The sequence below is a fragment of the Streptomyces sp. NRRL WC-3742 genome, assembly GCF_000720635.1.
Classification (GTDB): domain Bacteria; phylum Actinomycetota; class Actinomycetes; order Streptomycetales; family Streptomycetaceae; genus Kitasatospora.
In genome coordinates this window covers 1-57,671 of sequence record NZ_JOCF01000015.1, presented here as the reverse complement: position 1 = coordinate 57,671, position 57,671 = coordinate 1, and the positions used below count along the sequence as shown (strand labels likewise).

37 protein-coding genes (1 of these 37 running past the window's edge) are annotated in these 57,671 nt (G+C 73.4%); 21 read left to right on the top strand and 16 right to left on the bottom strand.

What is annotated here, in order from left to right:
* The 3 genes in view from IH61_RS0111460 to IH61_RS0111450 are tightly spaced (at most 34 nt apart) and all read right to left on the bottom strand, a layout consistent with a single transcriptional unit that may run on beyond the window.
* Nucleotides 1–678, bottom strand: the start of a protein-coding gene (locus IH61_RS0111460; protein ID WP_037972348.1) for a non-ribosomal peptide synthetase. The gene continues 3,273 nt to the left of window position 1, outside the view; 678 of the gene's 3,951 nt are visible here — the first part of the coding sequence; the start codon lies at nucleotides 676–678; its stop codon lies beyond the left edge, outside the window.
* A 34-nt stretch (nucleotides 679–712) separates the two neighbouring features.
* Nucleotides 713–7,078: a non-ribosomal peptide synthetase gene (locus tag IH61_RS0111455; protein ID WP_078911017.1), complete on the bottom strand. Its 6,366-nt coding sequence runs from the start codon at nucleotides 7,076–7,078 to the stop codon at nucleotides 713–715.
* A gap of 27 nt (nucleotides 7,079–7,105) precedes the next feature.
* Complete coding sequence (locus IH61_RS0111450) at nucleotides 7,106–8,206, bottom strand: amidinotransferase (protein ID WP_051836848.1); 1,101 nt, start codon at nucleotides 8,204–8,206, stop codon at nucleotides 7,106–7,108.
* A 326-nt stretch (nucleotides 8,207–8,532) separates the two neighbouring features.
* Here IH61_RS0111450 and IH61_RS0111445 point away from each other — a divergent pair, with 326 nt between their 5' ends.
* The 8 genes from IH61_RS0111445 to IH61_RS0111410 all read left to right on the top strand — a co-directional run bounded on the left by IH61_RS0111445 (nucleotide 8,533) and on the right by IH61_RS0111410 (nucleotide 16,316).
* Nucleotides 8,533–9,525 (top strand): class I SAM-dependent methyltransferase, encoded by a 993-nt coding sequence (locus tag IH61_RS0111445; protein ID WP_234327136.1) that lies wholly within the window; start codon nucleotides 8,533–8,535, stop codon nucleotides 9,523–9,525.
* Between the two features lie 55 nt (nucleotides 9,526–9,580).
* Nucleotides 9,581–10,054, top strand: a complete 474-nt coding sequence (locus IH61_RS0111440; RefSeq protein WP_031068418.1) for a VOC family protein — start codon at nucleotides 9,581–9,583, stop codon at nucleotides 10,052–10,054.
* Nucleotides 10,051–10,995: a hypothetical protein gene (locus tag IH61_RS0111435; RefSeq protein WP_031068416.1), complete on the top strand. Its 945-nt coding sequence runs from the start codon at nucleotides 10,051–10,053 to the stop codon at nucleotides 10,993–10,995. The genes IH61_RS0111440 and IH61_RS0111435 overlap by 4 nt, the downstream gene beginning before the upstream one ends.
* Nucleotides 10,992–11,891 carry an LLM class flavin-dependent oxidoreductase gene (locus IH61_RS0111430; RefSeq protein WP_031068415.1) on the top strand — a complete coding sequence of 300 codons (900 nt, stop codon included), beginning with the start codon at nucleotides 10,992–10,994 and terminating at the stop codon, nucleotides 11,889–11,891. The genes IH61_RS0111435 and IH61_RS0111430 overlap by 4 nt, the downstream gene beginning before the upstream one ends.
* Nucleotides 11,888–12,754 carry a PhzF family phenazine biosynthesis protein gene (locus IH61_RS0111425; protein ID WP_051836844.1) on the top strand — a complete coding sequence of 289 codons (867 nt, stop codon included), beginning with the start codon at nucleotides 11,888–11,890 and terminating at the stop codon, nucleotides 12,752–12,754. Before IH61_RS0111430 ends, IH61_RS0111425 begins: the two co-directional genes overlap by 4 nt.
* A gap of 90 nt (nucleotides 12,755–12,844) precedes the next feature.
* Entirely contained in the window at nucleotides 12,845–14,638 is a 1,794-nt protein-coding gene (locus IH61_RS0111420; protein ID WP_031068410.1) for a gamma-glutamyltransferase family protein, read from the top strand.
* Nucleotides 14,635–15,390 carry an SDR family NAD(P)-dependent oxidoreductase gene (locus tag IH61_RS0111415; protein WP_031068409.1) on the top strand — a complete coding sequence of 252 codons (756 nt, stop codon included), beginning with the start codon at nucleotides 14,635–14,637 and terminating at the stop codon, nucleotides 15,388–15,390. Before IH61_RS0111420 ends, IH61_RS0111415 begins: the two co-directional genes overlap by 4 nt.
* On the top strand, nucleotides 15,387–16,316 hold the full coding sequence (locus IH61_RS0111410; protein WP_031068407.1) for a cupin-like domain-containing protein: 930 nt from the start codon (nucleotides 15,387–15,389) through the stop codon (nucleotides 16,314–16,316). Before IH61_RS0111415 ends, IH61_RS0111410 begins: the two co-directional genes overlap by 4 nt.
* A gap of 22 nt (nucleotides 16,317–16,338) precedes the next feature.
* Here the strand turns inward: IH61_RS0111410 and IH61_RS0111405 are convergent, their stop codons facing one another.
* Both IH61_RS0111405 and IH61_RS0111400 read right to left on the bottom strand, forming a co-directional pair.
* Nucleotides 16,339–17,586: an MFS transporter gene (locus tag IH61_RS0111405; protein ID WP_063763184.1), complete on the bottom strand. Its 1,248-nt coding sequence runs from the start codon at nucleotides 17,584–17,586 to the stop codon at nucleotides 16,339–16,341.
* 92 nt (nucleotides 17,587–17,678) lie between these two features.
* Nucleotides 17,679–18,074 carry a cupin domain-containing protein gene (locus IH61_RS0111400; protein WP_031068403.1) on the bottom strand — a complete coding sequence of 132 codons (396 nt, stop codon included), beginning with the start codon at nucleotides 18,072–18,074 and terminating at the stop codon, nucleotides 17,679–17,681.
* Nucleotides 18,075–18,126: 52 nt separating this feature from the next.
* Here IH61_RS0111400 and IH61_RS0111395 point away from each other — a divergent pair, with 52 nt between their 5' ends.
* A complete protein-coding gene (locus IH61_RS0111395; protein WP_031068402.1) occupies nucleotides 18,127–19,098 on the top strand; it encodes a GlxA family transcriptional regulator in 972 nt (323 codons plus the stop codon).
* Nucleotides 19,099–19,117: 19 nt separating this feature from the next.
* On the opposite strand, the gene IH61_RS0111390 is transcribed toward IH61_RS0111395, so the two are convergent.
* The 7 genes from IH61_RS0111390 to IH61_RS0111360 form a co-directional block, all read right to left on the bottom strand.
* Nucleotides 19,118–19,759, bottom strand: a complete 642-nt coding sequence (locus tag IH61_RS0111390) for a maleylpyruvate isomerase N-terminal domain-containing protein (RefSeq protein ID WP_031068400.1) — start codon at nucleotides 19,757–19,759, stop codon at nucleotides 19,118–19,120.
* A gap of 128 nt (nucleotides 19,760–19,887) precedes the next feature.
* The gene (locus IH61_RS42810; protein WP_158844904.1) at nucleotides 19,888–20,325 is read right to left on the bottom strand and encodes a hypothetical protein; all 438 of its coding nucleotides are present in this window, start codon (nucleotides 20,323–20,325) and stop codon (nucleotides 19,888–19,890) included.
* A gap of 72 nt (nucleotides 20,326–20,397) precedes the next feature.
* A complete protein-coding gene (locus IH61_RS48425; RefSeq protein WP_051836835.1) occupies nucleotides 20,398–23,439 on the bottom strand; it encodes a hypothetical protein in 3,042 nt (1,013 codons plus the stop codon).
* 258 nt (nucleotides 23,440–23,697) lie between these two features.
* Entirely contained in the window at nucleotides 23,698–27,276 is a 3,579-nt protein-coding gene (locus IH61_RS0111375; protein WP_051836833.1) for a hydantoinase B/oxoprolinase family protein, read from the bottom strand.
* The gene (locus IH61_RS42805) at nucleotides 27,273–28,199 is read right to left on the bottom strand and encodes a glucosaminidase domain-containing protein (RefSeq protein WP_078911015.1); all 927 of its coding nucleotides are present in this window, start codon (nucleotides 28,197–28,199) and stop codon (nucleotides 27,273–27,275) included. The genes IH61_RS0111375 and IH61_RS42805 overlap by 4 nt, the downstream gene beginning before the upstream one ends.
* Nucleotides 28,200–28,233: 34 nt before the next feature.
* Nucleotides 28,234–32,223 (bottom strand): hypothetical protein, encoded by a 3,990-nt coding sequence (locus tag IH61_RS0111365; RefSeq protein WP_031068390.1) that lies wholly within the window; start codon nucleotides 32,221–32,223, stop codon nucleotides 28,234–28,236.
* 9 nt (nucleotides 32,224–32,232) lie between these two features.
* Nucleotides 32,233–35,079, bottom strand: coding sequence for a hypothetical protein (locus tag IH61_RS0111360; protein WP_031068388.1), 2,847 nt, complete (start codon nucleotides 35,077–35,079; stop codon nucleotides 32,233–32,235).
* A gap of 523 nt (nucleotides 35,080–35,602) precedes the next feature.
* Between IH61_RS0111360 and IH61_RS48420 the strand changes: the two genes are divergently transcribed.
* The 11 genes from IH61_RS48420 to IH61_RS0111305 all read left to right on the top strand — a co-directional run bounded on the left by IH61_RS48420 (nucleotide 35,603) and on the right by IH61_RS0111305 (nucleotide 48,158).
* Entirely contained in the window at nucleotides 35,603–36,652 is a 1,050-nt protein-coding gene (locus tag IH61_RS48420; protein ID WP_031068386.1) for a polyprenyl synthetase family protein, read from the top strand.
* Between the two features lie 35 nt (nucleotides 36,653–36,687).
* A complete protein-coding gene (locus IH61_RS0111350) occupies nucleotides 36,688–37,401 on the top strand; it encodes a methyltransferase domain-containing protein (RefSeq protein WP_037972343.1) in 714 nt (237 codons plus the stop codon).
* Entirely contained in the window at nucleotides 37,398–38,297 is a 900-nt protein-coding gene (locus IH61_RS0111345; RefSeq protein WP_051836829.1) for a 1,4-dihydroxy-2-naphthoate polyprenyltransferase, read from the top strand. The genes IH61_RS0111350 and IH61_RS0111345 overlap by 4 nt, the downstream gene beginning before the upstream one ends.
* Nucleotides 38,294–39,859 carry a flavin-containing monooxygenase gene (locus tag IH61_RS0111340; protein ID WP_051836827.1) on the top strand — a complete coding sequence of 522 codons (1,566 nt, stop codon included), beginning with the start codon at nucleotides 38,294–38,296 and terminating at the stop codon, nucleotides 39,857–39,859. Before IH61_RS0111345 ends, IH61_RS0111340 begins: the two co-directional genes overlap by 4 nt.
* Complete coding sequence (locus IH61_RS0111335) at nucleotides 39,846–40,271, top strand: DUF2834 domain-containing protein (protein WP_051836825.1); 426 nt, start codon at nucleotides 39,846–39,848, stop codon at nucleotides 40,269–40,271. The genes IH61_RS0111340 and IH61_RS0111335 overlap by 14 nt, the downstream gene beginning before the upstream one ends.
* On the top strand, nucleotides 40,268–42,145 hold the full coding sequence (locus IH61_RS0111330; RefSeq protein WP_031068377.1) for a prenyltransferase/squalene oxidase repeat-containing protein: 1,878 nt from the start codon (nucleotides 40,268–40,270) through the stop codon (nucleotides 42,143–42,145). Before IH61_RS0111335 ends, IH61_RS0111330 begins: the two co-directional genes overlap by 4 nt.
* Entirely contained in the window at nucleotides 42,142–43,548 is a 1,407-nt protein-coding gene (locus tag IH61_RS0111325) for a hydroxysqualene dehydroxylase (protein ID WP_234327135.1), read from the top strand. Before IH61_RS0111330 ends, IH61_RS0111325 begins: the two co-directional genes overlap by 4 nt.
* Nucleotides 43,545–44,327, top strand: a complete 783-nt coding sequence (locus IH61_RS0111320; protein WP_031068372.1) for a 2,3-dihydro-2,3-dihydroxybenzoate dehydrogenase — start codon at nucleotides 43,545–43,547, stop codon at nucleotides 44,325–44,327. Before IH61_RS0111325 ends, IH61_RS0111320 begins: the two co-directional genes overlap by 4 nt.
* A 35-nt stretch (nucleotides 44,328–44,362) precedes the next feature.
* Nucleotides 44,363–45,022 carry an isochorismatase family protein gene (locus IH61_RS0111315; protein WP_031068369.1) on the top strand — a complete coding sequence of 220 codons (660 nt, stop codon included), beginning with the start codon at nucleotides 44,363–44,365 and terminating at the stop codon, nucleotides 45,020–45,022.
* Between the two features lie 77 nt (nucleotides 45,023–45,099).
* Nucleotides 45,100–46,980 (top strand): anthranilate synthase family protein, encoded by a 1,881-nt coding sequence (locus IH61_RS0111310; protein ID WP_031068366.1) that lies wholly within the window; start codon nucleotides 45,100–45,102, stop codon nucleotides 46,978–46,980.
* Nucleotides 46,977–48,158 (top strand): 3-hydroxybenzoate 6-monooxygenase, encoded by a 1,182-nt coding sequence (locus tag IH61_RS0111305; protein ID WP_031068363.1) that lies wholly within the window; start codon nucleotides 46,977–46,979, stop codon nucleotides 48,156–48,158. The genes IH61_RS0111310 and IH61_RS0111305 overlap by 4 nt, the downstream gene beginning before the upstream one ends.
* On the opposite strand, the gene IH61_RS0111300 is transcribed toward IH61_RS0111305, so the two are convergent.
* The gene (locus tag IH61_RS0111300) at nucleotides 48,155–48,556 is read right to left on the bottom strand and encodes an ArsR/SmtB family transcription factor (RefSeq protein ID WP_037972340.1); all 402 of its coding nucleotides are present in this window, start codon (nucleotides 48,554–48,556) and stop codon (nucleotides 48,155–48,157) included. The genes IH61_RS0111305 and IH61_RS0111300 overlap by 4 nt on opposite strands.
* A gap of 98 nt (nucleotides 48,557–48,654) precedes the next feature.
* Between IH61_RS0111300 and IH61_RS0111295 the strand changes: the two genes are divergently transcribed.
* Nucleotides 48,655–50,661, top strand: a complete 2,007-nt coding sequence (locus tag IH61_RS0111295) for a heavy metal translocating P-type ATPase (protein ID WP_031068360.1) — start codon at nucleotides 48,655–48,657, stop codon at nucleotides 50,659–50,661.
* Here the strand turns inward: IH61_RS0111295 and atzF are convergent.
* From atzF to IH61_RS0111280, 3 genes are all read right to left on the bottom strand, one after another.
* Nucleotides 50,640–52,361, bottom strand: coding sequence for an allophanate hydrolase (atzF, locus tag IH61_RS0111290; RefSeq protein ID WP_051836823.1), 1,722 nt, complete (start codon nucleotides 52,359–52,361; stop codon nucleotides 50,640–50,642). The genes IH61_RS0111295 and atzF overlap by 22 nt on opposite strands.
* Nucleotides 52,358–55,948: an urea carboxylase gene (uca, locus tag IH61_RS0111285; protein ID WP_031068357.1), complete on the bottom strand. Its 3,591-nt coding sequence runs from the start codon at nucleotides 55,946–55,948 to the stop codon at nucleotides 52,358–52,360. Before uca ends, atzF begins: the two co-directional genes overlap by 4 nt.
* 95 nt (nucleotides 55,949–56,043) lie before the next feature.
* On the bottom strand, nucleotides 56,044–57,671 hold a 1,628-nt coding region (locus IH61_RS0111280; RefSeq protein ID WP_031068355.1), incomplete at its 5' end, for a purine-cytosine permease family protein.

Below are 57,671 nucleotides of genomic sequence, written 5' to 3'. Positions count from 1 at the left end.
CACCGAGGCGCCCCGGTGGGTGGCCACCGCCGGTCGCGGCCGGTCGGCGGGCAGCGGGAGCACGGGCGGAAGGCCGTTCAACGCCTCGCGCCAGTAGGCGAGTTGACGGCCGGCCAGGCTCCGCCCGTCCCGCTCGTCGCCGAGCAGTTCGCGCTGCCAGAGGGTGTAGTCGATGTACTGGACCGGCAGCGGCTCCCAGGCCGGGGCGCGGTGCTCCAGGCGGGCCGTGTAGGCGGTCTCCAGGTCGCGCAACAGCGGCTCCAGCGACCAGCCGTCCGCGGCGATGTGGTGCAGCAGGACGAGCAGCAGGTGCTCCTGGTCGCCCGTGGAGAAGGCGTGGAACCGTACGGGGGCCTCGGCGGCCAGGTCGAAGACGTGGGCGGCCGCGCGGGTGGCCTCCCGGTGCGCCTCCTCGCCCGTGCCGGTCCGGCCGGTCAGCAGGGTGGGCCAGGCGGCGGGGTCCTCCAGCACGACCTGCTGCGGGGTGCCCTCGGCCGTCAGTGGGAAGACGGTCCGCAGGATCTCGTGGCGGGCCAGGAGGTCGGTCACCGCGGCGGCCAGGGCCTCGGTGTCGAGCGTGCCGGAGAGGCGGTAGAGCAGCGGGATCCGGTAGCCGGCGCCCTCGTCGAGCCGGTCGAGGAACCAGATGCGGTGCTGGGCGTGGGAGAGCGGGATCACCGGGCACCGCCCGTCCGGGACGGCAGGGGGCGGGTCATCGGCGCTCTCCCGGCCGGGGCATGCGGCGCAGCGCGGGCCTGGACGGCGCGCCGGGGGCCCGGAGGCGTTCGGCCAGGGCGGCCACGGTCGGGGCCTCGAACACCGCCCGGACGTCGACCTCGACCCCGAGCGCGGTGCGGATGCGGCCGGCGAGCCTGGTGGCGAGCAGCGAGTGGCCGCCGAGGTCGAAGAAGGAGTCGTCGGTGCCGATCTCCTCGAGCCCGAGGACGGCGGCGAACAGCTCGCACAGGGCCTGTTCGTCGGCGGTGCGGGGCTTGCGCCGGGAGACCAGCCGGGAGAAGTCGGGGGCGGGCAGCGCCCTGCGGTGGACCTTCCCGCTGATGGTCAGGGGCAGGGACGCGGTGAGCACGACCGTCGGCACCATGAAGTCCGGCAGCAGGGCGGCCGCGTGGCGGCGCAGCTCCGTCTCCCGGGGGTGCGCGCCGGGGGCGGGCACGACGTACGCGACCAGCCGGTTCTCCCCTTCGGCGTCCTTGCGGACCACGGCCGCGACCTGGGCCACCTCCGGGTGGCCGCCCAGGACGGCCTCGACCTCGCCGGGCTCGACCCGGTAGCCGCGGACCTTGGCCTGGTCGTCGGTGCGGCCCGTGTACAGCAGCTGCCCGTCGGCGGACCAGCGCACCAGGTCGCCGGTGCGGTACACGCGCTCGCCGGGGCCGCCGAAGGGGTCGGCGACGAAGCGCTGGGCCGTCAGGCCGGGGCGGTTCCAGTAGCCGCGGGCCAGGGCGGTGCCGGCGATGTACAGCTCCCCGACCACGCCGGGCGGCACCGGGCGCAGCGAACCGTCCAGGACGTACATCCGGGTGTTGCGGATCGGGCCGCCGACGGGGGCGGTGGGGGAGGTCCAGCCGGTGAGCCCGGCCGGCAGGGAGAAGGCGGTGACGAGGTGGGTCTCGGTGGGGCCGTAGAGGTTGTGCAGGCGCCGTTCGGGGTGGGCGGAGAGGAACGCGCGCATGGCCGGGCCCAGCCGCAGGGCCTCGCCGCCCTGCCCGATCTCCCGCAGGGCGGGCAGGGCCAGGCCCTGGGTCAGGGCGGCCTCGCAGAGGGCCTCCAGCATCACGTTGGGCGCGCAGAGCTGTTCGACGCGGTGTTCGTCGAGCCAGCGGGCCAGGGCGGCCGGGTCGCGGCGCACCTCCTCGTCGGGGACGGCGAGCCGGCGGCCGGTGGCGAGGGTCTCGATGATCTCCCAGGCTGACACGTCGAAGCTGATCGCCGACACCTGGGCGACCGGGCCGCCGGGGCCGGGCCTGCCGCGGCGGATCCAGGCGGAGTGGGCGTGGACCAGGTTGACGATCGCCCCGGCGTTCATGGTGACGCCCTTGGGGCTGCCGGTGGACCCGGAGGTGTGGATCACGTACACGGGCGTCTGCGGGAGCAGGGGCGCCGTCCGGTCGCCCGGGCCGAGGTCCTCGTCGGCGCGGGCGGCGATGTCGGCGGCGGTGGCGGGCTCGTCCAGCAGGACGAGCGGGGCCTCCCCGGGGCTCAGCCGGGCGGCCGTGGCGAGGGTGGCGAGGACGGCGGCCGGGCGGACGTCGGCGAGCAGCAGCGCGGTCCGCTCCGCCGGGTAGGACGGGTCCAGCGGCATGTACGCCGCGCCGGTCTTGAGGACGGCCCAGATCGCCGTGATCAGGTCGAGCGAGCGGGGGACGGCCACCGCGACGACGGCCTCCGGGCCGATGCCGCGGGCGGCGAGGTGGCGGGCCAGGCGGTTGGCGCGGGCGTTGAACGCGCGGAAGGTCAGGCTGCCGTCGGGGGCGACGGCCGCGATCTCCTCCGGGGTCCGCCGGGCCCAGGACTCCAGCATCTCCGGCAGCGTGACGGCGGGGACGGGGTGCTCGGTGCGGTTCCACTCCCGCAGGACCAGCTCCTGTTCGGAGCGGGACCAGGGCTCGTACCGGCTGATCCGAAGGCCCGGGTCCCGTACGACCTGGGCGATCAGGCGTAGCAGCCGGTCGGCGACGGCCTCGGCGGTGCCCCGGTCGAACAGGTCGCCGCTGTAGTGCAGGAGGCCGGGCAGACGGGCCCCGGGGTCGGCGGACTCGTCGTCGAACTCCACCACCAGGTCGAAGGGCGTGGTGTCCGTCGCCACAGGCTCGGCCGCGACGTCCACGCCCGGGAGGCGCAGCTCGCCGGCCCGGTTGTTGCGCAGGGCCAGGGCGACCTGGAAGAGCGGGTGGCGGGAGAGGGAGCGCTCGGCGACCAGTTCGCCGACCAGCAGCTCGAAGGGCACGTCCTGGTGGCCGTAGGCGTCGAGGCAGGCTTCGCGGACCCGGCCGAGCAGCTCGGCGAAGGTGGGGTCGCCGGACAGGTCGGTGCGCAGGACCAGGGTGTTGGCGAAGAAGCCGACCAGGTCCGTCAGCGCGTCCTCGGTGCGCCCGGCCACCGGGGAGCCGATCGGGACGTCCTCGCCCGCGCCCATCCGCGCGAGCAACAGGGCGGTGGCGGCCTGGAGCACCATGAAGACGCTGGCGTCGTGGGCCCGCGCCAGCTCGACCAGCGCGGTGTGCAGCTCGGCGGTGAGGGTCAGGGGGACGGTCCCGCCGCGGTGGGAGCCCTCGGTGGGCCGGGGGCGGTCGGCGGGCAGGACGGTCTCCTTCGGCAGGCCGTCCAGCGTCCGCTTCCAGTAGGCGAGTTGGCGCGCCATGGCGGACTCCGGGTCCTCCGGGTCGCCCAGCAGGGCGCGCTGCCAGAGGGTGTAGTCGGCGTACTGGACGGGCAGCGGGGCGAGGGAGGGGGCGCGCCCGTCGAGGCGGGCGGCGTAGGACGCGCCGAGGTCGCGCAGCAGGGGGTGGACGGACCAGGCGTCGCCCGCGATATGGTGCATGACGAGGACGAACACGTGCTCGTCCGGGGCCAGTTGGAACAGGTGGGCGCGCAGGGGCGGTTCCGTGGCCAGGTCGAACGGGTGGCGGGCCGCCGCCGCGAGGAGCCCCGGCAGTGCGGACTCGTCGGTGGGCGTCACCGGCAGGGGCAGGTCCGGGGCCTTCAGGACGTGCTGGTACGGGTGGCCGTCCTCGGCGGGGAACACCGTCCGCAGGGACTCGTGCCGGTCCGTCACGTCGCGGACGGCGTCCCGCAGGGCCCCGGTGTCCAGGGGGCCGGTGAGCCGCAGCGCCAGGGCGTTGTTGTAGGTGTCGGCGGTGGCCTGCAGCTGGCGCAGGAACCAGAGCCGCGACTGCGCGTAGGAGAGCGGGACGCGCTCGGGGCGCTCGGCCCGGGTGAGCGCGGGCCGTGCCGGGGCGCCGCCGTCGAGGCGTTCGGCCAGCTCGGCGGCGGTGGGCGCCTCGTAGACGGTGCGGATCGCGACCTCCTGGCCCAGCTCGGCGCGGATGCGGGCGACCAGGCGGGTCGCCGTCAGGGAGTGGCCGCCCAGGGCGAAGAAGCCGTCGTCGGCGCCGACCTCCGGCAGGCCCAGCACCTCGGCGAAGATCGCGCACAGGGCCGTCTCGCCGGGGGTCCGCGGCTTGCGGCCGGTGGCGGGGGTGAACTGCGGTGCGGGCAGAGCCCGTTGGTCGACCTTTCCGGCGGTGGTGACCGGCAGCCGGTCCAGCAGTGTCACGGTGGCGGGGACCATGTACGCGGGCAGGAACGCGGCCGCCGTGTCGCGCAGTTCGGCCGGGTCGGGCGCGCGGCCCGGCGCCGGGACGACGTAGGCGTCGATGCGCGGGCCCGTACCGGCGCCGTCCCGGACCACGGCCACGGCGGATACCACGGCCTCGTGACGGGTCAACGCGGCCTGGACCTCGCCCAGTTCGATCCGGAAGCCGCGGATCTTGACCTGGTCGTCGGCCCGGCCCAGGAACACCAGGTTCCCCTCGGGGGACCAGCGGACGAGGTCCCCGGTGCGGTACATCCGGCTGCCGGGCGGGCCGTACGGATCGGCGACGAAGTGCGCGGCGGTCAGCCCCGGACGGCCCAGGTACCCGCGGGCCAGGCCCTCGCCCGCGATGTGCAGCTCGCCGACGGCTCCCGGCGGCAGCAGCCGCAGGGAGGAGTCCAGGACGTAGGCGCGGGCGTGCGCGACGGGCCGGCCGATGGGGGGAGCCTGGCCGCCGGAGGGGGGCCGGCAGAGCATCTGGGCGCAGTCGACGGTGGTCTCGGTCGGCCCGTAGCCGTTCCAGAACCGGCGGCCCCCGGCGGCCCACTGGTCGACCAGCTCGCCGGGCACCCGGTCACCGCCGGCCGAGACGACGCGCAGGTCGGGCAGCAGCTCGGGCCGCATCATCCGCATCGGCGCGGGGGACAGGTGGGCCGTGCTCACCCGGTGGCGCAGCATCAGCTCCTGGAGGGCGTCCACGTCGAGGCGTTCGCGGTCGTCGGCGAGCACGACGAGGGCGCCGGCCGCGAGCGGGACGAAGGTCTCCAGGACGGCGCCGTCGAAGGTGAGGGCGAACGCGGCCAGGACCCGGGAGGTCTCGTCGACCTCGTAGGCGTCCACGGCGTGCCGCACGAGCTGGGCGGCGGACGCCTGCTCGATCACCACGCCCTTGGGGCGGCCGGTCGAGCCGGAGGTGTAGATGACGTAGGCGGCGTGACGGGGCAGTACGGGCTGCGGAGCCTCGGCCCGCGCGTCGGCCCGCGCCTCGGCTCGTGTGTCGGTGAGGACCCGTCGGTCGCCCCAGTCCGGGGGGACGCGCGACGCCGAGGCGGCGTCGGTCAGGACGAGCACCGGCCGGGCGTCCTCCAGGATGTACGCGAGGCGCTCCTGCGGGTGCCCGAGGTCGAGCGGCAGGTAGGCGGCCCCCGCCTTGAGCACCGCCAGGAGGGCCACCAGCGCGTCCGCCGAGCGCGGCAGCAGCACCGCCACGTACCGGTCGGGCCCGGCCCCGCGCGAGCGCAGCACCTCCGCCAACTGCTGCGCACGCCCGTGGAGTTCGGCGTAGGTCAGCGAGTCCTCGCCGCACACCAGCGCGACCCGGTCGGGGGTGCGCGAAGCCTGCGCCTCGAGCAGGCCCGTCAGGGTGGCGGTCGGATGGGCGCCCGTTCCCCTGCCCCACTCCTCCAGGAGGGTGCGCCGCACCGGCGCGGGCAGGGTGTCGACGTCCCTCAGGAGGGTGTGGGCGGGGGTCGTGGTGATCCGGTCGAGCGCCTCGAGGAGCAGCAGCCGGGCGGCGGCGTGCTCCTGCGCGGTGTAGAGGTCGGGGTCGGTGTCGACGGCCAGTTGCAGGCCGGCCCCGCGGGCGACGTCCCACAGGGCCACGGAGAGGTGCTCGAACGGGCCGGTGGACAGGTTGTGCGCCGTGAAGGGGTGTCCGGCGAAGTCGCCGCCGTAGTCGAAGGGCATGACGTTCAGGGAGACGGTCCAGGGCTCCTCGCCGGGGACGAGGCCCAGGTCGCGCCTGATGTCCTCGTAGCGGTACCGCTGGTGGAGCACCGCCTCCAGGACCTTGAGCGAGCACCGGTCGACGAGCTGCTGGACGGTGTCGCCGTCGCGGACCCGGACGCGCAGCGGCACGATGTTCGCCATCACGCCGGGGACGGTCAGTTCGGCGCCCGGGCCCCGGCCGGGGACGGTGAAGCCGATGACGACCTCGCTCTCGCCCGTGGCCCGGCTGGTGAACAGGGCGGTGGCCGCCGTCATCAGACCGGCCAGGCCGGTGCCCAGACGGGCGGCGGCGCTCCTCAGGCGGTCGGCGGACGGTCCGTCGAGCCGGTCGAGCTCCCGGTGGCGGCGGCGTGCCGGGCCGGCGGCGGTGCGCCCGGTGAGGCTCACCGGCCGGGGCAGGGAGGCGAGTTCCTCGCGCCAGTGGCGGCGGTCCTCGGCGAAGTCCGGGGAGTTCCGGTAGGAGGCTTCGGCCTCGGTCAGCACGTCGACGGAGCCGAGGGGCGTGCCCTCGTCCAGGGTGTGGCCGGTGAGGGCCGCGTAGATCCCGGCGAGGCGCCTGACGACCAGGGGGAAGCCGAGGCCGTCGTTCACCAGGTGGTGGCAGCCCTGGTACCAGTGGAAGCGGGCCTCGCCGAGCCGGAAGAGGGTGAAGGTGACGAGCGGGCCGTGCAGCGGGTCGCGCGCCCGGTCGACGTCCTCGCGCATCCGGGCCAGGGCCGCCGCGTGCGGGTCCGCCTCGCCGCTGACGTCGACGATTCCGAGCGGGTGCCTCAGGGTGGGATCGACGCTCGCGGTGAGGCCCTGCCCGTCCTCGGTGAAGACCAGCCGCAGCGTCTCGGCCTCGGCCACCGTGCGCCGCAGGGCCTCCTCGAAGAGGTCGGTGTCGAGCGGCCCGGCGATGTCGAGGTACTCGCCGACGTTGAGCATCGCGCTGTCGGGATCGAACCTGTGCGCATACCAGAGCCCCTGCTGGCCAGCCATCAGCGCGACGCGTCGGGCTCCACGGTCCGGCATCCTGAATTCTCCCTGTCGGGGCCGTCGTCAGTAATCGAGATACGATTCGAGGGAACCCCGGCGGCGCACGTCGAGGGTGGCGCAGTGGAACGAACCGCCGAAGCTGTTGAAATTCCGGAAGCTGCACGGAACGGGTGCGAACCCCCATTCCTTGAGGGCGTCGATCATGGGTTCCTCGCCGCGTTCCACGACGACCCGGGTCTCGTCCAGCGAAAGCAGGTTCATATTGATCCACTTGCTGGTCATGTAGAGCGGGTGCGAGTCCGGGATGACGGGCCGGGGCGCCCGCAGAACGTCCCAGCCCTTGAAGATCCGGGGGACCTCGCGGACGCGGTCGGGGTGGATCAGGAGTTTTCCGGGGGCGAGCGGCACGAGTGTGGCGTCGATGTGCATGGGGTGCGCGTCGTCGAACTCGAGCACGTGGATCCGGTAGTCCCCGCCGAGGTGGCGGCGCAGCCAGGAGATGCCGAAGTCGTTGGTGACGTTGCTCCGCTGCGCGATGATGTCGCGGCCGCACCGGGTGAAGTCGGCGGCGTCGAAGGTGGGCTCGAACTCGGTGACCACCAGCCGCGTCGGCCCGCCGGGGCCGGGCTCCGCCCAGTCGAGGTCGTACTGCTCGTCGGTGAGCTCGGGTTTGGGCCCGGCGCTCCACCTGGCGCCGCCGCGGAAGTACTCCTTGAGGAGCGGACGGTAGGCCAGGGTCTCGTAGTACCGGGAGCGCCAGGCCATGGGGCACTCGATGATGTCGTCGCCGACGACGAGCAGGGCGTCGCGGGGCATCGCCGCGTACAGGCCCGTGCTGGACCAGTCGCGGGTGGCGTAGGGCCGGTCCTGGGCGGGGGTCTCGGGGCGCCGGACGGTGATGCCCTCCGCCCTCAGGACGTGCGAGAACTCCTCCAGCTCCTGGCGGGCGAGGGCGATGCGTTCGGCGGGGAACGGTCGGCCGGCGTTGTCGCGGAAGGTCTGCCGGTGGTCGGCGGGAATGACCGGTTCGAGGGCGATGTGCCACGGCGGGAACACGGCACCGTCGACGGAGCCGACGATGACCTCCTCCAGTGGGTCCCATTCCGTGTAGGAGGAAACCGGCGAGGGGGGCGTCAGGATGTCAAAACGACCTGAATCGGACATGTCAAGCTCCGCCACGCTTTCCTCGTGGGATAACAGGGGAAACTAAGCACACTTTCCTGCGGGTGGGATTCTTCTCCGGGCGCCGCAATCGATCACCGGAATTGATCGAGCAATGTCTACGCACAGATGCAACCAGCGTGACGAGAGGGCATGCTTACGTCAATCGGGCTGTCGTGTGACGCAGATCACTCGTGAGAATGATCGCGGGTGGGCATATTGTGCCGAGTAGATCCTGGGGGCCTTCCGTGCCGTCCCGGAGTGCCGATCACAATCCCGCACACCAGCATCCTTCTGTGATTCATGTGCAAGAGGGGACAGATATGGCAATGGGAAGTTCAGAGAGAGCGGTGGCCGACATCTTCAACTCCGCGGTCGCGGCCTCCGCGATCAGCGCGGCGTGGGAGCTGGGACTGCTCGACGAGATCCGGACGCGCGGAGTCGTCAACGTCCAGGCGTTCGCCGGCGAGCACGAGCTGGACGCCCCGTCCCTGCTGGGTCTGTGCCGCGCGCTGTCGGCGGTGGACGTGGTCGAGCGCGAGGGCGCCAAGGTCAGCGCCGGCGCCCTGTTCGAGGAGACCTGCCGGACACGCTCCTTCTTCCACTGGCTCACCCGCGGCAGCGGGGACCTCTTCCAGCGGATGCCCGAGGTCGCACGGACCGGCAGCCGCAAGGGCGACTACTACCGGCGCGACAGCGCCGCCATCGCGTACGCCTGCCGGGAGATCAGCAGCTTCTGCTACGACCCCTGGTTCTGGGAGGCGCTGGACGGGCTCGACTTCGACGTCCGCGTGGTGGCCGACCTGGGCTGCGGCAGCGGCGAGCGGCTGCTGCAGGTCCTGCGCCGCCACCCGCGCGCCCGCGCCCTGGGCATCGACATCGCCCGCCCCGCCCTCGACTTCGCCCAGGCGGCCGCCGACGCGGAGGGCCTCGGCGACCGCGTCGAGTTCGTCCACGCGGACGTCCTGGACATGGCCCCGCGCCCCGAGTTCGCCGAGGTCGACGTCCTGACCTGCTTCATGATGGGCCACGACTTCTGGCCCCGCGAACGGTGCGGGGCGACCCTGCGCCGCCTGGGCACGCTCTTCCCGCGGGCCCGTCGGCTGCTGATCGGCGACGCCACCCGGTCCGAGGGTCTCGAGGACGCCGAACTGCCCGTGTTCACCCTGGGGTTCGAGCTCGCCCACGACCTGATGGGCACCTTCATCCCCACCCGCGGGGACTGGGAGTCCGTCTTCGGCGAGAGCGGCTGGACGCTGCGCAGGACCCACGCGATCGACATCGCCGTCGGCGAGGTGATCTTCGAACTGGACCGCACCTGAGCGGTGGACCGGCCGACGGGACGCCGGTCCACACTGACGACGGAGGGGAACCCGCATGGCCCGACCCGCAGCCGCGCCCGACTTCCACCACATCGCGCTGCAGACCTTCGATCTCGACAACTCGATCGCCTGGTACCGGGACTACTTCGGATGCCACCCCACCTGGGCGACCGACAAGTTCTCCGAACTGACCCGCTCCCGGCTGCCCGGCATCCTGCGCATGGCCGAAGTGGCCCTCGGGCCCGCCCACTTCCACCTCTTCGAACGCGAGGAGCCCGCGGGGACCACACCCCCGTCGGCCACGGGGATCCAGTTCCAGCACGTGTGCCTGAGCCTCGACGCCCCGGCCGACCTGCCGGTGTGGCGCGAGCGGTGGAACGAGCTGTTCGCCTCCGGCCGCTACGTCTTCCTGCGCCCGGAGGAGCCGACCGAGATCGTCGTCGACGACATGGGGACGCACAGCTTCTACTGCCTGGACGTCAACGGCCTGGAGTTCGAGTTCACCTGCGTCACGGGGGAGGCGCGGTGACCCGGCTGTCGGCGGTCGCGGCGCTGTCGCCGCCGGGCCCCGAAGGCTGGGACTTCAGCGACTACCCGTACGGCCTCGAGCCGCTGATCATGCCCGACCCCAAGGAGGACCTGCTCGACGACGAGCGGCACCCGGAGACCACCCGGGCCACCCTCCTCCTCCTGGCGCAGGCCCACAGGGGCTTCGGCACCACCACCCCGGCCGTCGGGCGCGAGGCGCTGGAACAGCTCTTCTGGTTCCGCTGGATGATCGGGCACCACATCTCCTTCGTCCTGTGGCGCCTCATCGCCGACGCCCTCAAGCGGCTGCCCCCCGACCAGGGCGACGGGGAGGCCGACTCCGAAGCCCTGATCCAGTACGTGCGGGCGTACAGCGGCATGCTCCTCTACACCGGCTCCTGCACCCCGGAGATCTACCGGGCGACCATCCGGCCGAGCATGTTCCGCCTGCACAGCACCTTCAGCGGCACCTGGGCCCCCGACTTCCCGCCCGTGCGCAGCCTGTTCCGCGGACGGCGGGTGCCGCCCGTGCAGCCCTCCCGGGCGCCCGAACTGGTCGCGCAGATCGAGCTGTGCCACCGCATCCACCTCGGCGTCGCCTCCAAGCTGGTCGAGAGCGGACGCTCGCTCCTCCAGCAGTCCGTCGCCGAGAAGGCGGCGCAGGGGCACCGGATGTGGGAGGGCATCTTCGACTGCTACTTCCTCACCCAGCGCGCCCCGGTCGGCGCCGACGCCGTCCTGGCCCAACTCCTGCGCCGCAACAAGGCCGTGGTCATCGACCTCGCGACCAACGGCCTGTACCCGGAGCCCCTCCCGGAGGAGGAGCTGCCCAGGGAACTGCGGGACGCCGACGTCCTGGCCTGCGAACAGGACCTGGTCGCCTCCCTGTTCCGGGTCTCGGGCCTGGCCGCCGGCCTCACCGCCGACCAGGCCCTGGCGTGAGCGCGCTGCGGCACGGAGTCGTCCTGCTCCCCGAACGGCGCTGGGCCGAGGCCCGGGGCCGGTGGCAGCGCGCCGAGGAGCTCGGATTCGACCACGCCTGGACGTACGACCACCTGATGTGGCGGATGCTGCGCGCGGAGCCCTGGTTCGCGGCCGTCCCCACGCTGGCCGCCGCGGCCGCCGTCACCTCCAGGATCGGGATCGGCACCCTGGTGGCCGGCCCCGCGTTCCGGCACCCCGTCACCCTCGCCAAGGAGGTGATGACCCTCGACGACGTCTCCGGCGGCCGGTTCGTCCTCGGCGTCGGCGCCGGAGGCGGCGGGTACGACGACGAAGCCCTGGGCCTGCCCGCGCCGACGACCCGTCAACGCACCCGCAGGTTCGAGGAGTTCGTCGAAATCACCGACCTCCTGCTCCGCCGGCCCGTCACCACCTTCGAGGGCGAGCACTACACCGCCCGGGACGTGCACCTGCACCCCGGCTGCCTCCAGCAACCCCGGGTGCCGTTCGCCGTCGCGGCCACCGGAGCGCGGGGCCTGGCCCTGGCCGCACGCCACGCCGACATCTGGGTGACGGCCGGCCACCCCGGCTGGGGCGAGCCGCAGCCCTACGACCGGGCCCTCGACGACCTGCGCGCCCAGGCCGACCGGCTGGACGACGCCTGCGCCGCGATCGGCCGCGACCCCGCCACCCTGCGCCGACTGGTCCTCACCGGCGCGATGATCAGCGAGGTCAGCGCCTCCGGCGCGAGCTACCAGGACGCGTGCGGGCGCCTCGCCGGGATCGGATTCACCGACGTGGTCTCCCACTGGCCCCGCGCGGGCTTCCCGTACCGGGGCAGTGAGAAGGTCCTGGAGGAGATCGCCGAGGTCATGGCAGCGGAGCGTGCCGCGTGATCGGCTACCGGATCGTCGACATGTTCACCGACCGCCCCTTCGGCGGCAGCCCCCTGGGAGTGGTCCCGCACGCGCAGGGCCTGTCCACTGCCTCGATGCAGGCCATCGCGGCGGAGCTCAACACCGCCGAGACCGCCTTCGTCCTCCCGCCGACCGACCCGGACTGCGCCTACCGGGTGCGCGTCTTCAGCCCCGCCGCCGAGTCGCCCCACGGATCGCACTGCGCCGTGGGAACCGCCGCCACCCTCGTCCGGCTGGGGATCGTCCCGGCCGGGCCGCTGCTCCAGGAGTGCGGAACGGGCCGTCAGCAGCTGGCGGCGGAGCCCGGACGGGCCACGCTCACCGCGGCCGGAGCCGTCCGGGGCGCCGACCTCGACCCGAAGGCGCTGCTGGCGCTCACCGGGCTCGACGAGGCCGACCTGGAGGGCCCGGACGGCCTGACGCCCCGGTCCGCCGGCTTCGGGGCGGGGTTCGCCTTCCTGCCCGTCCGCCCGCCCGCACTCGACCGGGCCCGCCCGGACCTCCCGGGGATGGCCGGGGCGGGCCTGCCCGCGCTCTGCCTCTTCACCTGGGACGACGCCGAACGCACCGCCCACGCCCGGCTGTTCGCCCCCGGGTTCGGCATCCCCGAGGACCCGGCCTGCGGCCCCGTCGCCATGGCCCTGGGCGCCCTGCTGGCCGAGGCCGGCCGGCTGCCCGCGACGGACGGCACCCACGCCTACACCGTCCACCAGGGTGCCCGGCTGGGCAGGCCCGCCACCCTCGCCTGCACGGTGTCGCTCGAGGGCGGACGTGTGGTCCGCGGCGGGACGACCGGGCAGGTCACGCCCGTCGCCTCGGGGCGCATCGCCACCGCCGGCTGACCGACCGGCCCGCCGGACCGTACGGGACGACCACCGACGACCGCCGACGACCGCCGAGCCTCCCCGCCCACGCCACCAGAAAGGCCCACCATGCTCCACCGTCCGGATCTCCACGGCACCAACTGCGCGGTGTCCTCCACCCACTGGCTCGCCTCGGCGGCCGGTGCGGCGATGTTCGACCTGGGCGGCAACGCCTTCGACGCGGCGACCGCGGCGGCCTTCGTCCTCCAGGTGGTCGAGCCGCACCTGAACGGCCCCGGCGGAGACGTCCCGATCATGGTGTACGACGCGGCGAGCGGCTCCACCCGCGTCGTCTGCGGCCAGGGCCCGATGCCCCAGGCCGCGACCCCGCAGGCCCTGCGCGCCCGGGGCCTGGACGCGATCCCCGGCTCCGGGCTGCTCGCCGCGACCGTCCCGGGCGCCTTCGGCGCGTGGATGCGCCTGCTGCGCGACCACGGCCGGCTGCGCGTGGAGGACGTGCTGGCGCCCGCGATCGGCTACGCCGAGGACGGCTACCCGCTGCTGCCCAAGGCGTCCGAGATGATCGACGTGATGGCGCCGCTCTTCCGCGACGAGTGGACGGAGTCGGGCCGCACCTACCTGGTCGACGGCGCCGCCCCGGCCCCGGGCGCCCGGATGCGCAACCCCGTGCTCGCCGCGACCTACCGCCGGCTGGTGGCCGAGGCGAAGGCCGGCGCCACCAGCCGCGAGGGCCAGGCGGACGCCGCGACCAGGGCCTTCTACGAGGGCTTCGTCGCCGAGGCCGTCGACAAGTTCCTGGCCACCGCCGAGCCCGTCGACTCCACCGGCCGCCGCAACCGGGGCCTGCTCACCGGCGCGGACCTGGCCATCTGGCGCCCCGCCGTCGAGGACACCCTCACACTCGAGTACCGGGGCCTGACCGTCCACAAGGTCGGTCCCTGGTCGCAGAGCCCGGTCTTCCTCCAGCAGCTCGCCCTGCTCGAGGGGTACGACCTCGCCGCCATGGGCCACGGGAGCGCCGACCACGTCCACACCGTCGTCGAGGCCGCCAAGCTGGCCTTCGCGGACCGCGAAGCCTGGTACGGCGACCCGGAGTTCGCCGACGTCCCGATGGCGGACCTGCTCGATCCCGGATACTCCGCCGCGCGCCGCGCGCTGATCGGCGCCACCGCCTCAGGTGTTCTGCGGCCGGGCTCGCCGGGCGGGCGCAGCCCGTGGATCCCCCCGGTCCTCGACGCCCCGCACCCGCCCTCCGACCCGGACTGGCTCTCCCAGCTGGACAACGGGATCCCGACCGTGCTCCGGCGCACCGCGGCGAGGGGCGACACCTGTTGCGTCAGCGCCACCGACCGCGAGGGCAACATGGTCGTCGCGACCCCCAGCGGCGGCTGGCTCAAGAGCTCCCCGGTCGTCCCCGGGCTGGGCTTCCCGCTCGGCACCCGCGGCCAGATGGCCTGGCTCGTGGACGGCCACAACAACACGGTCGCCCCCGGCAAGCGCCCCCGCACCACCCTGAGCCCCAGCATCGCCCTGCGCGACGGCAGCCCGTACCTCGCCTTCGGCACGCCCGGCGGGGACCAGCAGGACCAGTGGACGCTGGGCTTCCTCCTCAACCACGTCGACTTCGGCATGAGCCCCCAGGAGGCGGTCGAGGCCGCCACCTTCCACACCGACCACGTCCCCACCTCCTTCACCCCGCGGCAGGCCCGCCCGCTCGCCCTGATCATGGAGGACTCCTTCGACCCGGCGGTGGTACGGGAGTTGGGCGCCCGGGGCCACGAGATCCACCTCGTGGCGCCGGGGTCCCTGAGCAAGGTGTGCGCGACCGGCCCCCACCCGGCGGGCGGTGTGCTGGCCGCGGCGAGCCCGCGCGGGCAGCAGGCGTACGCGGTGGTGCGGTGAACGCCGCGACGGAGCGCTTCGCCGGGACGCGGTGCCTGGTCACCGGCGGGGCCTCGGGCATCGGCGCGGCGATGGTGCGCCGCTTCGCCGCCGAGGGCGCCCGGGTGGCGCTGCTGGACCGCCGGGAGGCCGACCCCGCCGCCCTGCCGCCCGGGGCCCGCGCCCTGCGCTGCGACCTCACCGACGTCGACGCCCTGGACGCGGCCCTCGCCGAGCTGGAGCACGACTGGGGCGGGCTCGACCTCGTCCTCAACAACGCGGGGGTCAGCCTGCGCGAACCCTGCCTGGAGGTCTCCCCGAAGACCTGGTCCCAGGTCATCGACACCAACCTCACCGGCGCCTTCTTCGTCGCCCAGCGCGCCGCCCGGCTCTTCCGGCGCACCGGCGGCCGCGGGGTCGTGATCACCACCGCCTCCGTCAGCGGAATGGTGGGCATGCCGAACTACGTGGCCTACAACGTCAGCAAGGCCGGTGTCATCGAGATGACCCGCACGATGGCGCTGGAACTCGCCCCGGACATCAGGTTCAACGCCATCTGCCCCGGATACGTGCTCACCGACATGCAGCGCCGGGAGTACACCGAGGAGGAGATCCGGGCGTGCGCCGCCAAGATCCCCGCCGGACGCCTCGGCACGCCCGAGGAGGTGGCCGCCCTCGCCGCGTTCCTCGCCTCGGACGAGGCGTCCTTCTCCACCGGCCAGTGCTTCGTCCTCGACGGCGGGGAGACCGCCGGAGGGCTGGCCAGCTCATGACCGGCACCCACCGGATCCGCACCGTCTCGAAGGACGCCCTGCCCTGGCTGGCCAGGGCCGTCGCCGCCGCGCAGCCCGTCAAGCTCCGCGGCCTGACCGACGGCTGGGCCGCCTCGCGCTGGACCCTGGACGGCCTGGCGGCGGAGGCCGGCGACCGGGTCGTCACCGTGATGACCGACCTCCCGGCGGCCGGCGGGAACCTGCCCGGCGGGCAGGACCGCTACGAGTCGCAGATGCCCTTCGCCGAGTTCACCGACCTCATCCGGAGCCCGGACCGCGCGGCCCCCTGCTACCTCGGGTACGCGCGCCCCGAGGAGCTGTTCCGGGACTACCACGCCGCCTTCGACTTCACCGCCCTGACCGGGCCGGGCGAGGAGCCCACCGACACCCGGCTGTGGATCGGCTCGGCCGACACCTGCTCCGGGCTGCACTCCGACCTGAAGGACAACATCTTCGTCCAGGTGCACGGGCGCAAGCGGGTCGTCCTGGTGCCGTTCGCGCAGACCCCGTACGTGTACCCGTTCCTCGACAACATCGTGAACAGCCGGGTCGACCCGGAGAACGTCGACCCGGCCGCCTTCCCGAGGTTCGCCCGGGCCGACGTGCTCACCACCGTGATGGAGCCGGGCGACGCCCTGTTCATCCCGCGCGGGTGGTGGCACTACATCCGCTCGGAGTCGGCCTCGATCTCCATCAACCACTGGTTCGGCCCGCAGATCACCGCGCCGCAGTTCCTGCGGCTACTCGTCCGCCTCGGCCCCCGCTACCTCGGGCGCACCGCCGTGGACGCCTTCCGGTACTCGGTGCTGGGCCGGACGTACCGGCGGGACTTCTTCTTCACCCCCGCCTCCACCGGGGAGCGGCTCTACAACCTGATCCGCCACGGCGACTTCTCCCGCGAGAACAACCCTTCGCACGACTCCTGACCCGGGCCCGCGCCCCCGTCGGCTACTCCCCGGCGGCGGGCGCGGAGGCCCTCTCCAGCCGGGCCATCCGCGGGACCAGGACGAGCGCGGCGAGCAGGGCGGCGCCGCCGACGAGCAGCGGTGCGCGCACCCCGGCGGCGGAGGCGATCCACCCGCTCAGGGCCGCACCGGTCATCACGCCGAAGCGGCTCAGCAGCAGGTAGCAGCTGTTGACCCGGCCGAGGAGCTCCTTCGGCACGGCCTGCTGGCGCAGGGAGATCGCCTGGACGTTCCACGTCACGACCCCGAAGCTCGCGACGGCGTACAGCACGGCCACCGCCGCCACCGAGGAGGTCAGCCCCGTCAGCAGGAGCGAGACGCCCATCAGGACGAAGGAGAGGCCGATCCGCGCCCCCCGGCCCAGCAGCCGGCCCAGCCGCCCGGCACCGGCACTGGCGGCGGTGCCGCCGATCGCGCCCGCGGCCAGGACGAGGCCGTACGCCGAGGCGGGCGCGTCCATGGTCCGGGTGACCAGGAGGACCAGCATGGTGATCCCCAGGTAGAAGGCGAGGGCGGCCACGCCGGACAGCAGGGCGAGCAGCCGCACCTCGCGGTGGGCGTACAGCCAGCGGACGCCCTCGCGGATCTCGCCCAGGACCGGCTTGCCGCCCTTCGCCCGCGCGGCGCCGGAGCGGCCGGTCGCCGCGACGAGGGCGGCGGCGAGGGCGAAGGAGAGGCCGTCCACCGTGAACGGGTACCCGGCGGCCACGGCGAACAGGGTCGAGCCCAGCAGCGGGCCGATCAGGTGCCCGCCCACGATCAGGCTGCCCTGGAGGCGGCCGTTCGCGGCGTCGAGCTGCTCCGGCCGCACCACGTCCGGGAGAGCGGAGGTGGCGGCGTTGACGAAGACCGTCTCCCCGCAGCCGAGGACGAAGGCGAGCAGGGCCAGGGCGGCCAGGGGAGGGGTGGCGAGGAGGACCCAGCAGGCGAAGCCCAGGACGACGGCGGCGCGCCCGAGGTCGATCGTCCACATGAGCCGGCGCCGGTCGGCCCGGTCGGCGAGGACGCCCCCGAAGAGGGACATCACCAGCCAGGGCAGCGTTCCGGCGACGGTGACCAGCGACACCGCGCCCGGTGAGTCCGAGATCGCCACCGCGAGGAGCGGCAGGGCCGAGTCCCGCATGCCGTCGCCGACCGCGGAGATGGAGGAGGCGGACCACAACAGGGCGAACTTCCTGCCCAGTCGGGGCCGGTCGCGCGTCGGCGGAGTCGCCGGCCTGGCCGTTGTCACCGTCGCAGTATGACATGGCCGGTGCAAGGTCAAATCCCGTTGATGGTCCAGAAGTTGACGGGAGCCCGGCACCGTGGAACGGCCGGGGGCACTCAGACCTCGAGGGCGCGCCCGGTGGTCGCGTCGACGCGGTCGGGGACCTCCTCGTGGCGGTCACCCACGCTCAGGGTCCCGCTCGGCTCGACCATGAGGATGGAGGCGCCCTCCGGTGCGGACGGCTTGTGCTCCGTGCCCCTGGGGACGGTGAAGACCGAGCCGCGGGGGAGGGTGACGGTGCGCTCGCCCTCGGGCCCGCGCAGGCCGATGTGCAACTCCCCGTCGAGGACGAGGAAGAACTCGTCGGTGTCGTCGTGGGCGTGCCAGACGTGTTCGCCGTGGACCTTGGCGATCCGGATGTCGTAGTCGTTGACGCGCGTGACGATGCGGGGGCTCCACAGCGCGTCGAAGGAGGCCAGGGCCCGGCCGAGGTCGATGGGTCGCTCGCTCATGCGTCCATCCTTCGCGCTTTCGCCCGGGCGGCGTGAGTGCTAGGAATCGCATATGGCGAAAGAATCCTCGCACCGGGTCGTCGTGATCGTGGACGAGAACTCCAACCCCTTCGAACTCGGCTGCGCGACCGAGGTGTTCGGCCTGCGCAGACCGGAACTCGGCCGCGACCTCTACGACTTCCGCCTCTGCTCGCCCGAGCCCCGCACCGCGATGCGCGACGGTTTCTTCACCCTCACGGGGGTCGCCGGCCTGGAGGCGGCCGACACGGCGGACACCCTGATCGTCCCCAACCGCCCCGACGTCGAGGTGCCCCGCCGGCCCGCCGTCCTCGACGCCGTCCGCCGGGCCCACGCGCGCGGCGCCCGCCTGATCGGCTTCTGCAGCGGCGCCTTCACCCTGGCCGAGGCCGGAGTCCTCGACGGCCGCCGGGCCACCGCCCACTGGCAGTGGGCGGACGAGTTCCGCGCCCGCTTCCCCGCCGTCCACCTCGCCTCGGACGTGCTGTTCGTCGACGACGGCGACATCCTCACCGCCGCGGGCAGCGCCGCCGCCCTCGACCTCGGACTGCACGTGGTCCGCCGCGACCACGGAGCCGAGGTCGCCAACTCGGTCAGCCGCCGCCTGGTCTTCGCCGCCCACCGCGACGGCGGGCAGCGGCAGTTCGTGGAACGTCCCATGCCGGACCTGCCCGACGAATCCCTCGCCCCCGTCCTGGCCTGGGCGCAGCAGCGCCTCGACGCCCCGCTCACCGTCGCGGACCTCGCCGCCCGGGCCGCCGTCAGCCCGGCGACCCTCCACCGCCGCTTCCGCGCCCAGCTGGGCACCACCCCGCTGACCTGGCTCACCGGCGAACGCCTCGCCCTGGCCTGCCGGTTGATCGAACGCGGCGAGGCACGCCTCGAACTCGTCGCCCGCCGCAGCGGCCTGGGCACCGCCGCCAACCTGCGCTCCCTCATGCGCCGCGAGACCGGCATCACCCCGTCCGCGTACCGCCGCCGCTTCGGGCCGACCGGAGCCTGGTGAGGAGGCGCCGCGGCCCCGCTCAGATCGCCGCGATGGACTCCGGTGCCCGCTCGGCGCGGCTGAGGGCGCGCAGGACGTTCAGCGGGCCGTGGCGCCAGGTGGCGATGCGGGTGAGGAGGTCGAGCACCGATTCGGCGGCCTCCGGCGGGAGGTCCGGGGTGGGGATGCCCGCGCTGACGGCCAGGTCGTCGCTGTGGACGGCCAGTTCCATCGTTCGGGTGACCAGCAGGTCGTCGATCGTGAGCGTGTAGGGCGGCCAGAACGACAGGCGGACCGGCCGGGAGCCGTCCTCCTTCGCCAGCGCGTCCGTCAGCTCCGCGAGCGCGGCGGCGACCTGCCCGGCCAGCGCCTCGGGCCCGACAGCCGCGAGGTGCTCGCCGCCCTCCCGGAGCTGGACGTTGATGTCCGCGTCGAGCGGCGCGCCGACCCACTTGGCGCGCTGGTAGTGCCCGAGGAGCGGGACGGTCTCCTCCACGGGCGGCGGCCCGGCCAGGGCGGTCGGGACGCACAGGACCTGGAAGGCCAGGTGGCCGGCGAGGCCGCCGATGCTGAACTCCGGCAGCGCGCTCGGCAGATGCCAGGCGGCGGTGACCTCCGGACGGTGCAGCAGTTGCTCGGCCGTACGGGCCATGGCGAGGAAGTTCTCCTGGGCACGAGTCATGGCTCAGCACGGTACCGCCCCGCCCACCCCTCCGGGTGTTCCAGCCACTCGGCGGGAGCAGCGACGGCGGGCGTCGGACGCCGAGTGTCAGGGCGTAGGACTTCGCTCCACCCCTGCCCCGCCCCGCTTCACCAGTCCAGGGCGGAGCGGGCGAGGGCCGTGAGGGCGAGGGAGGCCGGGAGTTCGACCAGGAAGGCCATCGCGAGGGCGGTGTACCAGGCGCCGCCGCCCTCGGCGGTCATCACGTCGAACCAGGCGTCGAGCAGGAGCAGGGTGGCGGCCGCGGCGGCGGCCAGGGCGGTGAGGCGGGAGCGCCGGACCAGCAGTCGGCCGGTGGCGATCAGCCCGGCGACCTGGAGGACGTCCATGCCGACCCAGACGGTGGACCAGTTGCGGACCTCGGCCTGGCCCCGGGTGGTCGAGCCGAGCACCAGGATCCACGTGAAAAGCAGTGCCGCGACGGCCAGCAGGGCCCGGGCGAGGATTCTGCGCGAGCGCTCCGCCGCCGGGTGTTCGGCCGCCAGGCGGTCGAGTGCCGTTCGGATGTCCCCCATTGGTGTTCTCATGATCCACAAATCTAGGGGTGAACGGGGGTACCGCGCGGGCCCGGGGTGGCCCGGGACCGCGCGGTGCGGTGATCAGCTCTTCGCGTCGGCCTTGCCGCCCTGGTTCAGCATGCCGCCGAGGGCGCTCAGGTTGCCGGCGCCGGCGGCGCCGCCGCCGGGTACTCCGGCTATGGCCGGTGCGACCTTGGCGGCGGCGTCGAGGGCGATCTGGGCCATCTTCTGCTGGTGCTCGGTGGCGGTCTTGAACGCTTCCTGGGCGCGTTCGCCGACGGCCTTGTCGTTGTTCGAGGCGGCTTCGATGCCCTTGGCGAGCACCTGGCTCATGGTGCTGAGGCCGCTCATGTCGCGGAACAGGTTCGCGGTGGTGATGGCCTGCACCGACTGCAGGCCGACCGGGTCGGGCATCGTCACCAGCGGCGTGAACTTGGCCTGGGAGGCGGCCAGGGCGGCCACCGTGGTGTCGAGGTCCTTGGCGCGCGAGCCGGTGGACACCGGCGCGATGTCGGCCGGGGTGATCTGGATCGGCGAGTCCTTCCAGTTCCAGAACCGGGTGAGGTCGATCTTCTCGGCCGAGTTGGCGCGTCCGAGGACGGCCTCGGCGAAGACGCCCTTGGTGGCGATGGCGATCGTGGTGGTCGACGGGGTCCCGAACGTGTTGTCGCCCGCCTTGCGGGTGGCGGTCCAGTCGTCACGTTCCTTCTCGCTGCTGAAGTTCCACCGGAAGCCGAGGTAGTTGCCGGTGGCGGCGATCGGCTTGGGGTCCAGCAGCGTGCCGAGCAGAACGGGCGCCGCGTTCGAACCCGCCGGAGTGTACGAGTAGTTGGCGAGGATGCGGCTGAGCGTCAGCTCGTCGGCGTGGGCCCAGACGGCCTGGCTGTAGTGGCGGCGGTTGTCGTTCAGGTGGTCCAGGACCGCCTGCGACACGTTCCCGCCGCGCACGTGGAAGCCGATCGACGCGACGTAGGTGCGGCTGCCGGTCTTCACCGTCGAGCCGAACAGTCCGCAGATGGCCGAGGCACCGCCGGCGTCCTCGGTCAGGTCGGGCGCGACGGTGGTGGTCGCGGCGATCCCGAAGTTGGCCACGCCCGAGGTCATCGTCAGGCGCAGCCCGGCAAGGCTGCCACGGGCGGCCGTGCCGGACCACGCGTCGACGGAGATCAGCTTGTCGGCGCCGCCGAAGGTGTAGGACGCCTGCCGCTGCACGCCGGAACCGCCGGTGTCGCCGCAGCGGAAGGTCTGGCCCGGGAAGACCACCTGGATGCTGCGGATCCCGAACTCGTCGTACCAGACGTCGATCTTGGACGCGTAGGAGGTGTCGGCCTTCGGCGCGGCGTCGAAGGGTACGGGTGCCTCCCGTGCCGCGGTGAGGACCCGGGTCAGCACCCCGTTGCTGCGGAGCAGCCAGAACTCCCCGTTGACGGACGAGACGATCTTCGCCGACGCGGTGAACATCGTCACCAGGTAGTCCTTGAGAGCGTTCAAGGTCGCCGCACTGTAGTCCAGCGGGTATGCCTTGCCGTCGCTGGCGAAACACCAGAGCGCACCGTCGGAAGTGGCGGAAATGCGCTGCACGTTCGACAACGACGGGACGGGCCGCTCCTGCCAGGTGGTGCCGCTGCGCGTCCAGAGCTTCCCCTGCCGGCAGTACGACACCTTGTCCTTGCCGACGACGGCGACGTCGTCGGCCACGGCGTTCATGTCCGTCCAGGTGCCGTTCGGAGAGCGCTGCCAGAGCCTGCTGTCCCCACCGACGATGTAGAGCACGCCGTCCGCGCCGCAGGCGAGGCCCAGCCCCTTCCAGCCCTGGGGATCGGCGGTCCAGGTCGTCCCGTCGAACCGCATGAGCGTGTTGTCGGCCCTGAGCGCCCACACGGTGTCCTTGCCCGGTGCGATGCGGGTCAGGCCGCTGTCCAGTCCGGTGGTGGGCATCGGGTTCCACTGCCGGCTCACCGGATCGAACCGGACCGGGCTGCCGTCGTACTTCCGCACCCCGTACACGCCCATGGGCGACCCGGAGAGATCCGCCAGATCCACCCCGTCGAAGTCCTGGGCCGTCGGCGCCTCCGGCGCCAGGCAGGCATCGAGCTTGCGCACGCTGGTGTCGTACGGGTTCGAGGCCCGGATCTTCGCCGCCCATTCGGTCGGCGCCACCGACGCGAGGATCTCCTTGTACCGCTGCAGGCTGGAGTAGGTGAAGGTGAGCTCCTGCAGCGGGATGAACAGGCAGCGCTCCAGCTTGGTCGGCTTGGTCGTCACGCTGTAGACCTGGACGACCTCGTAGTACTGCACCGACATCGCGTGCATGTGGTTGTAGTTGGTGACGACCCGGGTGACGACCTGGTCCTTCTCCGACTGCGTCGTCTCGCGCACGACCGTCATGTTCCGGCTGCGGGCCGCGGTCGCCAGCTGCTGGGTCCGCGCGCTGATGCGCTGCGTCGCCTCCTCCGCGACCGACTTCACGCCGGTCGAACGCGACACCGCGGTCGTGAAGCCCGTGTTCGACGAGTTGCTCCAGTTGCCGCCGCCGCCGATGCCGAAGAACGAGACGCCGATGCTGCCGCCGGAGCTGGACGACTGGCTCCGCTGGAACCCCTCGGAGGAGCCGTGCTGCTCCTCGCGGGCGATCGCGTTGGCGACCTCGCTGATCGACCGGTTCTGGTCGGTGGTGGCGGACAGCGTGTCGGCCTCGGCGGTCGTCTCGGTGCCGGTGGCCTTGGTGCTGCGCTGCCAGTCGACGACCGCGACCCTGGTGCTCTCCCCGGGCGCCAGGGCCAGGCTGTGCAGCAGCCGGCCGAGCGTGACGCCCTGGGCCGACCAGGTCTGCTCCGTCGTGACGACCATGCCCTCGGCCGGGCGGTCGTAGAACGGCAGGTTCTCCTCGCCGAGGTCGATGGCGCCGGTCAGCTTGCGCGCCGGCTTCGCCCCGAGGATGTCGGTGAGGACCACCGAGCGGTACCTCACGATCTCCGTCGGGTAGTTGCCGGTGGTCGGGAGCAGGTCCGCCGGCGTCGGACCGTCGAGTCCGGTCGTCGCGGGTGTCGTCGCCGCGGGTGCCGTCGTCGCCGGTGTGGTGGCGGGCTTGCTGGAGGATGTTCCGGTGCTCGGGGTGCTCATGAAGATTCCCGTCTGCGAAGAAGGTGCGGGTGGGACCGCCCACGACGCCAGGCCATGGAGGGCTCGGGCCCATGTGCGGATGACGCCTTCCGGATCGGCTCGAAACTACACAGCCCGATCACAACAGCGGCACAGTTAGCCGAAGTTGGCCAGATCCAGTACCTGGCTGGACATGGCCGGTCACCCTCGGTATTCGCAGGAATGAATCCCCCACCACCGGGCAGGCGTCGGCCTCTGCCCTCATCGATGGCCCCTTGCTCACTTCCCGTAGCCGCCCCCGCCCGGGGTGCGGATCTCCAGGGCGTCCCCGGCGGCCAGGTCGGTGCTGCCGCAGCCGGGCAGGTCCTCGGTGGTGCCGTCCGCGCGCAGGAGGCGGTTGGTGCCGAGGGCGCCGGACCCGCCGCCGGCCAGGCCGTACGGGGGCACCCGGCGGTGGCCGGTGAGGAGGCTGGCGGTGACGGGTTCGCGGAAGCGCAGGCGACGCAGGGCGCCGTCGCCGCCGTGGTGGCGGCCGGTGCCGCCGGTGCCGGGGCGGACGGCGAACTCCTCGACCAGGACGGGCAGTCGGTGCTCCAGCGCCTCGGGGTCGGTGAGGCGGGAGTTGGTCATGTGGGTCTGGACGGCGTCGGCGCCGTCGAAGTCCGGCCCGGCGCCCGAGCCGGAGGCGATGGTCTCGTAGTACTGGTGGCGGGCGTTGCCGAAGCTCAGGTTGTTCATGGTGCCCGACCCCTCCGCCTGCACGCCGAGTGCGGCGTAGAGAGCGCCGACGACGGCTTGCGAGGTCTCGACGTTCCCGGCGGCGATGGCGGCCGGGTACTGCGGCGAGAGCATCGAGCCGGGCGGGACGACGATCTCCAGCGGGCGTAGCGAGCCGTCGTTGAGCGGGATGTCCTCGGCGACGAGGGTGCGGAACACGTACAGCACGGCGGCGGTCACGACGGCGGAGGGGGCGTTGAGGTTGGTGTCGAGCTGGGGCGAGGTGCCGGTGAAGTCGACGACGGCGCACCGCTGTTGACGGTCGACCCGGACGGAGACGGCGATCACGGCGCCGGAGTCCGTCTCGTAGCGGTACGAGCCGTCGGACAGGCCCTCGACGGCCCGGCGCACCGCCTGCTCGGCGTTGTCCTGGACGTGGCGCATGTACGCCTGCACGACGTCGAGGCCGAAGTGCCCGATCATCGCGCCGACCTCGTCGACCCCCTTGCGGTTGGCGGCGATCTGGGCGCGCAGGTCGGCGAGGTTGGTGTCCGGGTCGCGGGAGGGGTACGGCGCCTCGGTGAGCAGCCGACGGGTCTCCTCCTCGCGCAGCCGCCCGTCCACCACCAGCGGCCAGGTGTCGAAGCGCACGCCCTCCTCCTCGATGACGCGGCTGTCGGCGGGCATCGAGCCGGGGGTGAGGCCCCCGATCTCGGCGTGGTGGCCGCGCGAGGCGACGTGGAACAGCACCTGCTCGCCCGCCGCGTCGAAGACGGGCGTGACCACGGTGACGTCCGGCAGGTGGGTGCCGCCGTGGTACGGGTCGTTGACGGCGTAGGCGTCGCCGGGGCGCAGATCGGGGCCCCGGCGGCGGATCACCTCCTTGACGGTGGTGCCCATCGAGCCGAGGTGCACGGGGATGTGCGGGGCGTTGGCGACGAGGTTGCCCTCCGGGTCGAAGAGCGCGCAGGAGAAGTCCAGCCGCTCCTTGATGTTGACGGACTGGGCCGTGGACTCCAGCCGGGCGCCCATCTGTTGGGCGATCGCCATGAAGAGGTTGTTGAACACCTCCAGGAGGACGGGGTCGGCGGCCGTGGTGAGGGCCTCGCCCTCGGGGGCCCGCGCCCGCTCGAGCAGCAGGTGCCCGGCCTCGGTGACGCCCGCCTCCCAGCCGTCGTCGACGACGGTGGTGGCGTTGGCCTCCGCGATCACGGCCGGGCCGGTGACGGTGTCGCCGGGCCGCATCGACTCCCGGGTCAGGAGCGGGACTTGGCGCCGCTGTCCGCCGGTGTACAGGGAGGCGGTGGACGGCTCGGCGCGGGCGGCGTCGGTGAGGACGGTGTCGAGTGCCGGCTGTTCGGTGACGCCGGTCGCCTCGACGGCGAGGGCCTCGATCACCAGGGGTCGGTCCATCAGGAACGAGTACATGGCCCGGTGCCGCTCCTCGAACTCGGCCCGCATGGCGGCCGGTTCACCCAGCGGGACGGCGATGGCGGTGTCCGTGCCCCGGTAGCGCAGCCGGGCCCGGCGGGCGAGCCGGATGCGCCCGGGCGGGACGCCCTGGTCGCGCAGCTCGCCGGTCGCGGCCCGCGCCAGCTCCTCCGCGCGCTCCCGGACGGCCGCCATCTCGCCGTCCTCCAACGGGCGTTCGACCGCGTGTTCGCGCAGCACCGTGGTGTCGGCCAGGCCGATCCCGAGGGCGGACAGCACCCCGGCCATCGGCGGGACCAGCACGGTACGGATGCCCAGCTCCTCGGCCACCGGGCAGGCGACCTGTCCGCCCGCACCGCCGAAGGTGGTCAGGGCGTAGCGGGTCACGTCGTGGCCCTGCTGGACGGAGATGCGCTTGATCGCGTTGGCGATGTTACCGACGGCGATCCGCAGGAAGCCCTCGGCGGCCTCCTCGGGGGTGATGTCTCCGATCTGCCGTGCAAGACCAGCAAACTGACGGATCGTCAGTTGAAGGTCGAGCGACTGGTCGCCGCCCGGGCCGAAGACCCGGGGGAAGTGGTCGGCCTGGATGCGTCCGAGCAGCAGGTTGGCGTCCGTGACGGTGAGCGGCCCGCCCCGCCGGTAGCAGGCCGGACCGGGGTCGGCACCCGCCGAGTCCGGGCCGACCCGCAGCCGCCCGCCGTCGTAGCGCAGAACGGAGCCCCCGCCCGCCGCGACCGTACGGATCGCCAGCATCGGCGCCCGCAGCCGCACCCCCGCGACCCGGGTGGTCACCACGCGCTCGTACTCGCCCGCGAAGTGCGAGACGTCCGTCGAGGTGCCGCCCATGTCGAAGCCGATCACCCGTTCGTGGCCGGCGAGTCGGGACATCCGCACCATCCCGACGATGCCGCCCGCCGGGCCGGACAGCACCGCGTCCTTGCCCCGGAAGTGCCCGGCCTCGGCGAGCCCCCCGTTGGACTGCATGAACATCAGCCGCACCCCGGCGAGTTGCTCCTCCACCTGCCGGACGTAGCGGCGCAGCCCCGGGTCGAGGTAGGCGTCCACCACGGCGGTGTCCCCGCGCGGCACCAGCTTCATCAGCGGGCTGGCCTCGCTCGACAGCGAGACCTGGTCGAAGCCGAGCCGCTCGGCCAGCTCGCCGATCAGCTGCTCGTGCGCGGGATGGAGGTAGCTGTGCAGGCAGACCACGGCGAGGGAGCGGATGCCGTCGTCCAGGCAGCCGCGCAGCCGCTCCGCGAGGCCCTCGAGGTCGGGCGGGCGCAGCACCTCACCCTCGGCGGTGATGCGCTCGTCCACCTCGACGACCCGCTCGTACAGCGGCGGCGGCAGCACGATCGCGCGGGCGAAGATCTCGGGCCGGTCCTGATACCCGATCCGCAGCGCGTCCGCGAAGCCCCGCGTGATCACCAGGGCCGTCGGCTCGCCGCTGCGCTCCAGCAGCGCGTTGGTGGCCACCGTGGTGCCCATCCGCACCGAGTCGATCTCCGCGCCCGGCGGCAGCAGGGCGCGGATCCCGGCGACGGCCGGGTCGCGGTGGTGCTCCGGGTCGTGCGAGAGCAGCTTGTGCGTCAGGAGCCGGCCGTCCGGGGCGAGCGCCACCACGTCCGTGAAGGTGCCGCCCCGGTCCACCCAGAACTGCCAGCCCCTGGACGGTACGGCGGGCTCCCCGCTCCAGTTCTGCGTCACATCGGGATGCCCGTGTCTTCGGCGGGGGGAGGCGTGTCGCCGGATTGGGGATCTGTGGTTCCAGGGTCATTGCCGCTGGGGGAGGCGGGGTCGTTCGACGGGGTGTCGGTGTTGGTGGTCTGACCTGGGTCGTCGGGAGGCGGGGCGCCGCCGTCAGGGCCGTCGGTCTGAGTCTGGGTGGTGTCGTCCGAGACGGCGCCGCCGCCGGTGGTGTCGGTCTGAGTCTGGGTGGTGTCGTCCGAGACGGCGCCGCCGCCGGTGGTGTCGGTCTGAGTCTGGGTGGTGTCGTCCGAGACGGCACCGCCACCGGCAGTCGCGTCCGCGCCCTCGATCTCGCTCATGTCGTCGATCGGCGTCGCATCCGTCGTGTCCGCTTGCGTGTCCGCGTCGTCGATGGCGGTGGTCGCGTCCTGGTTCGTGTCGGCGCCGGCGGTCGGGGTGTCGAACTGCAGCAGGTTCTGCTGGCTGATGATCCTCACCAGGGAGTCGGCGTAGGCGGGCCCGGTGGCATAGCCGGCGGCTGAGATCGCCCGGGCGAAGGCGTTGCCGTCGGTCGTCTGGAAGGCGGGCTTGTAGCGGGAGTTGTTCCGCAGGAAGGCCCCGTGGTCCCGGAACGAGTCGGCCATCGAGTCGTACTTGCGGAAGTTCGCCTTGATGGTGATGGTCTGGCCTTTGACCACTTCCTTGGTCTCGAAGGTGACGAATCCGGTCGCGATCGATCCGAAGGTCACCTGGCCGTTCACCGTGAACGCCTTGATGCCGAAGTAGTTGTTCGCGTCCCCCAGGTGGTCCTTGCCCCAGGTGCTCTCCAGGATCGCCTGCGCGAGGCTCACGGAGGCCGGTACCTGGAACTCCTTCTGGCTCGCCTGCGCAAGGGGGACGGCGTCGTTCAGGAATTGCTGTTGGGCTGCTGTGAGTGTCATGGCCCTGCTTCTTCCGGTGTCTCCAAGGGTTTCGTCAGATTTCTACGGTGTCGCAGTACACGACGCGGTCGACCGTCTCCTCATTCGCCCCGGCGTCCGCCGCTATGGGCTCGGTCTCCACGACCAGCAGCCGCCGGCGTTCGCCGTCCGGTCGCGCCGGTACGGGCACCGCGCCGCTGAAGACCGCCGTCGACATCGTGCCGGGGATGAGCACGATCGGCACGTCGCCGGCGTCGGACCGGGCCAGCTCGACCTCGTCCCCGAGCGGGGTCCAGCCGAGCACCTCGTCCGGGATCGTGGCCTCCCGCCGTTCCAGCCGTGCGGTGACCCGGGGGCCGCCGCCGGCGTCGGCGCCGGGCGGGTAGGAGGGGCCGGTCAGGGTGACGCTCAGCGGGCCCGTGCCCTGGACGGTCAGCAGCCGTTCGGGCAGGGTGCGCAGGAGGTCGGTGAGGACCACCGGTGAGAGGTGCGCGCCGTCGATGGCCTTGGGCTGGTACCGGACGAGCGCGAGCCGTACGAACGGCTGGTACGCGACGCCGGTGTCGAGGTCGAGGTCGCAGAACCAGCGCTGGGTGTTCGGGTCGTAGACCGGCTGGAACAGGGCGAGCGACGCCTTGTAGTCCGGTGCCACGTCCGTCATCGGCACGTCGGTGAGTACCTGCGCCGCGTTGGTGAATTTCGCGGGTGTGGGCACCGGGGCGGAGACGTGGATCGGGTCGCGGCCCAGCAGCGTCACCGACAGGTAGTCGGGGCTGCCGGGGACGGTGGTGTCCTGGGGGATGACCACGCCGAGCATCTCGCCGTCGCCGGAGGAGTACCAGGGCCGCGCGAGGTAGATCCGCAGTCCGCCGCTGCGGCGCCTGCCGGTGGTCCCTGCGGCCAGCGTTTCGAGCGGGTCGAAGCGCAGTGTGGGGATGCCGTAGAGCACCACGGGCGGCGCGGGCCGGGCGGAGCTGAGCACCTCGTGGCGGACGGGTTCGCCGCTGACGGAGAGCAGTTGCTGCGACGGGTCCTGAGCGAACTCGGGCGGGAAGTAGGTGCTGAACGCGGTGGTCGCCACCACGTGGTAGTCGACGGCCCGGTACCGGGTGTTGTGGAACTCGTGCTTGGCGGGGGTCGGTGGGGTGTTCCCGATGCCGACGCCGGCGCTGGTGTCGAAGGCGAAGCCGTCCTCCTGCGCGGAGGCGGGGGCGGGGGCGTCGTCGCTGTGCTGGACGGCGAAGTCGCGGCTGAACTCGAACACCGGCCCGCCGAACTGCACGGTCTGCGGCCCGGACTGCTGCAGGTCGTCGACCTGCTCGGTCCACTGCGCGAACAGGTCGATCCGTCCGGTGCTGGCGGTGTCCAGCGTCATGCTGCCGCGCAGCTGCTCGGACGTCGCGCCCGCCTCGCGCGGGGGCCCGCTCTCGTCGAACTGCAGCACCGGGACGGCGAGGGGCCGCTGCACCGCGTGCACCAGGGTGACCTCGTGCCAGGGCGTCATCATCCAGTGCCCGTCGCCGCCGGCGGCGTCGAGGACGGTCTGGTAGCCGTCGCTGCTCAGCGCGTCCTGGCACCACTGCAGCATGCCGAGGATGTCGGGGGTCGGCTCGATCTTCGAGCGCACCCGGACGGTGGCGACGGCGGCCTTCGGCAGCTGGACGGTCAGCACCCTGGTGCCCGCGTCCCACTGCGGGGCGCCGCTGCCCTCGACGACGCGCAGGCGCAGCGACTGCGGCTGGTACCAGGTCGGGCCGTCCCAGGTGAGGTCGGGCAGGTGGTCGCCCTCGGCGAGGCCGGGCAGGTCCTGGAAGATGACGCCGGTCGCGTACGGGTCGGGCAGGTACGGGATGGTGAGCTGGTCGAGGGTGCAGACGGGGTACGTCACGGGGTTGTCGTCGGTGAGGAGGTCGCTGCCGGGCGCCAGGACGAACTCGATGCCGGGCACGCCGGCCTGGTCGAGCTTGCCGCTCTCCCGGCATGCCACCTCGTACGCGGCCTGGCGGACGGCGGCGTCGTCGGAGGGGAACGCCGAGTCCAGCTTCCCGTGCCACATCACGCACCGCAGCGCGGTCTTGGCCGGCACCACGTGCCGCTCGTCGGTCCCGGCGTACGCCTTGTGCGTGCCGCCGGTGACCGGGGGCGAGGCGTTGAAGGCGGTGGCGTAGTCGGTCGCCGACAGTTCCTTCGTGCTGCGGATGACCAGTTGGTAGGCGCTGGCCCCTTCGTCGAACGCCGCACGCGGTACCAGCATGGGCGCGGGCACGGGCTCGAAGCGGCGGAAGGTCTCGGCGCCGGCGGGCGGAAGCACCTGCCCGACGCGGTCGGACAGGGCGTCGCCCTGGTCGATGGTCGGGCCGTTCCCGGCCAGGTCCACGGTGCGCACGCGTACCCGGTAGTGGTGGCCGAAGCGCAGTTTGGGCAGCGAGCCGGGTTTGGCCTGGACGTCGATCTCCAGGGGCAGAGCGGTCTGCGCGGTGTTGTCGACCTCGATCGGCGGGCACTCCCGGCCGTTCGGGTCGTCGGCGGCGCGGATGTCGCTGACCGGCAGTCCATGGGGCGAGGCGGCCAGGCTGTTGCCCTCCCAGGTGATCAGGTGCTCGTGGGCGTACAGCTGGTTCGGGTCCCCGTCGGGCATGGTCGTCAGCCCGTGCTGGAAGAACCCCTCGTCGGTCACCGTGTCGATCGGCTCCCCGTCCTTCCCGGGGGCGTGGTAGTCGACGATCCGCTCGTGCAGGGAGAGCCAGCGCTTGAGGCCCTCGTCGAAGACGTCCATGCGGTATCCGCGGACGAGATCCTCGGCGGCCAGCACCTGCGTGTCGTCGGAGGTGACGCCCTGCTCCAGGGTGGCGTTGCGGGCGAAGGTCTCCTGGAGCTTGGCCGCCCGGTCGTTGTGGACGATGACCAGGCCCTTGGTGCGTACGGTCGGCGGGGCGGCCTGGTTGGCGCCGCTGTCCAGGGAGTCGCCGCCGGAGTCGGCCGTCGCGGCCGCCGCGGCGTTGGCCGCCTTGAGGGCGGCTCCGTCGACGTCGACCTGTTCGAGCGAGTACTCGGGGTCCAGCAGCATGACGCCGCGGGCCGGCGGGTGCAGCGGGTCCTCGAGTCCTCCCTCGCCCGAGGCGGCGGTGAAGATCGGCGGCGTGGAGGTCCTGCGGACGTACGCGGTGGACAGCGACAGGTCGGTGGTGTCGGGCGGCGCCTCCTGGCCGTCGGCGGGCGGTGGTGGCGCCGACCAGTTCGGTACGACCTTGAGGGCGAAGTCGCCCTCGGAGAGCGTGACCTGGTCGGCGGGGAGCGTGAAGTCGAGCACCAGGCCGAGCCTGCGCAGCAGGTGAGGGTGGTCGCCGAGGGCCGAGAGCAGCTCGTGGAAGTCCCGGTCGCCCGGGGCGGGCGGCGGCGGAGGCGGTGGCGGCGTGGGCGGCGGGGGCGGTGTCGGGGCGCCGCCCGCCGCGATTCCCTCGTGGCCGGTCTCCGCCCTTGAGCGTGTGTGGAAGTTGAAGAACTGGTCCATCGGCCCGGGTGCCTGGGCGGACGTGTCGGCGCCGGCCTCGGTCAGCGATTCCACGGCCCCCCCGGTGTCGGCCGGCCGCGGCGCGAACCCGGCCATCTCCGCCACCGCCGACGCGTTCGGCAGGGTGTCCGTCTGGGCCGCCGCCGCGCCGGTGAAGCCCGTCCGCACGCTCTGCGTGACGTCGGCGGAGGGGTAGCTGGTCACCTGCCGCTCGGTGTGGTCCTCGAAGAGGTGCGGCAGGAGCGGGGTCTCGGCGTTGAAGAGCCGCGTCCACAGCGCCGGGTCCGGGCTGCTGGTCATGGCGGTCGGCGGGATGGGCTGGCCGACGGGCTCGCCGTCCTTCATGACCACGAACTGGAAGGTCGCCCGGGCGAGCGCGCCGGGCCAGTTCAGGAAGTCGGGGAACGGGCCGAGCGACTCGCCGTCCTCGATCGCCAGGCGCGGGGAGACGAAGACCGACACCAGCGCCTGCGTGCCGTCCGCGGAGGCCCCGGCCGGGAGTACGGTCCAGCGGATCTGCTGGGTGTTCGACATGATGGCGCCTCACTGGCCGGCGAAGGATTGGCAGTACTTGTCCCAGTGATCCGTCCCCGGCGGGAAGCACTCGGCGAAGGTGGGGTCGGACTTGCTCCCGGGAAAGTGGCGTTCGAGGCTCAGCGAGACCGTCTTGCTGAAGAAGGCGACGTGGACGCCGACCGTGACCGTGCCGACGCCCGACACCTCGGAGGTGTGGGCGTTGGCGTCCTTGCTGTAGGTGAGCCCCAGGTAGAACTCGACCGTGACGCTGACGATGCCCAGCACCGAGAGGTAGCCGCCGCAGCGCAGGTAGCCGGTGATGGTGACCGACTTGTCCGCGTCGATCGCGAAGTAGACGCCGCCCATCGCGTAGATGCCGCCGCTGGCCACGCCGAGGTTCAGGCTGAGGTTTCCGCCGAACTCGAGTGCGCCCTCGACCAGTTGTATGCCGTTCGCGTCGATCACCAGGGTAAGGAAGCCGCCGCCGCCGAGCGCCGAGACGCTCAGGTTGAACGGGTGGTGGCGCTCGCAGATCGAGAACCGCAGCGACAGCGGCTGGTCGTCGAAGGGGATGTGCAGCGCGGCCGACAGCCGCAGGTTCTGCAGGCTGAAGATGCCGACGCCGCTGTCCGGCACCGCCAGGTCGACGCCGGCGGTGATCCCGCTCGTCGTCACCTCGATGAACGGGCCGCTGCCGAAAGCGTCGGTGGGCAGCAGGTCGCGCAGCGTGCTGACGAACTCCAGCTTTCCGTCGAACTGCAGGTCGAATCCGTGCGCCTTGACCTCGGGCTGCCGCCCCGGCTGGGCGGTGAAGCTCAGGCTGGCGATGTGCATCTTGGCCACACCGGCCAGGTCGATCGAGAAGTTGCTCAGTTCGCCGTGGATCGTGGACTGGGTGGCGGCGTCCGGGGAGCAGACCGTACGGGCGTCCAGGATGAGCGAGGCCCCGTCCAGTTTCAGGATGTCGTTGCCGCTGTTCAGCGGCGGGCTCCACAGGTAGCGCAGCTCGCTGCCCAGGCGCGGCAGGCCGTCGAGGCCGGGCGGTACGGGCAGGTCCGAGACGCGCAGGACCGGGGTCGTGAGCAGGCCGTCCTTCAGGCGCTGCTGGATCTCCTCCTCCGCCATCTGCTTGAAGTCCTCCGGTGTGGGCACCGGGATGTTCCCGAGGATGTCCGCGAGGGAGAAGCTGCCCAGGAGCTTGGCATTGCCGAAGAGGTCCTTCAGCGCGCCGGCGTCGACCCCGGCGGCGCTCGCGAACGCCCCGGGGATCGCACCGGCGCGGCTGGTGATGGCGCCGATCGCCATGTCGGGCTTGGCGACACCGCCGGCCTGCTGCGCGGCGAACCCCATCGCGAGCGGGGCGACGGTGCTCAGGAACGTGCCCGAGGGGTGGTTGTCGATGCCGTTCTGCAGGTACCCGTCGTCGTGGGTCACCGTCGTCTCGCCGGTGCCGCCGGTGACCATCCGCACGGCGGGCACCCGGACCACCGCGCTCTCCAGGATCGGCAGGGCCCCGAGCGGCGGGCCCATCTCCGGCTGCTCCAGCCCGCGCATCATGAACGTGAGCGAGGTGACGGGCAGGCAGGTCGAGCCGGGCTCGCCGTCCGCGGGCCGGGCCAGGGCCATGGACTGGCCCGCCAGCTGCGCGGTTCGGTCGGCCTCGACGGTGTCGTCGTTGTACTTCTGGACCACGGTTCCCATGCCCGTACCGAAGGGCACGAACATCAGCGGCATGGACAGGCCGATCTGCCGCCCCTCGACATCCGTGCCGACCATGGAGAACGGGAAGGAGACGTTGTTGACGGCCGGCACGAACGGCGACCCCTCCTGGGCCGGGTCCAGTGGCGGGGTGACCAGGGTCGTGAGCCTCAGGGACTGGAACGGCATGCCCCGGCCCTCGGCCGGGTAGCCGACCGAGTCCCCGTACGTCATCTCCGGCTGCTGGACGACGATGTACGTCTGCTGCTCCAGCCCGGCGACCACGCCGTCACCCGTCTCCAGGAACTGTCGCTCGGCGACCTTGACCTTGGAGGCGCGGTGGCCGGTGTTGAGGAATCCGCGCTCGACGGTCTTCAGGTACTGGTCGCGCCCGAGGCCCGTGATCTGCTGGTACACGGTGAGAGTGGTGTTCGGCGCGGGGCTCGGGCCGACCGTCGTCAGGCCGTCCCACGCCCCCTGGATACGGACTGACGCGCCGAGCGGGGTGAGCGTGAACCGCTCGGCCTCCAGGGGCGCCGTCCCGCCCGCGTCCAGGTTGCTGGTCAGGGCCACCAGGTCGTCGAGGTCCTTGGGCGCGAGCATCACGATGGTGTTCGTGTCACGCACCGCGCGCTCGTTGAGGTTCGCGTACGCCCGCAGCTTCGCGTGGGTGCTGTCCAGCGAGGTCAGCGTGGTGTGCCACAGTTCGGTCCGCCCGTCCACGGTGAAGGGGTCGGTGCGGTGGGTCCACTGCGCCATGCCGTCGGGCGTGAGCAGCAGCCGGGTCGGGAACTCGATGGCGATGCGGGGTATGCCCCCGAAGACGGAGACCTCGCCCTCGTCGGGCGAGAGCGTGGTCGGCACCGTCGCGGGGGTCAGGCCGGCCCAGTCGAGCAGCTGCGCGAGCGAGAGCGGCAGCCCGTCCAGGCCGGCGGGGACCAGGAACGGCAGTGAGGTCGGCCCCGCGGCGAAGGCGTTGACGGGCTCGCTCGGCGGTGAGCCGATCACGGCCTCGATGGTGTGCTGGGACGGTAACTGCAGGACGATCAGCGCGTCCGCGCCCGCGTCGTGGCGGGTGAGGCGGGCGCCGGCGGTGTCGATGTCGAGGTTGACGGTGCCCAGATCGAACACGAGCATGTCGTCGGGCCTGATCACACGGAACTGACTGTCCGTCATCACTGCGCCCGCCCTTCGAGACGAAGAGGCCGCGTGGAGCCGACCGCGGGCATGCCGTGTCGGACACGCCTTTACTTCCACGATGCACCCGGCGCCGCGGGCCCGCTCGTCGGGGGAGTGCCTCGGCCGGAGGCGGTGCGGAACCGGGCCGCTGTCCGCATAGTGAGCCGACGGCGGCCGGATACGGCCCGAATCGCCTGTGATCTGCGCCACAACGAACCCGCCGGTAGTAATGACGGAGGGTAATAGCCGCAGGCGCGTCCCGGTGCGGTCCCCGGGGTGCCCCGCATTCGACCGGATCGGGCCCGTGTGTCACGCGTCTCGACTCGAATTCCGACTGCCGTCACGCTGGTGTGGCACGGGCCGCTCTCCGGTCCGTTTCTCGGCCCCGGCGTTCGGCGGGGCCACGGGGGAAGGAATCTCGACAATGACGGCGACGACGCCGCTCACAGCGCATTCGTCATCGCAATCCGACGCGCATTCAGACGCGAATTCGGCGACGCATTCGGCGACGCATTCAGAGGTGCATTCGGAGACGCATTCCGACGCGCATTCGCCCGGTGAAGGCGCGGCCAGGATCCAGGAGCGCCTGCAGAAGGACCTCGTCCGGGTCCGCGAGGCGCTGCACACCCTGCTGCTCCCGCCGCACTCGCGCATCCGGGAGCCGCTGCTCTACTCCGTGGAGAACGCCGGCCGGCTGCTGCGCCCGACCCTGGTGCTGCTGGCCTCGTACCTGCTCGACCGCGAGGAGGGCGGCCGCACGGACCATCGCGTCATCGAGGGCGCGGCGGTCGTGGAGACCCTGCACATCGCCACCCTGCACCACGACGACGTGATCGACGAGGCGCAGATCAGGCGCGGAAAGCCCAGCATCAACGCCAAGTACGGCAACGCCATCGCCCTGCTGACCGGCGACTACCTGCTCGCCCGCTGCATGGAGGGCGCCGCCGCCCTGGGCCGCACCGAGCTGGTGGTCATGGCCGAGACCCTGACCGATATGTGCGTCGGGCAGATGCTGGAGTCCAGCCAGCTGCACGACCCGACCCGCTCCGAGGCGGACTACTTCGCCGCGATCTCCGGCAAGACCGCCCGCCTGCTGCGCACGGCCGCCGCGATGGGCGCCCTGCAGTCGCAGGCGGCCGACGGCGAGCGGGAGGCCCTGGAGGCTTTCGGCCACAACCTGGGCATGGCGTTCCAGATCTGGGACGACATCCTCGACATCTGCAGCCGGGAAACCGGCAAGCAGCAGGCCAAGGACATTCTCAACGGCGTATACACCCTGCCGGTCATCTATGCCGTCCAGGATTCCGGAATCCGTCTGGAGACGATTCTCCGGGAACAGCCGCTCTCCGCCGAACAATGCGGCGAGGCCGTCGCCCTCGTGCAGGAGACGGGCGCGATCGCCCGGGCCGCCAAGGTTGCGCAGCGTTACACCGACGACGCCCTACGGGCCGTGGAGACCCACCCGGCCACCGCCTCCCACGCCCCCGTCGTCCGGCGCTGCCTCAGCGACCTGGTCGGAAGCTTCGCCGCCCAGCACCCCGCGCTGCGGGCGCTGAGCGACGCCGCCTGACCCGCCGTCCCGCAGCCGCCCCGAGGAGTAGTGCTGTGCAACAACAGCTCCGGACCGACCTGATCACCGACTACGACCGCCTCGCCGGCACCTGGTGGGACCCGCGCGGCCCGCTCGCCCCGCTCGGCTGGATCGCCCGCGCCCGCGCCGAGTTCGTCCCCGCCGCCGACCGCGACGGCGCCCGGCTGCTCGACCTCGCCTGCGGCGGCGGCCTGGCCGGCCCGCACCTGACCGGCAAGGGCTACCGGCTGGCCGGCGTCGACCTCTCCCAGCTCTCCCTGAACGAGGCCGCCCGCCACGGCTACCGCGACCTCGCCCGCGCCGACCTCACCCGGCTGCCCTTCGCCGACCGCTCCTTCGACGTGGTCACCGCCGGGCAGTGCCTGGAGCACGTCCCCGACCCGTACGCGGCCGTCGCCGAAGCCTGCCGCGTCCTGCGCCCCGGCGGCACGCTGATCGTCGACACCATTGCCGACACCCGCCTCGCCCGGCTGGTGGCGATCACCCTCGCCGAGAACCTGCCCCTGCCGGGCAGGCCGGAGCGCGGCACCCACGACCACCGGCTCTTCGTCAACCGGCCCCGACTGCTGCGCACCGCGCGCGAGCACGGCGTGGACCTGCGGCTGCTGGGCCTGCGCCCGCACCTGCGCGAGGGCCTCGGCTACCTGGCGGGCCGCCGCGAGCGCGTACGGATGGTCCCGGTGAAGGCCACCGGCGTGCTGTTCCTCGGCGTGGGGAGGAAGCGGTGAGCGCGACCACCCGCCCCGGCGCCGCGAAGCCCTCCGCCCTGCGGGCCTGGCTGCTCGGCGCCCGGCTCAAGACCCTGCCGGTCACCCTGGCCCCGATCGCGGTCGGCACCGCCGTCGCCGCCGCCGACGGGCCCGTCCACGCGGTGCGCACCGTGCTGACCCTGGTGTTCGCCCTCGGCTTCGTCCTCGGCACCAACTTCCTCAACGACTACAGCGACGGCATCCGCGGCGCCGACGACCACCGCCTCGGCCCCGTCCGCCTGGTCGGCTCCGGCGCGGCCTCGCCCCGGCGGGTCCTGCACCACGGCCTCCAGCTGTACGGCGTCGCCGTGGTGGCCGGCGTGGTGATGGCCGTGACCATCAGCTGGTGGCTGCTCGCCCTGGCCGGGCTCTGCGCCCTCGGCGGCTGGTTCTACACCGGCGGCTCCAGCCCGTACGGCTACCGCTCGATGGGGGACGTGAGCATCTTCGTCTTCCACGGCGTCATCGCCGTGTGCGCCACCACCTACATCCAGCTGGAGCGGGTGCCCGCGCTCGCCGTGGGCGCCTCCCTCCCGATGGGGCTGCTCGCCTGCGCGCTGCTGACCACCAACAACCTGCGCGACATTCCCACCGACAGCGAGGCCGGGAAGATCACCGTCGCGGTACGGCTGGGGGAGCGCCGCACCCGGGTCTACTACGCGCTGCTGGTGGCGGCCGCGTTCGCGGTCGCCCTGGCGCTGGCGCCGCAGCGGCCCGCCGTCCTGCTGGTGGCCGCCGCCGCGCCCGTCGCGGTGCTGCCGCTGCGCCTGGTGCTGGGGGGCGCCCGCGGGCGCGACCTGATCCCGGCGCTGGAGCACACCTGCTGGCTGCTGCTCGCCTTCGGCGCGCTGCTCTCGACGGGGCTCGCGCTGTGACCGCCGCCGACACGACTCGGCACGAAGAGCCGCAGTACGAGGCGCTGGTCGTCGGCGCCGGGTTCTCCGGCATCGGCACGGCCGTCGGGCTGCTGCGCAGCGGCATCGAGGACTTCCTGATCCTCGACGAGCAGGACGGCGCCGGCGGCTCCTGGCACACCAACCGCTACCCCGGCATCTCCGTGGACATCAGTGCCTTCTCCTACTCCTTCTCCTTCGCCCCGCACGCCGGCTGGTCCCGGGCCTTCCCGCCCGGCGCGGAGCTCAAGGCGTACGCCGAGAGCTGCGTCGACCGGTACGGGCTGCGCGCACGCATGCGCCTCAACTCCCGTGTCGTACGGGCCGATTACGACGAGCAGGCGCACTTGTGGCGGGTCGCCCTGGCCGACGGCGCCACGCTCACCGGCCGGTACCTGGTGTGCGCCACCGGCTGGCTCACCAAGCCCAAGACGCCCAAGCTCGAGGGCCTGGCGGACTTCACGGGCACGGTCGTGCACACCGCCCGCTGGGACACCGGGCTCGACCTGACCGGGCGGCGCGTGGCCGTCATCGGCACCGGCGCCTCCTCCGTGCAACTCGTCCCCGAGGTCGCGCCGAAGGTGGAGCGGCTCGACGTCTACCAGCGCACCGCCACCTGGGTGTTCCCCAAGCCGGACGTCCCGATCCCGCCCGCCGTGCGCCGCCTGTTCGCCGCCGCGCCCTGGACCCAGCGGGCGGTGCGGCTGGCCACCGACACCGCGACCGAGGTCGGCTTCGTCATCGCCATGATCCACTACCGCCGCTTCCCCTTCCTGGTCCGGGCCGGCGAAGCCGTCGCCCGCCTCTACCTGCGCCGACAGGTGCGCGGAGACCGGGAGTTGGTGCAGGCCCTCACTCCCCGCTACCGGCTCGGCTGCAAGCGGCCCTCCTTCGCCAAGGGCTACTTCCGGGCCTTCACCCGCGACAACGTCGAACTGCACACCGAGCCCGTCGAGCGGATCACCGCCACCGGCGTCGCCACCGCCGACGGCACCGAACACCCCTGCGACGTCCTCGTCCTGGCCACCGGCTACCACGTGCTCGACAACCTGCCGCCCTTCCCGGTGCACGGCCAGGGCGGGCGCGACCTGCGGGAGTTCTGGCGCGCCGAGCGCTTCCAGACCTACGAGGGCACCTCCGTCAAGGGCTACCCCAACCTCTGGTTCATCGTCGGCCCGTACTCGTTCACCGGCGGCTCCTGGTTCGGCATGATCGACTACCAGGTCACCCACCTCACCCGGGTCATCACCGAGGCCCGCCGCCGCGGCGCCACCCAGGCCCTGGTGCGCCCCGAGCGGCACGACGCCTCCTTCCGCCGGGCGCTGCGACGCCAGCCCGACACCGTGTTCGCGCACCCCAGTTGCCAGGGCACCAACAGCTACTACTTCGACCCGCACGGCGACGCCCCCGCCGTGCGCCCCTCGTCCACGTACGAAGCCGCCTGGCGGGCCCGGCACTTCGACCTCGACGACTACCACTACGACCACGCCGCCGCGCCCGTACCGGCGCCGCGCCCCGCGGGAGCCCACCATGCCACCGACTGAACCCTGGGCCGACGACCGGTTCCTGTGCCGGATGTACGCCGTGTTCGCCGCCATCGGCACCCTGGTGATGGGCACCCTGGCCGTCGCCTTCGTCCTCCGGCACGCCGAGGACGGGCCGATCGGCGTGATGGACGACTTCCTGCGCGACGCCACCCACAACCTTGCGTCCTGCTTCGTCTACGCCGACCTCGCCCTCATCTGGGCCGCCCTGGGCGCCTACCAGATCATCGAGGCCCGCCGCTGGCGCATCCGCCACGTCTGGGCGTACATCGTCGGCGCGCCCGCCCTCGCCCTGATCGCCAGCTTCTCGATCTTCATGTACGTGCGCCAGCGCCGGATCGCCGCCGCCCGCACCACCCCCGCCCCACAGCCGGCGCCCGCCGCGCCGGCCGTCAAGGAGCCGCAGCGATGACCACCGACGCGACGACCGCCGACGCGACCAGCCCCGCCCGCACCCTCGAACGCGCCGCCGCCGCGCTGCGCCGCCTCCAGCACGAGGACGGCCACTGGCAGGGCGACTGCCGCGCCAGCCTGATCGGCGAGTCCGGCGAACTCGTGCTCCGCCACTACCTGGGCATCGCGCCCGACGACAGCACCGCGGCCGCCGCCCGCACCATCCTCGCCGAGCAGACCCCCACCGGCGGCTGGGCCGCCCACTTCGGCGGCGACGACCAGCTCCTGGTCACCGTCTTCTGCTACGTCGCCCTGCGCCTGGCCGGCCACCGGCCCGACGAACCCGAACTGCGCGCCGCCGCCGGCCGGGTACGCGACCTCGGCGGCGTCGAGGCCCTCGACAACCCGCTGATGCTCGCCTGGCTCGCCATGATCGGCCTCTGGCCCTGGCGCGACATCCCGCTGTTCCCGCCGGAGATCCTGCTGCTGCCCGACGACGCCCCCGGCAGCATCTACCACCTCGGCGCCGCCGGGCGCGGCGTCCTGGTCGCCAACAGCCTGCTGATGGAGGGCCGCAAGGTCGTCCCCGCCGGATTCGACATCCCCGAACTGCTCGCCGAGCCCGGCGGCCGCCCCCGGCGCCCGCTGCCGCTGCGCACCGCCACCACCCTCAGCCACTGGTTCGCCCACCACCCCGTACGCCCGCTGCGCCGCCGCGCCGTCCGCAAGGCCGTCCGGTACCTGCTGCGCACCCAGGAGCGCGACGGCGGCTGGGGCGGCAACTGGCCGCAGACCGCCAACGCCCTCATCGGCCTCGACGCGGCCGGACTGCCCGCCGACCACCCCGTGCGCACCCGCGCCATGGCCGCCCTCGACGAGTACGTGACCCACCACGACGGGCAGCGCCACGTCGACCTGTGGATCCCCGTCGTGATGGACACCGCGCTCGCCCTGGGCGCCACCGCGGCCGCCCCCGGCGCCGACCCCAAGGCCACCGAGGGCGCCGTGCGCTGGCTCCTCGACAACGAGGTCACCAAACCGGGCGACTGGGCCGTCCTCACCCCCGGACAGGCCCCCGGCGGCTGGCCGTTCGTCTTCGCCAACGACACCAACCCCGACGCCGACGACACCGGCTTCGCCATCGCCGCACTGCGCCGCGCCCACCCGCGCGGCACCGACCCCGACGTGGACGCCGCCTGCCGCCGCGCCGTCGACTGGCTGGTCTCCCAGCAGTGCGAGGACGGCGGCTGGGCCGCCTTCGAACCCCTGCGCTGGCGCCTGCCCGGCCGCGAACGCCTCGCCGGGATCGGCCTGCTCGAAGCCCCCTCCGCCGACGTCACCGGCCACGTCCTCGAAGCCCTCGGCGCCGACGGCCGCGGCCACGAGCTCCCGGCGCGCCGGGCCGTCGCCTGGCTGCGCGAGCACCAGCAGCAGGACGGCTCCTGGCCCGGCTGGTGGGCCTGCCACCACCTGCACGGCACCGTCGCCGCCGTCACGGGCCTCGCCTCCTGCGGCATCCCCGGCGACGACCCCGCGCTGGAGCGCGGCTGCGCCTGGATCACCGCCCACCAGAACCCGGACGGCGGCTGGGGCGAGGACATCCGCGCCCTCCAGGACCCGGCCTGGATCGGCCGCGGCACCAGCACCACCTCCCAGACCAGCTGGGCCCTGATCGCCCTGATCGCCGCCGGCCACGCCCGGGGTGAAGCCGTCCGCCGGGGCCTGGAGTTCCTCGCCCGCACCCAGCGCGAGGACGGCGACTGGGACGAACCCCAGCACACCTGGATCGTCTACCGCGACGGCCTCACCTACCGGGACAGCCTGCTGCGCCTGATCTACGCGGTCACGGCCCTGTCCGCCCACCACCATGCCACCCAGGGAGGCGAGTCGTGAACGAGCACGTGACGACCGACGAGGTCACGGTCATCGGCGGCGGCCTCGCCGGCATGACCGCCGCCTGGGAACTCGCCCGCCTGGGCCTGCCCGTACGCCTGCTCGAAGCCGCCCCCGACCTCGGCGGCAAGACCGGCTCCCGCCGCATCGACGGCCGCACCGAGGACTTCGGCGTCCACATCTTCCCCTCCTTCTACCGCAACACCCACCGCCTGCTCGCCGACCTCGGCCTCGGCGGCAGCCTGCGCCCCACCACCAAGTTCCACCAGCTCCGGCCCAGCGGCACGGCCAAAGCGCGCTCCGCCGAGGGCCTGCTGTTCCTGTACGGCGTCGTCGACCTCCTCGCCCAGGACTACCGCAACCGCGACCAGTCGCTGTACGAGTTCCTGAACAGCCGCCGCTACCTCACCGAGGCGGCCGTCGCCGACATCGAGCACTTCTTCCTCGCCTCCACCGCCTCCGAGATCCGCGCCGCCTCCGCCGCCGAGTTCCGGGGCTCCATCGCCGCCTTCGTCCGCCGCCCCGGCCGTGTCCGGATGCCCCGCGGCGACCTCCAGCACTGGCTGATCGACCCCTTCCGGCGCCGGCTGGAGGCACGCGGCGTCAAGGTCCACACCGAGCACCGGCTCACCGCCGTCACCACCGCCGGCCGCCACCTGGACAGCCTCACCCTCAGCACCCCCGTCCACACCACCACCGAACCCGTCACCGGACACGTCGTCCTCGCCGTCCCGCACGACCGGGTCACCGCTCTCGGCCCCGAGCTCACCGGCGCGCTGCGCCCCGCCCACGGCGTACGCGAGCTCAACTCCCGCCCCCTCGGCGCCCTCCACCTCTACCTGCGCCGCCGCCTGCCCGGCCTGCCCGCCGAGCACGTCCGCCTGGTCGACTCCCCGCACGCGATCACCCTGCTCGACATCGGCCAGAACTGGACCGGCCACCGCAGCACCGTCCTCAACTGCGTGGTCGGCCGCGTCGAACGCCTCGCCCACCTGCCCGAGGAGGAGGCCGTCGCCGTCCTCGTCGACGAACTGCGCGGCTACCTGCCGGGCCTCGACCCCGAGGACATCGAGCACGTCTGCTTCCAACCCCACCTGGAGGCGCCCTACTTCACCCCCGGACCGGGCGCCGACCGCCACCGCCCGCACACCGCCACCGCGCTCACCAACCTCCACCTGGCCGGGGACCACACCGCCTCGCCGCCCGGCATGACGGCCATGGAGGGGGCGGTCGCCTCGGGCCTGCGCGCCGCCGAATCCGTACGGCGCGCGCTGCGCCCGCAGCTGCCGCCGGTGCGGATCGACGACCTCCCCACCGTCAGCCCGGGCGCCGCCCGGCTGGTCCGTACGGCGCTCGCGCCGCTCATGGCCCTCGCCCGTACACGCGCCGGGAGGCGGCCATGACGGCCCTGGTCAGGGGGGTCGCCCTGGTCAGCGGGGCCGCCGGGGGCATCGGCGCCGCCGTCGCCCGCCTCCTCGCCGAGCAGGGGGACACCGTCCTCGCCGTGGACCGGGACGAGCGGCAACTCGCCTCGGTCGTCGACAAGTTGACCGCCGACGGCCTCACCGCGCACGCCCGCCCCGCCGACGTCACCTCGCCCGGCGCCGTCGAGGCCCTCGTCGGCGACATCGAGGAGAACACCGGCCCGATCACCCGGCTGGTCAACGCGGCGGGCGTGCTGCGCCTGGGCGAGGCACGGCACCTGAGCGAGGAGGACTGGCACACCACCCTCGCCGTCAACGCCACCGGCGTCTTCCTGCTCTCCCGCGCCGTCGTCAACCGGATGGTCGAGCGCCGCCACGGCGCCCTGGTCACCGTCGCCTCCAACGCCGCGGGCCTCGCCCGCACCGAGATGGCCGCCTACGCCGCCTCCAAGGCCGCCGCCACCGCCTTCACCCGGTGCCTGGGCCTGGAGGTCGCCCGGTACGGCATCCGCTGCAACGTCGTCGCCCCCGGCTCCACCGACACCCCGATGCTGCGCGGCATGCACCCGCCCGGCGCCGCCGCCCGCGCCGCCGTCGCCGGGAACCCGGACGCGTACCGCACCGGCATCCCGCTCGGGAAGGTCGCCACACCGCTCGACGTCGCCCGGGCCGTGCGCTTCCTGCTCTCCGAGGAGGCCGGCCACATCACCCTCGAGACCCTCACCGTCGACGGCGGCGCCACCCTCGGCGCCCTGTGATCCCGCACCACTTCCCGGAAAGGACCGCACCACCCATGTCCGGCCTCCCATTCGTCGAGCCCTACCCGCTGCCCCAGCCGGACGACCTCCCCGCGCCGGTCGTCGGCTGGCGCGCCGACCCGCGCCGAGCCGTCCTGCTCATCCACGACATGCAGGAGTACTTCCTGCGCCCCTTCCCCGTCGGCACCTCGCCCCGGGAACCGCTCGTGCGCAACATCGCCCGGCTGCGCGACCACTGCGCCGCCCTCGGCGTGCCCGTCGCCTACACCGCCCAGCGCGGCGGCATGACCCCCGAGGAACGGGGCCTGCTCGCCGACTTCTGGGGCCCCGGCATGGCACTGAGCGCGGAGCACCGCCGCATCGTCGCCCCGCTCGAACCCGCCGCCCACGACTGGCGGTTCACCAAGTGGCGCTACAGCGCCTTCTTCCGCACCGACCTCCTGGAGCGGATGCGCGCCACCGGACGGGACCAGCTGCTGCTGTGCGGGGTCTACGCCCAGATCGGCGTCCTCGCCACCGCCGTCGACGCGTTCACCCACGACGTCCAGGCGTTCCTGGTCGGCGACGCCGTCGCCGACCTGAGCGCCGAGGAGCACCGCGGCGCCCTCGCCTACGCGGCGCGGCGCTGCGCCGCCGTGGTCGCCACCGCCGAGGTCTGCACCTCCCTCGGCGCCCGCGCGGAGGAGCCGTGCTGAACGCCGCCGCGCCCGACCCGTCCGGGCCCGACCCGTCCGGGCCCGACCCGTCCGGGCCCGACCCGTCCGCGCCCGACCTGCCTGCGCCCGACCCGTCCGTTCCCGACCTTCTGGAGCGCGTCCTGAGCGGCACCGCAGGGGCCTTCGCCCTGCTGCACCGCCCGCAGAGCGACCCCGGGGCCGTCGAGGTGCTGCTCGCCGACCCGCGGACCTGCGCCACCCTGGCCGAACTGCCCCTGGAAGAAGGCCCGTTCGGCGAATCACTCGTCCTCGTCCCCTACCGCCAGCTCGCCGAGCGCGGGTACCCGGCCCACGACGACGGCCACCCGCTGGTCGCGATGACCGTCACCGACCGGCAGAGCCTGCCGCTCGCCGAGGCGCTCACCCGGCTGCCCGACGAGCCCGTCAAACTCGACCAGGGCGGCTTCGACCTCTCCGACCAGGAGTACGCCGACACCGTGCGCCGCGTCCTCGCCGAGGAGATCGGCACCGGACAGGGCGCCAACTTCGTGATCCGGCGCACCTACACCGCCTGGCTGCCCGGCTACTCCACCGCCGCCGTCCTCTCCTTCTACCGCCGGCTGCTCGAGCGCGAACGCGGCACCCACTGGACCTTCCTCGTCCACACCGGCGAGCACGTCCTCGTCGGCGCCAGCCCCGAACGCCACCTGGGCCTGCGCGAGTCCACCGCCGTCATGAACCCGATCAGCGGCACCTACTGCTACCCGCCCGGCGGCGCCACCCTGGAAGGCGTCCTCGGCTTCCTGGACGACCGCAAGGAGGCCGAGGAGCTGTCCATGGTCGTCGACGAGGAACTCAAGATGATGGCCCGGATCTGCCCCGAGGGCCCGCGCCTGATCGGCCCCCGGCTCAAGGAGATGACCAGGCTCGCCCACACCGAGTACCTGATCGAGGGCCGCACCGGGCACGACGTGCGGCACATCCTGCGCGAGACCATGTTCGCCCCCACCGTCACCGGCTCGCCCCTGGAGAACGCCGCCGCCGTCATCGCCCGCCACGAACCCACCGGGCGCGGCTACTACAGCGGCATCGCCGCCCTGATCGGCCGCGACGCGCGCGGCGGGCGCATCCTCGACTCCACCATCCTCATCCGCACCGCCGACCTCACCCCCGACGGCCGCCTGTCCATCGGCGTCGGCGCCACCCTCGTCCGGCACAGCCGCCCCGAGGCCGAGGCCCGCGAGACCAGGGTCAAGGCGTCCGCCCTCCTCGCCGCCCTCACCGACACCACCCCCGAACGCTTCGCCACCCACCCCGACGTCCAGTCCGCGCTCGGCGCCCACCAGGCCCGCACCGCCGACTTCTGGACGGCCGAACCGGCCCGCCGGAGCCACACCCACCCCGTACTGGCCGGGCGCAGCGCCCTGCTCGTCGACGCCGAGGACACCTTCACCGCCATGCTCGCCCAGCAGGTCGGTGCCCTGGGCCTGGACGCCACCGTCCGCCGCCACGACGACCTGCCCGACCCGGACGGCTACGACCTCCTCATCCTCGGCCCCGGCCCCGGCGACCCGCGCGACCCGGCACACCCCGCCGTCACCCGCCTGACGGCCCTGCTGCGCCGCCGACTCACCACCGGCCGCCCGTTGTTCGCGGTCTGCCTCAGCCACCAGGTCCTCGCCGCCCACCTGGGCCTGCCGCTCGTCCGCCGCACCCGGCCGCACCAGGGCGTGCGGCGCGGCATCGACCTGTACGGGCGGCGCGAGCACGTCGGCTTCTACAACACCTACGCCGCCCGCGCCGACCGGGACACCCTCCACCACCCGCAGGCCGGTCCGGTGACGATCAGCCGCGACCCCGGGGACGGCGAGGTCCACGCCCTGCGCGGGCCGCACTTCGCCTCCGTCCAGTTCCACGCCGAGTCCGTGCTCACCCAGGACGGGCCGCGCATCCTCGGCTCGCTGCTCGCCGCGACCCTGACCGGAGGTGCCCGGTGATCCACGCCCTCGTCGCGGGCGGAGGCATCGGGGGCCTCGCCGCCGCCCTGGCCCTCGCCTCGGCCGGACACCGCGTCACCGTCCTCGAACGGCAGGACGCCTTCACCGAGATCGGCGCCGGCATCCAGATCGCCCCCAACGGCTTCGCCGCCCTCGACCGGCTCGGCGTCGGCCGCGCGGTGCGCGAACGCGCCGTCCTGGTCGAGGAGTTGCGGCTGATGGACGCCGTCACCGGGCAGCGGCTCACCGCCGTCCCCGTCGGCGAGCGCTACCGCCGCCGCTTCGGCAACCCGTACGCCGTCGTCCACCGCGCCGACCTGCACACTCCGCTGCTCGACGCCTGCCGCTCCCACGAGCGCATCCGGCTGCTGGCCGGGGCCGAACTCACCGCCCAGAGCGAGGACCGGCACGGCCGGGTCACCGTCACCACGGCCGACGGCCGCCGGTACGAGGGGGACCTGCTGGTCGGCGCCGACGGCATCCGCTCCACCGTGCGCGCCCGGCTGCTCGGCGACGGGCCGCCCCGGCCGAACGGCCACACCATCTTCCGCACCCTGCTGCCCATCGACGACGTCCCCGTCCACCTGAACTCACGCACCGTCACCCTGTGGGCCGGGCCCGGCTACCACCTCGTCCACTACATCGTCGCCGGCGGCGCCAGCCTCAACCTCGCCGCCGTCCTCGACGACGGCGCCACCGAGGCCGTCTCCGGCAGGCCCGCCGAGCGCCACACCGTCCTCGCCCGCTTCCCCGGTCTGGCCCCGACCCCCAGATCCCTGCTCGAGCTCGGCCGCGACTGGCGGCGCTGGGTCCTGTGCGACCGCGACCCCGCCGACCGCTGGACCGGCGGCCGCATCACCCTCCTCGGCGACGCCGCCCACCCGATGCTCCAGTACGCCGCCCAGGGCGCCTGCCAGGCCCTCGAGGACGCCGTCACCCTCGGCGCCCTCCTGCCCGGCGCCACCCCCGCCGACCTCCCCGCCCGCCTCACCCGCTACGAGGACAGCCGCCGCGAGCGCACCGCCCGCATCCAACTCCTCTCCCGCCGCATCGGCACCGACCTCTACCACCCCGCCGACGCCGCCGCCCGCACCCGTGACGAGCTGCTGCGCCCCCTCACGGAGGACAGGCTGCACGATCAACTGGCTTGGCTGCACACGGCGCAGCCGGTGCCCTAACGAGCCGCTTCGGCCTCGGGCTCGTCCCCGGCCTCCGCGCCCTCGGCGGCGTCGCTGAGGCCGAGGCGCAGGTGGTCGATGTGGTAGACGGCCTGGTCGAGCAGCGCGGCGACATGGTTGTCGTACAGCGCGTAGACGACCGAGCGGCCGTTGCGGCGGCCGACGACGAGGCCGAGGTTGCGCAGCAGGCGCAGCTGGTGGGAGCAGGCGGACTGCTCCATGCCGACCTCGGCGGCCAGTTCGGTGGCGGCGCAGGGGCCTTCGCGCAGGCGGGAGAGGATCAGCAGGCGGGAGGGGGTGGCCAGGGCCTGGAGGGTGGTGGCCACACGGGCGGCGCCGGCGGCGTCCAGACGCGTGTGCGGGACGGCGTTGTTCGGCGGCGCTGCTCCATGACCCATGCGACCATCCTACAGAGCATGAATGAAGGACTGTTCATATGTTCCTGTATTGTGGGTTCGGTCGCCCGCCCTGTGCTCCTCGAAGGGTCCCCTCCCGCATGTCCTCCACCCTGATCGAGCGCCCCGCGCCGGTCGCCGCCCCCGCCGACGCCGCCCCGAAGCGGCGCACCCGGGTGTTCGCCCTGCCCGAGGCCCGCTGGGCCGCCGCGGCCACCGCGCTGTTCCTGACCGCCCTGCCGCTGCAGCTCACCGGCGCCCCGGCCTGGGCCTGGGGCCCGCTCCACGCCCTCGCCTACGCCACCGGCGGCTGGGAGCCCGCCTGGGCCGGGCTGCGGGCCCTGCGGGAGAAGACCCTCGACGTCGACCTGCTGATGATCGTCGCCGCCCTCGGCGCCGCCGCCGTCGGCCAGGTCATGGACGGCGCCCTGCTGATCGTCATCTTCGCCACCTCCGGAGCCCTCGAGGCCCTCGCCACCGCCCGTACCGCCGACTCCGTCCGGGGCCTGCTCGACCTCGCCCCGGCCACCGCCACCCGGCTGCTGCCCGGCGGCGCCGAGGAGACCGTCGCCACTGCCGCACTCGCCGTCGGGGACACCGTGCTGGTCCGCCCGGGGGAGCGGATCGGCGCGGACGGACGCGTGGCGGACGGCGCGAGCGAGGTCGACCAGGCCACCATCACCGGCGAGCCGCTGCCCGTCGCCAAGCAGCCCGGCGACGAGGTCTTCGCCGGCACCCTCAACGGCACCGGCGCCCTGCGCGTCACCGTCGAGCGGGACGCCTCCGACTCCGTCATCGCCCGGATCGTCAGGATGGTCGAGGAGGCGTCGGAGACCAAGGCCCCCACCCAGCTGTTCATCGAGAAGGTCGAACAGCGCTACTCGCTCGGCATGGTCGCCGCCACCCTCGCCGTCTTCGCGGTCCCGCTCGCCTTCGGCGCCGCCCTGACCGGCTCCCTGCTGCGGGCGATGACCTTCATGATCGTCGCCTCCCCGTGCGCCGTCGTCCTGGCCACCATGCCGCCGCTGCTCTCCGCCATCGCCAACGCCGGCCGCCACGGAGTCCTCGTCAAGTCCGCCGTCGTCATGGAACGCCTCGGCCAGGTCGACGCCGTCGCCCTCGACAAGACCGGCACCCTCACCGAAGGCACCCCCCGCCTCACCGACCTGCGCCCCCTCGCCGGCTCCGGCCTCACCGAGGACGACCTCCTCACCCTCGCCGCCGCCGCCGAACACCCCAGCGAACACCCCATCGCCCGCGCCGTCGTCGACGCCGCCCGCACCCGGGGCCTCACCCTGCCGCCCGCCGAGGACTTCGCCTCCACCCCCGGCGCCGGCATCACCGCCGCCGCCGGCGGCCGCATCCTCGCCCTCGGCGCACCGGCCCGGATGATCAGCGGCCGCACCGACCCCGCCAGCGCCTACGCCGCCGTCCTCGCGGCCGAACTCGAGGAGGCCGGCCGCACCGCCGTCCTCGTCGAGGCCGACGGCGTCCCCGTCGGCGTGCTCGGCATCGCCGACCGGCTGCGCCCCGACGCCGCCTCCACCGTCACCGCCCTGACCGCCCTCACCGGCCGCACCCCGGTGCTCGTCACCGGCGACAACCCCCGCGCCGCCGCCCGCCTCGCCGCCGAGGTCGGCATCACCGACGTCCGGGCCGCTCTGCTGCCCCAGGACAAGGTGGCCGCCGTCCGCGAGCAGGAGGCGGCCGGACGCAGAACGCTCGTCATCGGCGACGGCGTCAACGACGCCCCCGCCCTCGCCGCCGCCCACACCGGCATCGCCATGGGCCGGGCCGGCTCCGACCTCGCCCTGGAGACCGCCGACGCGGTCGTCGTGCGCGACGAACTCGCCACCGTCCCCGCCGTGGTGGCCCTCTCGCGCCGCGCCCGCTCCCTCGTGGTGCAGAACCTGGTGATCGCCTCGGTGTTCATCTCCGTCCTGGTCGTCTGGGACCTGGTCGCCACCCTCCCGCTCCCGCTCGGCGTCCTCGGCCACGAGGGCTCCACGGTGATCGTCGGCCTCAACGGCCTGCGCCTCCTGCGCGAGGCCGCCTGGACCCGGGCCCGGCAGGACGGGGCGGGCCCCTACGGCTTCGCGGCCAGGTAGGTGAGCCAGTCCCCGTAGTGGGTGATGTCGGTTCCCGAGGCCGCGCTGTGCGGATCGCACTGGAATCCCAAGACCCAGGAGCCGTCGTCGAGTTGGATGCGGCCGAGGGACATCGGTGCGGGCAGGTCGGCGAGGAAGCGGCCGAGGGCGGCCGGTGAGAGGGTCCAGCGTTCGCCGCTGATCGTGCCGCCGTTGCCGGGCCCCACGTGGATGAGGCCCGGTTTGGGAGGTTCGGTGGCCAGGGCGGTCAGCCGGTAGGCGGGGGCGGTTCGCACCGGGCCGGCGTAGCGGGCGCCGAGCCCGGTGAGCTGGTGGTTGAGGGGCTGGCCGTGCCGGTGGGCGCCGAAGACGGCGAGGTCGACTCCGGTGTCGGGAAGGGGAGTCGGAGCATCACCGTTCTCCTCGAGGAGGCGGGCGGCGAGGTCGAGGCCCGTCTGGTCGTCGAAGGCCCGGGTGATGATGCTGACGCCGAAGGGGCTGCCGTCGGCCTCGCCGGCCGGAACGGCCACGGCGGCCAGGTCGAGCAGGTTGACGAAGTTGGTGTAGGTGCCCAGGCGCTTGTTGATGCCGACCGGGTCGGCCTGGACGGCGGCGATGGTGGGGTGTTCGGTGGTGGTGGGCAGGAGCAGGGCGTCGAGGCCGGACAGCAGCCGGGCGGCGGCCGCCCTGAAGTGGTCGAGGCGTTCCTGGTCGGCGGCGAGGGCGTGGGCGGGCAGGGTGCCCGCGGCGAGGATGATGCCGGCGACGACGGGGTCGGCCTCGGGGTCGCGCGCGAGGAACTCGCCGACGGCGGCGTAGCGTTCGGCGACCAGGGCGCCGTCGTAGAGCAGCCGGGCGGCCTCCAGCAGCGGCGACACGTCGGTGACCACGGTTTCGGCGCCGGTTTCCCGAAGCCGTCCGGCAGCCGCGTGGAAGGCGGCTCGGGCTTCCTCGGAGAGCGGTGCGAGGTCCTCCTCGCGGGGAAGGGCGATCCGGGGCCGCTCCGGTGCCGCCAGCCGTACGGCGTCGGGCCAGGTCCGGCTGCGCGGGTCGGCCTCGTCCGGACCGATCATGACGGTCAGCGCCTGCTGGGCCTCGGTGAGGGTGCGGGCGAAGACGGTGACGGAGTCGTAGGGACGGGCGGCGGGGACGACGCCGGTGTTGGGAACCAGGCCGAGGGTGGGCTTGATGCCGACGATGTCGTTGAACGCGGCCGGTACCCGGCCCGAGCCGGCCGTGTCCGTGCCCAGTGCGAGGTCCGCGATGCCCAGGGCCACGGCGACGGCGGAGCCCGAGCTGGAGCCGCCGGAGATCTTCTCCGGATCGCCCGCGCTGCGGACGGGTCCGTACGGGCTGCGGGTGCCGACCAGGCCGGTGGCGAACTGGTCCATGTTCGTCTTGCCGAGCACGAGCGCGCCGGCGTCCGTCAGCCGCTGTACGGCCGTGGCCGAGACCTGCGGACGGTAGCCGTAGGCGGGGCAGGCGGCGGTGGTGGGCAGGCCCGCGACGTCGATGTTGTCCTTGACGGCGAGGAGACGACCGGCGAGCGGCAGGACCTCTCCGCCCGCCACGCGGGCGTCGAGGGCGCGGGCCTCGGCCAGGGCGTCCTCGTAGGGGCGCAGGGTGATCCAGATCTCCGGCCGTTCGGCCTTGTCGATCCGCTCGTAGGCGGCGGCGAGCCGCTCCTCGGCTGTCACGGGGTCGGTGGGGGACTGGTTCATGCTGCTTCCTCTCGGAGGATGACGGCCAACGGTGTGCCGGCGTCGATCTGCTGGCCGGGGGAGACGAGGACGTCGGCGACGACGCCGTCGGCCGGGGCACGGACGACGACCTCCATCTTCATGGCCTCCAGGACGACGAGCGGCTGTCCGGCCTCGACGCGGGTCCCGGGTTCGGCGGTCACCTTCCACACGCTGGAGCTGAGCGGGGCGTCGACCAGGCTGCCGCCGGGGGGCAGGGAGACGGGCCCGGCGGACGCCACGGGGGCGGCCTCGGCCCGTTCGGTGAGTTCGCCCGCCGCTTCCCACGCCTGTCGTTCGGCGGCGAAGGCCGCGGCCTGGCGGGTGCGGAAGGCGGCGATGCTGTCGGCGTTCCGGTGCAGGAAACGTTCGTGGTCGCCGAGGGAGAACGTGCCGGGCCTGATGTCGAGTTGTCCCCGTCCGGAGGCCAGGTCGGCCCGGATGTCGAGGAGTTCGGCGGGGGAGACGGGGTGCCAGACGATGCGGTCGAAGAAGCGCAGCAGCCAGGGGATGCCGTCCGAGAAGGAACGGCCGGGGCGCAGGCCGCCCCAGATGGGGACCGTGCGGCCGATGAGCTGGTATCCGCCGGGGCTCTCCATGCCGTAGACGCAGAGGTAGGAGCCGCCGATGCCGACGCCTGCCTCGGCGGTCCAGGTGCGCGCCGGGTTGTACTTGGTGGTGACCAGCCGGTGGCGGGGGTCGACCGGGGTGGCGGCGGGGGCGCCCAGGTAGACGTCGCCGAGGCCGAGGACGAGGTACTGGGCGTCGAAGACGATCCGGCGGACGTCGTCCACCGAGTCCAGACCGTTGATCCGGCGGATGAACTCGATGTTCGACGGGTTCCAGGGGGCGTCGTCGCGCACCGAGGTGAGGTAGCGGGAGATGGCTTCGTCCACGGTCGGGTCGTCCCAGGACAGGGGGAGGTGGACCTCCCGGCTGGGCACGGTCAGTCCGTCGGCGGCGGGGAGCTGGTCCTCGGCCTCCTGGAGGGCGCCGAGCAGGGTGCGCAGGGGGAGGGTGTCGGGGTCGGTGTGCAGGTGGAGGGAGCGGACGCCGGGGGTGATGTCGACGAGGCCGGCGGGGCGGTGGGCGGCGAGGTGCTGGGCCAGGGCGTGCACCCGCATCCGCAGGGCGAGGTCCAGGGTCATCGGGCCGTACTCGACGAGGATGTTGTCGTCCGCGCCGCGCCGGTAGACGACCTCGGGGGTGGTGGTGGTGGCGGGCCGCCGGGCGAGCACGCCCTGGTCGGGGTCCGGGCCCTCGGTGGGGAGGGTGAGCAGGGTGGGCGAGCGGCGCAGGTCGTCCGCGCGGGACTCCGTGACGGGGACGAAGCGTACGGTGTCGCCGGGGCGCAGCTGGCCCGTCTTCCAGCGTTCGGCGGCGACGACGGTGACCGGACAGGCGAAGCCGCCGAGGCTGGGGCCGTCGGGGCCGAGGATCGCGGGGGTGTCGCCGGTGAGGTTGACGGCGCCGACGGAGTACGCGGTGTCGTGGACGTTGGAGGGGTGCAGCCCGGCCTCGCCGCCGTCGGGGCGGGCCCACTCGGGCCGGGGGCCGACGAGTCGTACGCCGGTGCGGGCGGACTGGGCGGAGACCTTCCACTCGGCCGAGTACATCGTCCCGAGGCCGCGCGGGGTGAGGAAGTCGGGGGCGGGATGCGGGCCCTCGCTGACCGCGATCCGCCAGTGGGTGGTGAAGTGCGGGCGTTCGGTGGACGGTACGGAGTCCGGTGCCGGCGATCCGGGGGCGGGTACGAGCGGGCGGAGGACGTCGCCGGTGCGCAGGGCGCGTCCGGCGTGGCCGCCGAAGCCGCCGAGGGTGAAGGTGGCGGCGCTGCCGAGATAGCCGGGCAGGTCGAGGCCACCGCGGATGAGGACGTAGGTGCGCATGCCCGGGCCCGTTGCGGTTCCGACCTCCAGCAGGGCTCCGGCGGGCAGGTCGAAGGGCTCCCACTGGGCGGCGGGCGTGCCGTCGACGGTGACGTGGGCCGGGGCGCCGGTGACACAGACGACCGCCGGGTGCGAGAAGCGCAGGGCCGGGCCCTCCAGGGTGCACTCCAGGCCGGGGGCGCCCTCCGGGTTGCCCACGGCGGTGTTGCCCAGGCGGAAGGAGAGGTCGTCCATCGGGCCGCTGGGCGGGATGCCGACCTCCCAGTAGCCGGTGCGGCCGGGCCAGTCCTGGACGGTGGTCAGGGTGCCGCCGCGTACGACGTCGATGCGGGGGCGCGCGTCGGTGACGGAGGCGAGGGTGCCCGTGGTGTGCCGGGCGGCCGTGACCTCCTGCGCGCCGCAGGCGGCGCGCAGGAGACCGAGGTTGGTCTCCACACCGTCGATCCGGGTCTCCTCCAGCGCCTGGGCCAGTCTGGCGAACGCCTCGTCGCGGTCGCGGCCGGTGGCGATGACCTTGGCGAGCATCGGGTCGTAGGCGGTGGAGATCTCCTGGCCGGTCTCGGCCCAGCCGTCCACCCTCACGCCGCTGGGGAGTTGGACGCGGGTGAGCAGGCCGGCGCTGGGGCGGTGGTCCTGGCCCGGGTCCTCGGCGTAGACGCGCGCCTCGACGGCGTGCCCGCGGGTGGGCGGGCCGTCGGGGCCGATGCCGTCGAGGACGTCCTTGTCGCCGCGGGCCAGGCGCAGCATCCAGCCGACCAGGTCGACGCCGGTGATCTCCTCGGTGACCGGGTGCTCGACCTGGAGGCGGGTGTTGACCTCGAGGAAGGCGGCTTCCTCGCGGTCGGCGTCGTAGACGAACTCCACGGTGCCGGCGGAGCGGTAGCCGACCGTGGCGCACAACTCCCGCGCGCTGCGGTGCAGTTCCTCGCGGAGCGCGGGCGGGAGGCCGGGGGCGGGGGCCTCCTCCAGGACCTTCTGGTGGCGGCGCTGGAGGGAGCAGTCCCGGTCGCCGAGGCTGACGACCCGGCCGGTGCCGTCGCCGAACACCTGCACCTCGACATGGCGGGCGCGGGAGACGTACCGCTCCAGGAAGACCCCGCCGTCGCCGAAGTTGCCCCGGGCGAGGCGGGTGACCTGGGCGTACGCCGAGCGCAGTTCCTCCGGATCGGCGCAGGCCCGCATGCCGATGCCGCCTCCGCCGCCCGTCGCTTTGAGCATCACCGGGTAGCCGATGTCCTCGGCGGCCCGCAGGGCCTCGGCCAGGTCCGGGAGGAGCCCGGTACCGGCCAGCAGGGGGACCCCGGCTGCCTCGGCCGCGGCGCGGGCGGTGTGCTTGGCGCCGAAGACCTCCAGTTGGCGGGGCGTCGGGCCGACGAAGGCCAGGCCCGCCGCCTCCACCTCGGCGGCGAACGCGGCGTTCTCGGAGAGGAAGCCGTACCCGGGATGGATCGCCCCGGCGCCCGTCTCGCGGGCGGCGGCCAGGACCAGGTCCGCTCGCAGATAGCTCTCGGCGGCGGGCGCCGGGCCCAGGCGTACCGCAGTGTCGGCCATCCGCACGTGCGGTGCGGCGCGGTCGGCGTCGGAGTACACCGCCACGGTCCGCAGGCCGAGTGCGGATGCCGAGCGGATGATGCGGCAGGCGATCTCGCCGCGGTTGGCGACCAGCAGGGTGTCGAACACGATGTCAGCTCCTCAGAGAGCGGGCCGTGCCGCGGAAGGCGGTCCGTGCCGCGGGAACTCGGCGACGCTTCCCGCGGCACCGGTGGCGAGGGGGGTCAGGCGGCGGGCAGGAGGTGGTCGCCGACCTTGTCGGTGCTCAGGCACAGGGAGCAGACCACCGCGTCGTGCGTGGCGCAGGCGGCCAGATCGGGCCGCTCGTAGGGCTGGTGGCAGACGTGGCAGTCGAGGGTGACCGCGCTGGGGTTGCCGTCGGGGTCCAGAAGCGGCTCGTCGATGCCGTCGTCGGTGCGGCGCAGGTAGTACCTGCCCTTGGTGACCACGGCCATCAGGGGTGTGAGGACGAAGGCGATGACGGCGGCGGCGACGGGGGAGTACGGCTGGAGGGTGTCGCCGAGCGCGTGGAAGTACATGCCGATGGACAGGCCCGAGGCCGCGACGAAGGCGACCACGCCGACCGGGTTCACCGCGTGCAGCATGCCCCGGCGGAACTCCGGCTGGAGCGGGGAGATCTTGAGCAGGTACTTGTTGACGCCGATGTCGGTGGCCACGGTGACGACCCAGGCGATGGCGCAGTTCGAGTAGAAGCCCAGGATGCTGTTGAGGAAGCTGAACATGTCGGCTTCCATCAGGACGAGCGCGAAGCCGAGGTTCACCAGGACGAAGACCGTGCGGCCCGGGTAGTGCCTGGTGACACGGGTGAAGGAGTTCGTCCAGGCGAGGGAGCCGGAGTAGGCGTTCGTCACGTTGATCTTGATCTGGCTGATGACGACCAGGGCGAGGGCGAGCGGGACCACCATCCAGGACGGCATCATCGCGTCGAACGCGGCGCGGAACTGCTGGATCGGCTCGGTCGCGACGGACGGTCCGACCTTGGCGAGGATGTAGACGGCGAGGAAGACGCCGATGGCCTGCTTCAGCGCGCCGAGCACGACCCAGCCCGGGCCGGCCATGACGACGGCGGTCCACCAGGTGCGCTTGTTGGCCTCGGTCCTGGGCGGCATGAAGCGCAGGTAGTCGATCTGCTCGCCGATCTGCGCGATGAGGGACAGGCACACGCCCGCGCCGAGCAGCACCGACGCGGTGTTGATGCCGCCGTCGCCGTCCGTGCCGGCGTAGCCGAGGAAGCGGTCGACCGTGCCGGGGTCCTGGGCGATCAGGTAGACGAGCGGGGCGACCATCAGCAGCAGCCAGACCGGGGTGGTCCACACCTGGAGCTTGCTGAGTGCCTTCATGCCGTAGATCACCAGCGGGAACACGATCAGGGTGGAGACCAGGTACCCGAGCCACAGGGGGAGGTGGAGGCCCAGCTTCAGCCCCTGGGCCATGATCGAGCCTTCGAGGGCGAAGAAGATGAAGGTGAAGCTGGCGAAGATGACGCTGGTGAGGACCGAGCCGTAGTAGCCGAAGCCGGAGCCGCGGGTGATCAGGTCGAGGTCGATGTTGTAGCGGGCGCCGTAGTAGGCGAGGGGGAAGCCGGTGACGAAGATGACCACGGCCGCGACGGCGATCGCGACCAGCGCGTTGCCGGTGCCGTGGGCGAGCCCGATGCCTGCGCCGATCGAGAAGTCGGCCATGTAGGCGATGCCGCCGAGTGCCGTGGTGGCCACGACCATGGGGGTCCAGCGACGGTAGCTGCGGGGCGCGAAACGGAGGGTGTAGTCCTCCAGCGTCTCCTTGGTCGCCTGGCTCGTCGGGGAGTGCGGTGTTGTCGCCGACTGCGGTG

Bases quoted from the DNA above. Each gene is read 5' to 3' on its own strand.
- IH61_RS0111390 (WP_031068400.1), bottom strand. From the start codon at position 19,759: ATGACTCGTGCCCAGGAGAACTTCCTCGCCATGGCCCGTACGGCCGAG.
- IH61_RS0111420 (WP_031068410.1), top strand. From the start codon at position 12,845: ATGCTCCACCGTCCGGATCTCCACGGCACCAACTGCGCGGTGTCCTCC.
- IH61_RS0111395 (WP_031068402.1), top strand. From the start codon at position 18,127: ATGGCGAAAGAATCCTCGCACCGGGTCGTCGTGATCGTGGACGAGAAC.
- IH61_RS42810 (WP_158844904.1), bottom strand. From the start codon at position 20,325: ATGAGAACACCAATGGGGGACATCCGAACGGCACTCGACCGCCTGGCG.
- IH61_RS0111295 (WP_031068360.1), top strand. From the start codon at position 48,655: ATGTCCTCCACCCTGATCGAGCGCCCCGCGCCGGTCGCCGCCCCCGCC.
- IH61_RS48425 (WP_051836835.1), bottom strand. From the start codon at position 23,439: ATGAGCACCCCGAGCACCGGAACATCCTCCAGCAAGCCCGCCACCACA.
- IH61_RS42805 (WP_078911015.1), bottom strand. From the start codon at position 28,199: ATGACACTCACAGCAGCCCAACAGCAATTCCTGAACGACGCCGTCCCC.
- IH61_RS0111315 (WP_031068369.1), top strand. From the start codon at position 44,363: ATGTCCGGCCTCCCATTCGTCGAGCCCTACCCGCTGCCCCAGCCGGAC.
- IH61_RS0111360 (WP_031068388.1), bottom strand. From the start codon at position 35,079: ATGACGGACAGTCAGTTCCGTGTGATCAGGCCCGACGACATGCTCGTG.
- atzF (WP_051836823.1), bottom strand. From the start codon at position 52,361: ATGAACCAGTCCCCCACCGACCCCGTGACAGCCGAGGAGCGGCTCGCC.
- IH61_RS0111365 (WP_031068390.1), bottom strand. From the start codon at position 32,223: ATGTCGAACACCCAGCAGATCCGCTGGACCGTACTCCCGGCCGGGGCC.
- IH61_RS0111455 (WP_078911017.1), bottom strand. From the start codon at position 7,078: ATGCCGGACCGTGGAGCCCGACGCGTCGCGCTGATGGCTGGCCAGCAG.
- IH61_RS0111330 (WP_031068377.1), top strand. From the start codon at position 40,268: ATGACCACCGACGCGACGACCGCCGACGCGACCAGCCCCGCCCGCACC.
- IH61_RS0111335 (WP_051836825.1), top strand. From the start codon at position 39,846: ATGCCACCGACTGAACCCTGGGCCGACGACCGGTTCCTGTGCCGGATG.
- IH61_RS0111410 (WP_031068407.1), top strand. From the start codon at position 15,387: ATGACCGGCACCCACCGGATCCGCACCGTCTCGAAGGACGCCCTGCCC.
- IH61_RS0111450 (WP_051836848.1), bottom strand. From the start codon at position 8,206: ATGTCCGATTCAGGTCGTTTTGACATCCTGACGCCCCCCTCGCCGGTT.
- IH61_RS0111400 (WP_031068403.1), bottom strand. From the start codon at position 18,074: ATGAGCGAGCGACCCATCGACCTCGGCCGGGCCCTGGCCTCCTTCGAC.
- IH61_RS0111440 (WP_031068418.1), top strand. From the start codon at position 9,581: ATGGCCCGACCCGCAGCCGCGCCCGACTTCCACCACATCGCGCTGCAG.
- IH61_RS0111300 (WP_037972340.1), bottom strand. From the start codon at position 48,556: ATGGGTCATGGAGCAGCGCCGCCGAACAACGCCGTCCCGCACACGCGT.
- IH61_RS0111320 (WP_031068372.1), top strand. From the start codon at position 43,545: ATGACGGCCCTGGTCAGGGGGGTCGCCCTGGTCAGCGGGGCCGCCGGG.
- IH61_RS0111445 (WP_234327136.1), top strand. From the start codon at position 8,533: ATGGGAAGTTCAGAGAGAGCGGTGGCCGACATCTTCAACTCCGCGGTC.